Below are 57,671 nucleotides of genomic sequence, written 5' to 3' on the forward strand. Positions count from 1 at the left end.
GAGTGAGAGCGAAGGCGAGACCGCGCTGACGGTGTGGCTGCGGGTGAACGTGGACGCGCCGCACCTGGAGATCCGCTGGCAGGAGGGCGTGTACCTGGCGTCGGCGCCGTCGGAGGCCGGGCGGGTCGCGCTCGCCGACCGGCTGTGGGCGGGCCTGCCGCGCAGCGCCGGCCGCCGCGACCTGGTGGCGAAGGACCTCGGCCGCGTCCTGTACGGCGGGCAGGTGCGGTGCGTGTCGTTCCTGTCGACGTCGGTGCGCTCGAAGGTCGCGACGAACCTGCTGTCGCAGCCGCTGAACGAGATCAGCCCGGAGCGGATCTTCAGCGCGATCGCGGCGCTGACCGGGCTGGACCGGGAGCTGGAGGCCGAGCGCAAGTCGCGTGCGGAGGAGCACCGGGAGCGCGCGAAGGCGGCGGAGGCTGCCGAGCGGCTCGCGGAGTGGGAGCGCGAGGCTGCGGCGATGCTGAAGACGTTCGACCGGCGTGACCGCGCGCGCGAGGAGGTCGCGGCGGCGCTGCGGCACTGGCGGACGCGGCAGGCGCGCCTGCTGGCGGACGCGGCGGAGGCCGATGCCGCGCACGCCGCCGAGCAGGAGGCGCTGCGCGCCGAGGCGGAGGAGCTGGCGGCCGCGGCGAAGGCGGCGGAGCGGGAGATCGAGCAACTGACCGGGGGTGCGCTGGACGCGCAGCTCGGTGAGGCGGGCGCGGCGCTGGCCGAGTTGAAGGGGCAGGCCGACAAGCTCAGTGCGGACAAGGCGGTCGCCCGCAACCGGCTGGAGGAGCTGCGCCGGCAGGTGTCGGCGCTGGAGGAGCGGCGGCGGGAGGCCGACGGCCGGGACGGCGCCGCCGCGAAGGCGGAGCTGGCGGAGGCCGAGGCGCGCCGCGACGAGGCGCAGCAGGAGTTCGGGATGGCGCGCGGCGCGCTCGCGCGGGCGGAGCGGTCGCTGGCGGAGGCCGAGGCGGGCGCGGGCAGCGCGCCCGCGCAGATCCGGGCGCTGGCCGGCGCCGGGATCGCGGCGGTGGGGCTGCTGGACGCGGTGGAACTGGCGGAGGACGTCCGGGACCGGTGGGAGGCGGCGCTGTGGCCGTACCGGGAGGCCGTCGTGGTCGGGACGGACGATCTCGACGCGGCGGTCGGCGCGCTGAAGGGCCTGCCCGGCTCGATGATCGTCCCGGCGGGCGGGGAGCTGGATCCGGGCGGTGAGCCGGCGCCCGGCCTTCCCGAGGGGATCCGGTGCCCGCTGCCGCTGGCGAACTTCTTCGCCTCCTTCGACGGCGATGCGAAGGGCGTCGTCATCGTCGGCGGTTTCCCGGAGCCGGTGACGGGACGGGTCGCGCGCGTGCAGGCGGCGCGGGCCGCGCTGGAGGCGGCGAAGGAGGCCCTGGAGAACGCGCGGCAGGCGACGGCCGACGCCGCCGCCGACGTGGCGCGGGCGGGACGGCGCCTCGCGGGCGCGCAGGCGGCGGACGAGCTGGACGCCGTCCACGACAGGATGGCGGAGCTGCGCTCGCAGCTGGAGGAGCTGGCGAGCAGCGAGTCGAAGCTGGGGCCGCGCCTCGGATCGGCGGAGCAGGCCGTCCGGCGGCTCCAGGCGAAGGCGGACACGCGGGCGCTGGAGGTCGACCGGCTGCGCGGCCGCAAGGAGGCGCACGACCGGGAGCGCGACCAGGTGCGGCGCAAGGCGTCGGAGCTGGCCGACAAGCGCGCGGGGCTCGGCTTGGAGGAGCTGGAGAAGGAGTGGGGCGGGTCCCGTGAGGGCGCCGCCGAGTGGCTGTCCGGCCTCGATGACGACGAGGCGACGTGGACGCCCGCCGAGTGGTGGCACACGGCGGAGAAGCATCTGTCGGAGGCGCTGCGGCGGGTGTTCCCGGACGGCGCGTCCGATGAGGACATGCCGGAGGAGACGCGGTTCCTGCTGCGGGAGCGCGCCGAGGGCGAGGGCCGCCGCACCGACCGCGAGCAGGCGACGTTCCCGCGCCTGGTGAAATCGCTTGAAAGTTATCTGCGCCGGCAGGAGGACTACGAGAAGCATCAGCGGCGGCAGATCGAGGTACAGCTGTCCGGGCGCCACGCCGATCTGGAGAAGGCGCGCAAGGGCGCGATGGAGGCGGTGGGCGCCGCGGAGGCGCACCGCACCGCGTTGACCGCCGCGATCCGCGCGCGCCTGCAGCGGGTGTCGGAGGAGTTCGAAAAGCTCGACGTCACCTATGGCGGCTACGGCGCGACGCTGGAGTTCCCCACGCCGGAGCAGCCGGGTGATCCGGAACAGGAGTGGCGCTGGCGGGTGACGCCGAAATGGCGGCGTTCTGACGGGCAGCGCTACGTCCCCTATAACCGGCGCGCTAACACCGCGCTGATGGACGAGAAGGCGGTCAAGCTGGTGTGCGCGGCGGCGCTGGCCAGTTCCGGCGGCGGGCGGCTGTGCCTGGTGCTGGACGAGCTGGGCCGCAACCTCGGCAAGGAGCACCGCAAGGAGGCCGTCGCGTTGTTCCGCAAGATCGGCGAGACACACGGCATCACGGTGATCGGCGCCTTGCAGGACGACATGGAGCCGTACGCGATCGACGCGTGCGGGCAGTATGTGAAGCTGCGCCGCTCGTCGGACACGATGCCGTACAACGAGCCGCCGGTCGTCGTGGGCTACGACGAGCACGAGCCGCGCGTCCGGAAGCTGGCGGAGGCGATCACCCGGGCGAGGGCGGAAGTACCCGACGAAGCACCGTAAACAAAGCACCGTAAATGGCGTGAAGGCGGGCGGTGGATCCGGCAGGATGCGCGCCATGCGTGCTGACGAGCTCCTGACCGAAGTCGAACCGCTGCCGTTCGGGGAGCGCTGCCGCCGCGTGGCGGGCCTGCGCGGGCAGGCCGGAACGCCGGAGCTCGCGGCCCTGCTGGACGAGCTGGCGGAGCGCGGCCACTACGAGCGGTCGCTGGCGCTGTTCGTCGCGTCGGCCGTGCGGGACGCGGCGTCGCTCGACCACATCGCCCGCGCCACCGGCGATCCGGACGCGGAGCTGGCGTGCGCGGCGATCCGGCTGGCCGTCCGCTACGGGGACGGCCCGGAGCCGTTCCTCGCCAGGCTCGGCGACGCGCCTGCGGCGATCCGGTCGGCGATCTACGACGCCGTCCGCAAGTGGTGGCGCACGGACCTGGCGGACGCGCTCGTCGGACCGGTCGCCGACCGCTGGGGCATCGAGGAGGCCGCCGCGCTGCTGCCCACCTGCAGCAGCGAGGTCGTGGCGGAGCGGATCGACGCGACGGCGCGCGCTGTGCCGAACTGGGCGTCCCTCGGGGGCGCCCATCCCGGCATCATGCTGGACCACGCGGAGCAGCGGCTCGCGGAGGCGGGCGATTCGCTCCGCGCCGGATGGTGGTCCCTGCACGGGGCCGGTATCGCGGCGGCGGCGAGCCACGATCCCGGACGCGTCGTCGGCCTCCTGGAGCGGTACGGGACCGGCCGCAGCCTGCCGTACGCGCTCGATGCGAAGGCCGGGCTGCTGCTGGACGCCGAGCCCGACCGCATGGTGCGCCTGCTGACCTCCGAGCGCTACCGCGGTTCGCTGCGGCGGTTGCTGTGGCGCAGGTCGGTCCGGGACCGGCTGGCGAAGCTCGACAACGACAGCGTGACGCTGGTGGCCCACGCCGTGCGCGAGGACGGGACCGCGCTCCGCCTGCTGCTCAAGGCGTTCCCGCCGTCCCGCCGCGAGCACGTGTTCGACGCGGCGATGGTCGGCGTGGACCTGTCGGCCGCCGAACTCGACGAGCCGCTCCTCGACGTCCTGCCGCACGCGGTCAGGATCCGGGAGGCACGCCGGATGCTGGGCCTGCAGCGGATCTCCGAGGCGCCGGCGCGGTCCTGGAGCATCACCGCGTTCCTCCCCTACGACGAGGCGCTGCCCGTCCTCGGCGCGCTGACGCGCCGCCCGGACGCCGACGACCGCGCCACCGGATACGCGCTGCTCATCGCGTGCGCGGGCCGCAGCCGCGATCCCGGCACGGTGACCGCGATGCTGGAGTCGCTCGTCCGGCTGCGCAACGAGCAGGATCCCGTCCGGTATTCGGCGCTGAACGCGCTCGCGAACGTTCCGGAGGGCCTGCTGCGCGCCGAGCACGCGGCGGCGGTCGGGCGGTTCGCCGACGACGCGCTGGCCGCCCGCGACTGCTCGTTCCTCACCCGGCAGGCGCTCGGCCGGATCGCCGCCGCGTTCTGCCGCCAGGGCGCCGTCCGCGACGACGCCGACCTGGTCGTGTTCGGGCTGGACCTCGTCGAGCGGCTCATCGGCCACGCCGGAGCGATCCATCTCGGACGCCTCGACCGCGCCCTGCGGCACGGCCAGGAGCACCGCCTCGCCGTCACGCTCGCGCCCTACCTCCAGGCGGCCGCGCGCCGCGACGACCACCGGCTCGCGCTGCTGCTCGTGCGCGCGCTGGGCCGCAGGGCGCACCACGTGCAGCCGTTCCAGGACGCGCTGGAAGCAGCGCTCGACGCCCGCAGCGACGCCGTCCTCCGGGACGCCATCGAACTGTGGCTCGCTCCCCCGGGCGCCCGCGCCGAACGCGTCGACCGGGTCATCGCCAAGGACGCGTCGGCCGTCGCCGTCCCGGCAGTCCTGGCGACGATCGCTCGCGAGCGCACCGATCTGCTGCACCTGGTGCTCGGCGGGAGCGCCCCGTCCGGGCGGTTCCAACGGGCGGACGTCGCCTACGTCCCGCACATGCGGCCGTCCTGGATGCGCCGCTGGACGTCCCGGCAGCGCGACGCCTACCTCGGCCTACTCACCCGCGTGGCCGGGGACGCGACGCAGCCCGGGCACGCGCGGGAGGGCGCGGTACGGGCCATCGCCACCGTCCCGGGCGTGGACGCGGAACGGCTCCGTCGCTACCTGGCCTCCGATGACGACGGGCTCTGCCGGGCCGCGCTGACGGCGGTGGCGTGGACGGCGTCCCCGCAGGCCGTCCTGCCGGACCTGCTCGCGCACGCCGCCACGGACCACGCGCACGTCGCCATGTACGCGATGACCCGCGCTGCCCGGTTCGTCCCGCCCTCGGCTCTCGCGGCGACGCTCGGTCCGGCGCTGCGCGAAGGGAAGATCACCGCGCGCAAGGAGGCGCTGCGCATCCTGCTGCACAACCGGGTCCCGGACGCCCTCGCCCTGGTCGCCGCCGCGTGGGACGACCCGGGCCAGCACCGGGACGTCCGCGCCGCGATCGTCTCGGCGGTCCGCCCGCACCTGGCCGAGGACGCCGCCCGCCGGATCCTCACCGAGGCGGCGGGCGGCCCGCGCGACCTCGCCCGGCAGGTGCTCGGCACGCCGCCGCTGAGCGTCGACGAGCGGTTCCGCGGGTTCTACGCCTCGCTGGTCCTGCGGGTGGCCCGCTCCGACGACGCCGAGGCCCGCGACGCCGCGCTGCCGAACGTCCCGCCGTGGGCGCCGTGGGCACCGGACGCTCCGTCCGTGCTGTCCGCTCTCGTCACCGGCCTCGGCGCGGCGCACGGCTGGCGGCCGGCCCTCGACGCGTTGGTCCGCTGCGTCGTCGACGGGTTCGGAGCGCCGGAACTCGGCGCGGCCGCGGCCGCGCTGGCCGCCGAGCCGGACGAGCCCGACGCCGGCGCCGAACGGGACCTGCCCGCGTTCCAGCGGCTGTCGGCGCTGGTCGAGGCCGTACGCGAGGCGGCGAGCCGTGACCGCGACACCGCCGAGCGCGCCATCGCCGCCCTGGACGGCCGCCTTCCCGCCGATCTCGCCGGCGAGCTGGCCGCCGCGACGTTCCGCTGGGACGCGCCCGACGCGGCCACCGCCCTCGACGCCCTGGCGGGCCGCTGCACCGGCGGCGCCCTGGCCGTCCGCCAGGTCGCCGAGGCCCTCATCCCCTGGGCGGACGACGACTGGGACGACGAGTTCGCGGAGTACATCAGCGTCCCGGACGACGCGCCCGACCCCGAGGACGTGCTCCCCCACGCCGAACGCCTCGCCGCGCGCGGCGACCTCGCCGGCGGCCTGTTCGCCGCGGCGCTCACCGGCGGCCACGCGCCCCGCGCGGGCTGGCCCGACGCGTGGCGCTCCCTGCTGCGCTCGCTGCGCGCCCATCCCGACCCCGACGTGGCGTTCACCGCCCGCCGCATCCGGACCGCGCAGGAGTGATCAACCTTCTGCCGGTGCCGGGCGTCACATGGGTGGATCGATCGGGACGAACCGAAGGGGTCGGCGGTGGCGCAGTGGCGTGTCCCGGAGTTCGACGAGGTACGGGAGCTGGGGCGAGGCGCGCAGGGCCGCGTCGTGCTGGCGCGGCACGCGGTCCGCGGCACGCCGGTCGCCATCAAGTACCTGACGGCCGACGCCGGCCCTGAGGCGCGCGACCGGTTCCGGGACGAGGCGCGCATGCTCGGCCGCGTCGACGATCCCAACGTGGCGCGGCTGTACCGGCTCGTCGAGCACGGTGACGACATCGCCATCGTCATGGAGGCGGTGGACGGTGTCCCATTCAAGGAGATCCTGCGCAGGCACGCCCCGCTGGAGCCGGAGGCGGCGCTCACCGTGCTGAAGGGGTCGCTGCTCGGGCTCGCCGCCGCGCACGCCGCCGGGGTCGTGCACCGGGACTACAAGCCCGCGAACGTGATCGTCCCGGCGGACGGCCGCAGCAGGCTCATCGACTTCGGGATCGCCGTCGTGGCGGGCGCCGCGTCCGCCGAGGGCACGCCGCTGTACATGGCGCCCGAGCAGTGGCGCGGCGAGCCCGCCACGCCCGCGACCGACGTGTACGCCGCGACGTGCGTGTTCTACGAGGCGCTCACCGGCCGCCGCCCGTACGGGACCGGCGACCGCGCGTCGATCATGGCCGGGCATCTCCACGAGGCCGTGCCCGCCGAGCACGTTCCCGAGCCGCTGCGCCCGCTGATCGCCCGCGGCATGGCCAAGGACCCGGCGGAGCGCCCGGTCAGCGCCTCGGCGTTCGTCGGGCACCTGGACGACGTCGCGGGCGCGGCCTACGGACCGGACTGGGAGTCGCGGGGCGTGCGCGTGCTCGCGGGCGCCGCCGTCGCGCTCGCCGCGCTGTTCCCGCTGGCCGCGGCCGGGCTCTTCCCGGCCGGCGCGGGCGCGGGCGCCGCCGCCGGAGCGGCTGGCTCGGCCGGAGCGGCAGGGGCCGCGGGCTCGGCGGGTTCGGCGGGGGCCGGCGGGGTGCTGGCGGCCGTCGGCACCAAGGCGTCGGTGGCGATCGCGGCCACGGCCGTCGCGGGGACCGCGGTCGGCGGAGCCGCCGCCTACCGCGCCGCCCAGCCCGGCCCGGCGCCCCATCACGCCGCCGCGGCCAGCCCGACGCCATCCGGTGTGCCGCTGCGGATCGGACCGCTGACCGTGCGCGCGCCCGCCACCTGGAAGGCGCATCTCATCCCCTACACCCCGTCCGGCGAGCACCTGGGGCGCAAGCCCGACAGCTACTACGTGAGCACCTGGACGACGTGCAAGAAGACCGACGCGCTCGAAGTGTCGCTCGCCGCCAGCCAGGCCTGGTGCCCGGGCTTCCGCGTGTACGGCGCGAGCCTGCTCACCGACCCGTCGGGATACATCGCCAACCCCTTCAGCAGGACCGACACCTACGCCTCGATGTTCACGCAGGACGAGGGGATGAACTGCCCCGACCACGACGAGCTGCGCGCCGTCGGGGCGGCGTACGGCGCGGTGAAGACCGCCGACCGGCTCGCGCCCGTCGGGCCGCGCAAGGCGGAGTACCGCGAATGGCGCGTCCCCTGCTACACGCGGGACAAGACCACCCGCGACCCGGACGGGTACGGCCCCTCGCGCCGCACGTCCATCTCCTATGTGGAGCGGATGTGGTACTTCCCGCAGTCGAAGATCCTGATCGTCGACCAGTGGAGCACTCCGGGCCTCGACAGCGTCCTCGCCGGCGCCACCTGGACCTGACCGGCGCGCGGCGGGTCGCCCGTCCGGCGGCCCGCCGCGCCGTAATCAGTCGGTCTTGCGGAGCAGGTCGGCGCCCTCCGCCAGTTCCTTCGCGGGGGCGCCACCGGACGCGGCGGCGTCCAGCTCGTGCGCGAGTTGCTCCAGCTCGGCGCCGCCCGCCATGAGCGCGGTCAGCTCCTCGCGGGTGATCTCGGCCTTGGTGTGGTAGCCGATCGGGCGGCCCCGGTTGAGGATCAGGAAGCGGTCGCCGACGGGGTAGGCGTGGTGCGGGTTGTGGGTGATGAAGACGACCGCGAGGCCCCGCTCGCGCGCCTGCACGATGTAGCGCAGGACGGTCCCGGCCTGCTTGACGCCGAGCGCGGCCGTCGGCTCGTCCAGCACCAGCGCCTTCGCGCCGAAGTACACGGCGCGGGCGATCGCCACGCACTGCCGCTCGCCGCCCGACAGCGTCCCGATGGGCTGATCGACGTCGCGCAGGTCGATGCCCATCGCGGCCAGCTCGTCCTTGGCGGTGCGGCGCATGAAGCCGATGTCCATGCGGCCGAACCCCTTGCGCTTCTCCGAGCCGAGGAAGAAGTTCCGCCACACCGGCATCAGCGGGACGACCGCGAGGTCCTGGTAGACGGTAGCGATGCCGCGGTCGAGCGCGTCGCGCGGCGAGGAGAACGCCACCGGCTCGCCCTGCACCTCGTAGGTGCCGAGGTCGTGCCGGTGCAGCCCGGCGACGATCTTGATGAGGGTGGACTTGCCGGCGCCGTTGTCGCCGAGCACGCAGGTCACCTCGCCCGCGGACGCCTCCAGGGTCACGTCCCGCAGCGCGATGACGTTGCCGTAGTTCTTGCCGACGCCCTCCAGCCTGACCAGCGGCGGCGCCTCCCCGGTGTCCGTCATGTCGACCGCTCCACTCTGCGCCGCACGATCAGGTTGACCACGGTGGCGATCAGCAGCATCGCGCCGAGGAAGAACCGGAACCAGTCGGGGTTCCACTCGGCGTAGACGATGCCCTTGTTCACCATGCCGAAGATGAACGCGCCGATCGCCGCGCCGATCGCCGACCCGTAGCCGCCGGTCAGCAGGCAGCCGCCGATGACCGCGCAGATGATGTAGTTGAACTCGTTGCCGACGCCCTCGCCCGACTGGACGGTGGCGAACGCGAACAGCAGGTGCATCCCGGAGAACCAGCCGCAGAACGCCACGCCCATGAACAGGCCGATCTTCGTCCGGGCGACGGGCACGCCGACCGCGCGGGCGCTGCCGGCCGCCCCGCCGACCGCGAAGATCCAGTTGCCGAGCCGGGTGCGCAGCAGGATCCAGGTGGCGACCGCGACGAACAGCAGCCACCAGAACACCGTGATCTTGACGTTGACGCCGCCGACGCCGATGTCGGAGGCGAACACCTTGCGCGCGCTCTCGAAGCCGTCCATGTCCCGGACGGAGTCGGACGCGACGTTCCCGGTGACCGCCTTCGTCACGCCGAGGTTCGCCCCGGCCAGCATGAAGAACGTCGCGAGCGTGACGATGAAGCTCGGCAGGCCCGTCCTGATGTAGAGCAGGCCGTTCAGCGCGCCGACCGCCAGCGTCACGACCAGGGAGATGGCCACGCCGACCCACAGGTTCAGCGTGAGCTGGTAGCTGACCAGCGCCGCGACCAGCGCGGACGTCGTCACCAGCACCCCGGCGGACAGGTCGAACTCGCCGCCGATCATCAGCAGCGACACCCCGACCGCCATGATCCCGAACGTCGAGCTCGCGTACAGCACGGTCGAGAACGAGTCGGCCTGCAGGAACGCGTCGGCGACCAGCGAGAAGAACACGAACACCGCGACCGCGCCGAGCAGCGCGCCGAACTCGGGCCGGCGCAGCAGCCGCCGCAGCGGCGACTGCCGGGCCAGCCGCTCGTCCGGGACCGCCGCGGGCGGCGGGGCGACCGCCTGCGTCACCGGGTGCCCCGTTGGGCGAAGGCCTCCAGCGAGGCGGCGTTGTCCTTGGTGACGATCGCGGGGCCGGTCAGCACGGGGCGTCCGCCGCCGAGCACGTTGCCGTTGGTGCGGTACAGCCACAGCTCGTCGACGGCCTCGTAGCCCTGGAGGTAGGGCTGCTGGTCGACGGCGAACTGGATGTCACCGGACTTGATCGAGGCGATCAGGTCCTTGTTCAGGTCGAACGTGGCGACCTTGGCCTTGCTGCTCGTCTCCTTGACCGAGTCGACGGCGGTCGCGGCGAACGGGGCGCCGAGCGTGAGTATCCCGTCGATGCTCTTGTCCGACTGCAGCTTGGCGGTGATCGACGACTTCACCTGCGGCATGTCGCTGCCCTGCACGTACAGGTTCTGCAGGTCGCCGGAGAAGGTCTTCTTCGCGCCGGCGCAGCGGCTCTCCAGGCCGACGTTGCCCTGCTCGTGCACCACGCACAGCGCCTTCTTCACGCCGATCTTCGCCAGCTGCTGCCCGGCCGCCTCGCCCGCGATCGACTCGTCCTGCCCGAAGTGGGCGAGCGCGCCGAGCCGCGCCGAGTCCTCGGCGCCGGAGTTGATCGACACGACGGGGATCTTCGCGGCGGCGGCGCGGGCCAGGGCGTCCTTCATCGCGTCGGGCTTGGCGAGGGTGACGATGATGCCGTCGACCTTCTGGTCGATCGCCGTCTGGACGAGCTGGGCCTGCTTGCCCCCGTCGGGGTCGGCCGAGTAGAGGAACTGGACGTTGTCCTTTGCGGCGGCGGCCTTGGCGCCCTTCTGCACGATGTCCCAGAAGGTGTCGCCGGGCGCGGAGTGGGTGACCATCGCGATCTTCAGCCGGGGGCCGCCCCCGCCGGTCGCCTTCTCCTCGGCCTTCTTGCCGCCGCTGCTGCTGCACGCGCCGAGCGTCAGCATCCCGGCGACGGCCAGGACCGCCAGGCTCCTGACCGGCGTTCGCGTGAACACGCCTTTCATGGACGCTCTCCGTTCTCCCCCGAGACAAGGGCTCCCGGACGAGAGTTGATCACAGATGGCGGCGGCGCGACCATAGTTCCTTCTCATATCGGGCGCGCGCCTCGCGGGTGGAGTCCAGCGACGCGACCTCGGCGACCGGGACGTCCCACCACGCCTCGCTGCCGGGGGCGTCGATCAGCGGATCGGTCTCGATGTGCACGACCGTGGTGCGGTCGCTTTCGCGGGCCCGGCGCAGCGCCTCGCGCAGCTCCTTTATGCCGGACGCACGGAGCACGTCGGCGCCGAGGCTCGCGGCGTTGGCGGCCAGGTCGACCGGGAGCGGGTCGCCGTCCAGCCCGGTGCCGGTGCGGGCGCGGTAGCGGGTGCCGAACCGCTGCGCGCCGACCGACTCCGACAGGTTCCCGATGGAGGCGAACCCGTGGTTCTGCACGAGCACGACGACCAGCTTGACGCCCTCGGCGACGGCCGTGGCGAGTTCCTGCGCCATCATCAGGTACGAGCCGTCGCCGACCATGACGAACACCTCGCGGGACGGGTCGGCCATCTTCACGCCGAGCCCGCCGGCGATCTCGTAGCCCATGCACGAGTAGCCGTACTCGACGTGGTAGCCCTTGGGATCGCGCGCCCGCCACAACTTGTGCAGATCGCCCGGCATCGACCCGGCCGCGCAGACCACCACGTCGCGCGGGCCGCTCGCCTCGTTGACGGCGCCGATCACCTCTGCCTGGGCCGGGAGGGGGCGGTCCTGCGGTGCGTACGCCTCGTCCACCGTGCTGTTCCAGCGGGCCATCAGGGCGGCAGTCTCGTGCTTGTAGGCGTTCGGCACGGCGTACCCGACGAGGGCGGCGTTCAGGCCGCGGATGCCTTCGCGGGCGTCCGCCACGACCATGGTGGCCGCGAGCTTGGCGGCGTCGAACCGCGCCACGTTCACGTTGACGAACCGCACGCGCGGGTTGGCGAACAGGCTGTGGGACGCGGTCGTGAAGTCGCTGTAGCGGGTTCCTATGCCGATGACGACGTCGGCTTCCCGCGCCAACGCGTTCGCTGCGGTCGTTCCCGTCGCGCCTATGGCACCGACCGAACGTTCGTGGTCCCAGGGGAGCGCGCCCTTGCCGGCCTGTGTCTCCGCGACGGGAATGCCGGTCCGTTCGGCAAAGGCGCGTAGGTCGTCGGTCGCGCCCGAGTAGATGACGCCGCCGCCCGCCACGATGAGAGGGCGTTCGGCTTTCTGGAGGATCGCGGACGCCTCTTCCAGCGCGGCCGGTTCCGGGAGCGTGCGCGGTATGCGCCAGACGCGGCGCCTGAACAGCTCGTCCGGCCAGTCGCACGCCTCCGCCTGTACGTCCTGGGGCAGCGCCAAGGTGACCGCGCCCGTTTCCGCAGGATCAGTCAGGACGCGCATCGCCGCCAGCAACGCGCTGGGGAGTTGCTCAGGACGGTTGATGCGGTCCCAGTACCTGGAGACGGGCTTGAAGCAGTCGTTGACGGACGCGTCATAGGAACGGGCGTCCTCAAGCTCCTGCAAGACCGGATTGGCCGGACGGGTGGCGAAGATGTCCCCCGGCAGCAGCAGGACCGGCAGCCGGTTGATGGTGGCCAGTGTCGCGCCGGTGACCATGTTCGTCGCGCCCGGTCCGATGGACGTCGTACACGCGAATGTCGACAACCGGTCGCTCATCCGCGCGTATCCCGACGCCGTGTGCACCATGGCCTGCTCGTTACGCGCCATGTAGTACGGCATCTCCTCGCCGTACTCCAGCAACGCCTGCCCAATGCCCGCGACGTTCCCATGGCCGAAGATGCCGAAGCAGCCGGCGAAGAAGCGCCGCTCCTCACCGTCCCGCTGCGACCACTGCGCCGCGAGGAAACGGACGACGGCCTGCCCGACCGTGAGCCTCATGAGCGTCCCTTCGCAGAGGTGAGCGGCAGCCGCGGATCGATCGGCTGCCCCTGCCAGGTCTCGCGGATCCACGCGTGCGCGGGATCGTCGCAGATCCGCCACGCGCGCTCCGGCGACGGCCCGGCCATCACGTTCAGGTAGTACAGGTCGTGGCCCGGCACCGCCATCGACGGGCCGTGCCAGCCGTGCGGGATCAGCACGACGTCGCCGCCGCGCACCTCCGCCAGCACGTCGACCGGCCGTTCCGGCGTGCCGTAGACGCGCTGGTAGGCCATGCCGCCGCCGGCGACCTCGAAGTAGTAGATCTCCTCCAGGACCGCCTCGTCCGGCCCCTCCTCGTCGTGCTTGTGCGGCGGGAACGACGACCAGCAGCCGCCCGGCGTGAGCACCTCGCACGCGATCAGCTTCTCGGCGAACGGGAACCCCTCGGGCGTGCCGAAGTTGTTGACCTGCCGGCTCGCCGGGCCCGCGCCGCGCAGCTCGACGGGGACGTCCTCGGCCGGACCGTAGCGGGGTTCGAGGCGCGCCTGGCAGCGGGCGGCGGCGAGCGCGAACCGGCCCCGCCCGCGCACGGTCACCCGCGCGTCGCGCGGCACGTAGGCGAAGTCACTGACCCGGTCGAAGACGTCGGCGCGGCCCTCCAACTCGAACCGCTCGCCGTCGCACTCCACCGCGCACGACCCGGCCAGCGGCAACACGATCATCTCGAAGTCGCCGGTGCCGAAGGTGTGGCCGCCCGGGTCGGGCAGATCCAGCACGCGCAGCGCGGTGTGCGCCCAGCCCGCCGACTCCGGCGTCACGACGACTCCGTACGGGGCCTCCACCGCGGTGCCCGCCGGCAGGTGATGCTTCATCCGATCGCCCTTTCCGCCAGCAGCGCGTCGACCTCGTCCTCGGTGGGCATCGCGGCCGAGCACGCGATGCGGGAGGCGACGATGGCCCCGGCCGCGCCCGCGAACGCGATGACCCGTTCCAGGTCCCAGCCGGCGAGCAGGCCGTGGCAGACGGCGCCGCCGAACGCGTCGCCCGCGCCGAGCCCGTTCGCCACGTCCACCTTGACCGGCGGGACCCGCACCGTCCGCCCGCGGGTGGCGGCGAGCACGCCGTCCGGCCCCATCTTCACGATGGCGAGGGCCGGGCCGCGGTCGAGGATCGCGCGGGCCGCCGCCTCCGGCTCCCGCTTCCCCACCGCGACCTCGCACTCCTCCAGATTGCCGACCGCCACCGTCGCCCGTTCGAGCGCCTCGCCCGCCCAGCGCGGCGCCTCCGCCGGGTCGGCCCACAGCATCGGCCGGTAGTCGAGGTCGATGACGGTGTGCCCCGTCCCGGCGGACACCGAGTGCGCGCCGAGCGCGAGGAGGGTGGCCTCGCGGCTGGGCTCCTGCGACAGCCCGGTCACGGTCGCCCACAGGACGCGGGCCCGCCTGATCGCGTCCAGGTCCAGCTCGTGCGGATGGATCTCCAGGTCGGGGGCCTTCGGGTAGCGGTAGAAGTAGAGCGGGAAGTCGTCCGGCGGGAAGATCTCGCAGAACGCCAGCGGCGTCGGCAGGCCCGGGACGGACGCGACGAAACGGTCGTCCACCCCGTACTCCCGCAGCGCCTTGCGGACGAACCGGCCGAACGGGTCCGCACCGGTGCGGGTGATCACGGCGGCGCGGCGGCCGTACCTCGCCGCCGCCACCGCGACGTTGGTGGGGCTGCCGCCGAGGTACTTCCCGAACGACTCCACGTCCTCCAGGGGCCTGCCCACCTGGTCCGGGTAGACGTCCACGCTCACCCGGCCCATCGTGATCAGGTCGTAGGTCATCGGGCGGCTCCGGCGAGGTAGTCCAGGCTGGCGCGGACATCACGGTAGGGGCCGGTGCCCGCCGGCGGCTCCGCGGTCAGCACGGCGTCCTGCTCCATGACGTACCAGCCTCCGTATCCGGCGCCCTCCAGGGTCGCGATGATGCCGGGGATGTCAACGTCCCCTTCGCCGAGCGGCCGGTAGAGGCCGCCGCGCACCGCGTCGGTATAGGTCACCTCACCGTTCAGCACGCGGGCGGCGAGCGCGGCGTCGACGTCCTTGAGGTGGACGTGCGCGATGCGCGCCGCCGCGAACCGGGTCAGCCACGCGGGGTCGGTGCCGCCGACCAGCAGATGGCCGGTGTCCAGGCACAGCGGGACCCCGGACCCCGACAGCACCCGCTCGACGTCGGCCCGGGTCTCCACGACCGTCCCGACGTGCGGATGCAGCGCCACCAGCCGGCCGCGCCGCGCCGCCCGCGCGGTGATCGCGTCGAGGTTGGACAGCAGCGTCGCCCAGGCCCGGGTGTCGAGGGCGGGCCGCCCGTCGTAGCCGTCCAGCCCGGTCGCGGCGGCCAGCACGAGCACGCCGCCCATGCCGTCGAGCGCCCGCTCGACCTCCGGCATCGGGTCGCGGTCCGGGTCGTGCAGGACGACCGGGACGAACGCCCCCACGAGCCCCAGGCCGTAGGACGACAGCAGCGCCTCCCGCTCGTCCCGCCCGGACGGCAGGAACCCCTCCGGGCCAAGCTCGGTCGCCGCGAGCCCGAGGTCGCGCATCTCCGCCAGGACCCGCGCGGGCGCCATCTGGTGGCCCCAGCCGGGGACCTCGCACACGCCCCACGAGATCGGCGCGCCCGCGATCCTCATCGCCGCACCTCCTCGGCCCCGACGATGCGGCCCTCCCGCATGGACAGCTCGCAGGCTTCGGCGAGGTAGAACGCCTCCAGGGCGTCCTCGGGCGGGCAGGGGTTGGCGCGCCGCCCGGCGACGACGTCGACGAAGGCGCGCAGCTCGGCGTCGTAGGCGTCGGAGAACCGTTCGAGGAACCCGGCGTAGGGATCCCTCGGCGCCTCGCCCCGCTCGGGCACCGCGGTGACGGGCGTCCGCTCGTCCAGGCCCGCGACGATGCTGTCCTTGGACCCGAACAGTTCGAGCCGCGCGTCGTACCCGGCGGCGTTGTAGCGGGTGGCCGACACCTGCGCGAGCGTCCCGTCGTCCAGGACGAGCAGCGCCGACCCGGTGTCGACGTCGCCGCTGTCGCGGAAGAAGTCCTCGCCGCGGTTGGCGCCGGACGCCATCACCCGCACGACGTCGCGGCCGGTGACGAAGCGGATCAGATCGAGGTCGTGGATGACGCAGTCGCGGAACAGCCCGCCGGACGTCGGGACGTACTCGGCGGGCGGCGGCGCCGGGTCGAAGCTGCACGACCGGACGGTGTGCAGCCAGCCGAGCCGCCCGGACGCGAGCGCCTCGCGCGCGGCGGCGTTCCCGGCGTCGAACCGGCGCTGGAACCCGACCTGGACCGGGACCCCGGCCTTCTTCGCGGCCGCGACGATTTGGAACGTTCCAGCAATATCGGACGCGAGCGGCTTCTCGCAGAAGACGGGCATTCCGACCGCAAGCGCCCGCTCGACCAGATCGGCGTGCGCGTCCGTCGCGGCCGCCACGACCAGCCCGTCCAGCCCCGCGGTGAACAACTCCGCGACATCCTCCGCCGCCCGAACCTCCGGCGCCCCACTCTGCATCCCTGCAGAGGAGCCGCCCCCCGCGGGAGACGGCCTGACCGCGGCCTTCCCCTCCGCCGCCGCTCCGCTCCGGACGCCGGCCTGCACTTCTGCGGGAGGACCACCCGCCGGAACAGAGGGCCTGATCGCCGCCGCTCCGCTCCGGGCTCCGGTGAGGCGGGCCGCCAGGGCGCGGGCGCGCGCGGCGTCCGCGTCGGCGACGACCAGCGCCTCCACCTCGGGCAGTTCGCACAGGGCCGCGGCGTGGCGCGCACCGATGCGCCCCGCGCCGGCCAGTCCGATCCTCATGGAACCCCTCCCCGGTCGGCGGTCAGGTGAGTCCCGAGTGTGCTGGAGCGTTCCAGGGGCGTCAACGGCCGGGCGTGCGCGCCGCCGGTAAATGAAGTGTCCGAAACCCGGCCGACTACTCTGGAAGCAGCCCCGCCCCGGGCTGTCGCCCAGCGAACACCAAGCGCTAGTTTGTGTCCATGCGGGTCTTCGTCACCGGCGCCTCCGGGTTCGTCGGCTCCCACACCGTCCGCGCCCTGCTGGCCGCCGGGCACCGTCCGCGCGCGCTCGTCCGCGACCCCGGCCGGGCGGCCAAGGTGCTGGAGTCGATCGGCGTCCGGGCCGAGAAGGTGGAACTGGTCCCGGGCGACATGCTCGACGCCGCCGCCGTGGCCGAGGGGCTGGAGGGGTGCGACGCCGCGATCCACACCGCCGCCGCGATCGGGGTGACCGGCGCCCACCGCGACCTGGTCGAGGTCAACGTCACCGGCACCCGCAACGTGATCGGCGGAGCCGTCGCCCGCGGCCTGGACCCCGTGGTGCACGTGTCGACGATCGGGATCTTCGTGCCCCCGTCCGGGCCCGTCATCACCGCCGACTCGCCGCTCGCGAGCCCGCGCACCGACTACGGCAGGTCGAAGCTGGCCGCCGAGAACTACGTCCGCGAACTCCAGGACGAGGGCGCTCCGGTGACGATCGTCTACCCCGGCGGCGTCTGCGGCCCCGACCAGCCGCACCTCGACGCGCTGAACGAGGGGCTCGCCGGCGCGCTCGGCAAGCTGTGGCCGCTGCCCGGCGGCGGCGTGTCGGTCGTCGACGTCCGCGACCTCGGCACCGCGCTCGCCCGCACCGTCGAGGCCCGGCAGGGCCCGAGCCGCTGGGTGCTCGGCGGCCACTACCTCACCTGGCCGCAGTACGCCGACCTGTGCGACGCGCTGACCGGCGTGAAGTGCCGCCGCGTCCGCGTGCCGAACGGCGCGATGCTCGCGCTCGGCTCCGCGCTCGACGCCGCCAAGCGCGTCCGGCCGTTCGACTACCCGCTCACCCGCGACGCCGCCGAGTTCATGGTCACGCTCGTCCCCACCGACGACCGCCCGATCCTGGAGGCCCTCGACCTCACCCTGCGGCCCGTCGAGGAGAGCGTCGCCGACAGCCTGCGCTGGCTGGCCGAGAGCGGCCACCTGAACCCGCGCCGGGCCGGCCGGCTGGTCCCCGCCGAGCGCGCGGCGGCCCGCCCCACCCTGATCCAGCGCACGCTGGGCCCGGTGTTCCAGCGGATCTCCGGCGCCGGCTGGTTCGCCAAGGTCGGCCCCAAGATCGTCCCGCGCGTGGACCGGGCGCTGCACCGGCTCACCGGCGGCCGGGCCATGCTCGGCCAGCTCCTCGTCCCGAGCCTGGTCCTCACCACGACCGGCGCCGTCAGCGGCCTGCGCCGGCAGACGCCCCTGGCCTGCCTGCCCGACGGCGACGGCTGGCTCGTCGTCGGCTCCAACTTCGGCCGCGAGAAGCACCCGGCCTGGACCGGCAACCTCATCAAGAACCCCGACGCCGAGGTCAGCTTCCGCGGCCGCACCACCCCGGTGACCGCGCACCTGCTCGACGACGACGAGCGCGCCGAGGCCTGGCCGCGCCTCACCGCCATCTGGCCCGTCTACGACCGCTACGTCGAACGCGCCGACCGGCAGCTGAGGGTCTTCCGCCTCACGCCCCGCTGAAGGCGTCGAGGCCGGTCGGGCCCGCCGACACAACCGTTCCGCCGCGCGGGAAGTCGATGCCGTCGAGAACGTCGGCGGCGGTGCTGTGCGCGCCGAATCCGGAATCAATGCGTCGCCGCGTGAATATGATTCGACGGAGCGCACTCCGGGTCGAAATCGCGCGGTTTTCTCAGGAGCCGCGGACCTTTTTCGAGAGGCGGCGGCCGATGAGGAAGTAGGCGATCAGCACTCCGGCGACGTTGAGGATGACGTCGTCGATGTCGAAGGCGCGGCCGATGACGACGGCGCCCTGGACGGTCTCGATGGCCAGCGAGAACGCGCCGGTCACCAGGGCCAGGCGGATCGGGCCGCGCAGCGACTTCCAGACGATCGGCAGCAGCACGCCGAGCGGTGCCAGGAGCGCGACGTTACCGCCGATCTGAAGGAACGCCTCCTTCGTCGGACGGTTCATGTAGAAGCGGAGCGAGCGCCCGGGGTGGAGATTGCCGCCGGCCTGTCCGTGGTCGTGGACGGGCGTCAGCGTGAGCCGGAATGCGAAATAGAAGAACACCGCCAGAATGGCGAGCGCTATCATCACGACCAAAGTGCGGATCGCGAGCACGTACCAGGGGGCCCGTTCGCCGCGTTCCGCCGGCTGCCACATTTCCACCAACATCTCGCGCTGGTCCCCGCTCCACGGCCGGCTAAGCGTCCAGCGGGATTACGGGCCTCGATCCAGGGACCGCAGGCCGGTTTAGGGCATGTCCGAAACCAGTCGAAATCGGACGTTGACAGGCGAACCGAGCGAGCGCATGATTCGGCGTGATCGGAGTCACACCGATCGCGGGCGGCCGGCGCGAGGCCCCCTCACGGAACGTCCTCGGTGAGAGAGGTTGCGCCATGGCCGGTCATGGGCGGCGGCATGCCGTCGATTCGGGGATCACCCGCCGCAGGTTCCTCGCAGGAACCGGCGCCGCAGCGGGCGCGCTGCTCCTGCCGTCGTGGCGGACGGCCGCCGCGGCGGCGCCGGACAGGGTGATCGCGGACGGCGACCGGGTTCCGGCGCTGGTCATCGGCAGCGGCTATGGCGGCGCGGTAGCCGCCCTGCGGCTGACCAGGGCGGGCATCGCCACCCACATCGTCGAGATGGGACAGAGCTGGACGTCCCCCGGCTCGGACGGCAAGGTCTTCAGCACGCTGCTCAAGCCGGACGGGCGCTCGTACTGGTTCCGTACCAGGACCGACCAGCCCGTCGGGTACTTCCTCGGCGCCGACGCCAACAAGGACATCGACCGGTACGCGGGCGTCCTGGACTCGGAGTCGTTCGCCCACACGCGCGTCTACCAGGGACGCGGCGTCGGCGGCGGCTCGCTGGTGAACGGCGGCATGGCCGTCACGCCCAAGCGCGCGTACTTCGAGGAGATCCTGCCGTCGGTCAACGCGGACGAGATGTACGGCACGTACTTCCCGCGCGCCAACGCGACGCTCGGCGTGAACACCATCGACCCCTCCTGGTTCGAGTCCACGAAGTGGTACCGGTTCGCGCGCGTCGGGCGGGACAGCGCCCAGGCGGCCGGGTTCGGGACCACGTTCGTCCCGAACGTCTACGACTTCGGCTACATGAAGCAGGAGGACACCGGGACCAAGCCCAAGTCGGCGCTCGCGCAGGAGGTCATCTACGGCAACAACTACGGCAAGCGTTCGCTGGACAAGACCTACCTCGCCGCGGCGGCCGCCACCGGACGGCTGACCATCAGCCCGCTGCACACCGTCACGGGTGTCGCGCCCGCGCAAGGCGGCGGCTACACGGTCGAGATGACGCAGATCGACACCGCCGGCAACACCGTCGCGCGCAAGACCGTCACGGCGGACCGGGTGTTCTTCGCGGCGGGCAGCGTCGGCACACCGAAGTTGCTGGTCGCCATGAAGGCGCAGGGCCGCCTGCCGAACCTGCCCGACGCGGTCGGCGGCGGCTGGGGCAACAACGGCAACGTGATGGTCGCCCGCGCCAACCACGTCTGGGACACCACCGGCGCCGACCAGTCCACGATCCCGGCGATGGGCATCGACAACTGGACCGACCCGAACGGCCCGGTGTTCGCCGAGATCGCCCCGTTCCCCGCCGGCACGGAACTGTGGATCAGCCTGTACCTCGCCATCACCAAGAACCCGAACCGGGCGAGGTTCACGTTCGACTCCGGCACCGGCAAGGTCGGCCTGTCGTGGCAGTCGTCCTGGACGCAGCCGTCCATCGACGCCGCCAAGCGCGTCTTCGACAAGATCAACAGCAAGGCCGGCACCATCTACCGGACCGACCTGTTCGGCTCCTACAAGATCTGGGGCGACGACTTCGTCTACCACCCGCTCGGCGGCTGCGTCCTCGGGCAGGCCACCGACGGCTACGGCCGGCTGCCCGGCCACCCCGGCCTCTACGTGATCGACGGGTCGCTCGTCCCGGGCAGCACCGGCGTCAATCCGTTCATCACGATCACCGCGCTGGCCGAGCGGAACATCGAGAAGATCATCAAGACGGACCTGGCCTGAAACGTGCGGAACGCCCGCACCGGACGGTTCCGGTGCGGGCGTTCCGCTTCCCCGATCAGACGGCGACGGGGGTGGTGGCCGGCTCCAGCGCCAGCTCCAGCACCTCGCGCACGTCGCTGACGGCGTGGACGGTCATGTTCTCCAGCACCTCGGCCGGGACGTCCTCGAGGTCCGGCTCGTTGCGCTTCGGCACGATCGCGGTGGTGATGCCGAGCCGGGACGCGGCCAGCAGCTTCTGCTTCAGGCCCCCGATCGGCAGCACCCGCCCGGTCAGCGACACCTCGCCGGTCATCGCCACGTCCGACCGGACCGGCCGCCCCGACAGCAGCGACGCCAGCGCGGTCGTCATCGTGATGCCCGCGCTCGGGCCGTCCTTCGGGATCGCGCCGGCGGGCACGTGGACGTGCACGCCGCGGTCCTTCAGGTCGCCGACCGGCAGCTCCAGCTCAGCGCCGCGCGAACGCAGGTAGCTGAGGGCGATCCGCGCCGACTCCTTCATGACGTCGCCGAGCTGCCCGGTCAGCGTCACTCCCGTGTCGCCGGTCTCCTTGTCGGCCAGCGACGCCTCGATGTAGAGGACGTCGCCGCCCGCGCCGGTGACCGCCAGGCCCGTCGCGACGCCCGGCACGCCCGTCCGCCGCTCCGACTTGCTGAGTTCGACCTCCGGGGTGAACCGGGGACGGCCCAGGTAGTCCTTCAGGTCGTCCGCGCCGATCGAGACCGGCAGCGTCGCCTTCTCCAGCGCGACGTTCGCGGCGACCTTCCGCAGCACCCGCGCGATCGACCGGTCCAGCGACCGGACGCCCGCCTCGCGGGTGTACTCGGCGGCCAGCATCCGCAGCGCGTCGTCGCCGAAGCTCACCTCCGAAGACTCCAGGCCGGCCTTGTCCAGCTGCTTCGGCAGCAGGTGGTCGCGGGCGATGGTGACCTTCTCGTCCTCGGTGTAGCCGTCCAGCTGGACGAGCTCCATCCGGTCGAGCAGCGGCCCGGGGATCGCCTCCACCACGTTCGCGGTCGCCAGGAACAGCACGTCGCTCAGGTCGAGCTCGACCTCCAGGTAGTGGTCGCGGAAGGTGTGGTTCTGCTCGGGGTCGAGGACCTCCAGCAGCGCCGCGGTCGGGTCGCCCCGGTAGTCCGCGCCGACCTTGTCGACCTCGTCCAGCAGCACGACCGGGTTCATCGAGCCCGCCTCGCGGATCGCCCGGACGATCCGTCCCGGCAGCGCGCCCACGTAGGTGCGCCGGTGGCCGCGGATCTCCGCCTCGTCCCGCACGCCGCCGAGCGCGACGCGGACGAACTGGCGTCCCATGGCCTTCGCGACCGACTCGCCCAGCGAGGTCTTGCCGACTCCGGGAGGACCGGCCAGCGCCAGGACGGCACCGCTCCGGCGCCCGCCCACGACACCGAGGCCCCGCTCCTCGCGGCGCTTGCGCACCGCCAGGTACTCGATGATGCGCTCCTTGACGTCGTCGAGGCCGGCGTGGTCGGCGTCCAGGATCTCGCGCGCGCCCGCGATGTCGTAGGCGTCCTCGGTCCGCTCGTTCCACGGGATGTCGAGGACGGTGTCCAGCCACGTGCGGATCCAGCCGCCCTCCGGCGAGGCGTCGGACGACCGCTCCAGCTTGTCGACCTCCTTCAGCGCCGCCTCGCGGACCTTCTCCGGCAGGTTCGCGGCCTCGATCCGGGCCCGGTAGTCGTCCTCCTCGTCGGCGGGGTCGCCGTTCAGCTCGGCCAGCTCCTTGCGGATGGCCTCCTGCTGCTGCCGCAGCAGGAACTCCCGCTGCGTCTTCTCCATGCCCTCCTGGACGTCCTTGCGGATCGTCTCGGCGACGTCCAGCTCGGCGAGGTGGTCGCGCGTCCAGCCGATGACCAGCTCGAGCCGCTCGACGACGTCGACCGTCTCCAGCACCTCGACCTTCTGCTCGGTCGTCAGGTACGGCGCGTACCCGGCGTTGTCCGCCAGCGTCGAGGGGTCGTCGATCTGCTGGACCACGTCCACGACCTGCCACGCGCCGCGCTTCTGCAGGATCGCGCTGACCAGGCCCTTGTACTCCTTGGCCAGCTCCTGCGCCCGCCCGGACGCCGGCGGCGTCTCGATCGCGGTGCCCTCGACCCACAGCGCCGCGCCGGGGCCGGTCGTCCCGGTCCCGATCCGCACCCGCTGCACGCCGCGGACGACCACGCCGGGCTCCCCGCCCGGCAGCCGCCCCTCCTGCTCGATGACGCCGAGGGTTCCGACGCCCGCGTACTGCCCGTTCACCCGCGGCACCAGCAGCACCCGCGGCTTGCCCGCCGACCGGATGCCGGGCCCCTTGGGCTGCGCCACCGCCTTCGCGGCCTCGACGGCCGCCCGGACCTCGCCGCTCTCGGACAGGTCGAGGGGCACCACCATGCCCGGCAGAACGGCCCCGTCGTCCAGGGGCAGCACCGGCAGCGTCAGGGTCTCGCTCATGCTCAGCTCCAAGTCCGTCGTCGCGGCCCCCGGGAGGGACCGTCCCGGTCGCCCGGGAACCCAACATCAAGTTGAGTCATACACACTCAAGAAAACGGAGCACCAATTAATTTCCTCAGCAACGTTCGCTCTGAGCGATCACCGCCGCCTACCCTGGGGCCTCATGGGCCGGGCCTTGGCGTCGGACGCGAACGGCAACACCCTGACCGCGTTCCTGCCTGCCGTATCCACGTGCAACACCCCCGACGACGCTCCGATGCCCGCCGCCCTGGTCGCCGTCCGCCATGGGACCTCCGTCCTCCTGGTCTTCGACCGCCACCGCCGCCAATGGGAACTCCCCGGCGGCCGGATCGAGCCCGGCGAGACGCCCTTGCAGGCGGCCGTCCGGGAGCTCCGTGAAGAGACCGGCCTCCACCTGGCCGCCCTCGCCCTCGCCGGCCACGCCCGCTTCCACCTCGCCGACCCGCCCCGCGACGAATACGCCGCCGTCTACGCCGGCCGCGTCACCACCCGCCACCAGTTCGTCCCCAACGACGAGATCAGCGCCATCCACTGGTGGAACACCACCACCGCACCACCTCCCGGCTCCCAACCCCTGGACACCACCCTCGCCCGCCTCGCCGGTGGTTAGGCCGTCCCACCCGCGGCGTGGACAGGCGGATACCGCTCCTTCCATGGCATGGCCTGCTCCAGATGGGCGGCCACCTGGAAGAGCAGGTCCTCGCGGCCGTACGGGGCGACGATCTGCACGCCGATCGGCAGGCCGTCCTCGCCGGTGCCGAGCGGGAGGCTGATCGCGGGCTGGCCGGTGATGTTGAACAGGACGGTGAACGGGCCGTAGTCCGCCAGCGTCCGCAGCCAGCCGGTCATGGTGTGCCCGGGGTCGTCGTAGCGCAGGGTGCCGTGCGGCGCCGGGAGCCGGCCGAGGGTCGGGGTGACGAGCAGGTCGTGGTCGGTGAAGAACGCGCTGACCGATCGCGTCACCCGGTTCTGGGCGTCGAAGGCGGCCAGCATGTCCAAGGCGCTGTACTCCCTGGCCTCCTCCAGGAACCGCCGCGAGACCGCCTCCAGCATGGCCGGGTCCGGTTGCCGGGGCGCCAGGAGCAGCGTGGAGGCGACTGCGATCCCCCCGGCGACCCATGCCCGCATGACGGCGTCCCAGTCGACGACCGGCCCCGTCTCCTCGACGATGTGGCCCGCCTGCTCCAGCGCCCGGCCGACCCGGACCGCCGCCGCGGCCACCTGCCCGTCGACCCCCGCGCCCGACCAGGCCCCGGTGTGCACCGCCGCCCGCAGCCGGCCGGGCGGCGTCCCGACCTCGTCGGCGTAGGGGCGGCGCGGGGGCGGCGCCGTGTATTTGTCGCCGATCCCGGGGCCTTGGACGGCGTCCAGGAGGCGGGCGGCGTCGCGGACGGTGCGGGTGAGCGCGAACTCGTATGCCATGCCGAGCATCGGCTCGCCCATGTCGGGGCCGCAGGGCACTCGTCCCCGGCTCGGCTTGAGCCCGACCAGGCCGCAGCAGGACGCCGGGACCCGGATGGACCCGGCTCCGTCACCGGCATGGGCGAGGGGCACCGCCCCGGCGGCGACCAGCGCGGCGGCGCCGCCGCTCGACCCGCCGACGCCCCGCTCCGGGTCCCACGGGTTACGGGTCGTGCCGTACCTGACCGATTCGGTGGCGAAGCTCAGGCACAGCTCCGGCACCGTGGTGAGCCCCAGGGTGACCAGGCCGGCGGCGCGGAAGCGGGCCATCAGGTCGCTGTCGTGCCCGGGGACGACGCCCGGCAGCGCGCGGCTGCCCAGGAAGAACGGCACGCCCTCCGCCACCGGGCCGTGGTCCTTGATCAGGAACGGCGCGCCCGCCAGCGGCCCGCCGGCGGCGTGGCCGAGCGCGGGAGAGAAGACGGGCAGCGCCAGCCCGTTCACCGTGCCGTTCACCGCGGCCAGCGCCCGCCTTGCCGCGGCCTCGACCTCGGCGGCGGTGACCTCTCCGGACCTGACCAGATCGCTGATCGCGACGGCGTCGAGCCGCGCGTACTCGTGAAGTTCCATGAAGAGCCCTCGTCCGGCGTCCTGGACGCCTGTACCTCGATCACCATCGTCTTCGTGACAACACGGACCGGGGGACGGTCGCGGCATCGGACCGGCGGCCCGGGGGCCGTCCCCTCGGCGATCGAGGTGCTTCTACGCTCGGCTCATCACGGCCCATCCTGCCACCGGCACCGGTAGGTCTCGACCGGTTTTCCTGCCGGGGGCTTTCCGTCCGCGCGGCGTGCCGGGCTAGGCGAGGAGGCCGGGGAGGGTGCTCGGGGCCTCGCCCTTCCCGGTGGCGCGGCGGGACTCGTCGGCGGCCCATTTGAAGACGCCGGTGGCCATCAGGGACGGCTCCGCCTCGGCGCGGGCGGCGTAGACCTCGGCGCGGGCCTCGTGAAGGGACGCGTCGTCCGGGTCGGCCTGGACGGCCATCTCGGCGAGGTGGGCGGCCAGGCGCAGGTCGCCGTCGGCGACGGCGCGGCGGGCCGCGTCGGCGATCCTGGCGGCGCCGCCGGCCAGGGACGCGACGGCGCGGGCGACATCGGCGTCGCGGGCGGGCTTGAGGTGCGCGGGGTTGCCGTCGTACCAGCCGCCGTACATGCGCCACAGGTTGCGGACGATGAACTCGGGCTCGTCGTACTTGGCCTGCAGGTAGACGCGGTCGGACAGGTGCGCGGGCGGGGCGACGGCGTGCACGATGGCGTCGAGGCGGCGGCCGTCGTTGAGCATGGCGAGGGTCTGGTCGATGATGCTCTCCAGCCACTCGGCGGTCTCGGTGAGGGCCTGGGAGATCCGGTCGGCGCCGAAGATCGGGGCGCCGTGCGACGGCATCATGATCTCGGCGCCGAGGGCGGCCATGCGGCGCAGGGCATGCGCCCACTCGCGGGGGTAGCGCTGCACCTTCTGCGGGTTGCCGCAGTTGGGGGTGAGCCAGATGAACAGGTCGCCGGGCAGCAGCAGTCTGTACTCGGGGACGTAGGCGACGGTGGCGTCGTCGGTCTCGCCCTTGGCGTGGAAGAGGTCGAAGGTGAGGCCCGCGCGGGTGACGGTCAGCGCGTCGCGGTAGGTGACGTCGGGGTGGCGGTACTCGGTGGGCCAGCGCAGGTCCGGAGCCTGGAACTGGCGCTGGTTGATCACCGAGTTGTAGCCGGCGGTGAGGACGTAGCGGTCGAAGCGGTCGCGGACGAGTTCGTGCGCGACGACCTGGGGGCGCGGGCCGTCCTCGGCGTCGAACGGTCCCATGCCCATGACGTGGTCGATGTGGCCGTGCGAGTAGAACGCGAGGGTGAGCGGGTCCGGCGTCCAGGCGCGGATGCGGTCGTGCAGCTTCGCGGCGGTCAGCTGGTTGCCGGTGTCGAACAGGATCAGTTCGCCGGCGTTTCGGAACGCGATGACGTTGCCGAAGCCGGGCTGCCAGCCGAGACCGTCGGCGATCTCGATGACGCCGGAGCCGCCCATGCCGGTGTGGACGATGCTGTCGTCGGCCGCGCCGCGCCAGACCTTGTCCGCATAGTCCTTGATGTCCATGGTCGTTCCTCTCAGTGGGTGAGCACGGCGGGCGCCGGGAGCGCGTCGAGCGAGGCGCGGTCGCGGGCCGGGCGGATCAGCGCGGCGGCCAGCAGCCCGCCGCAGATCATCAGGACGGCGCCGAGGTCGAAGGCGTGCTGGAACCCGGCCGCCTTGGTCGCCGCCGCGTCCACGATCGCGCCGGTGAGCAGCGGGCCGAACGCGCCGGCGGTGGAAGCGATCGCGGTGACGATGCCGAGCAGCGCGCCGCGCCGGGCGGCCGGGACGAGTTCGGACAGCGCGGCCTGCATCAGCCCGAAGAACGCGTTCCCGACCGTGAAGGCGATCATCATGACGAGGATCAGGCCCGCTCCCCCGCCGACCCGGGTGACCAGCAGCGTCGCCAGGCCGGAGGTCACGACGGCGGCGCCGCCGAGGACGCCGCGCGCGGCCCGGCTCGTCCGGCCGGCGCGCATCATCCGGGTGGAGGCGTAGCCGACGGCGAGCATGAACCCGATGCCGACGACCTGCGTCCCGGCCGCGATCAGGCTCGCCTTCTCCAGCTCGATGCCGTGCACGCGCTGCAGGTACTGCGGCAGCCAGGTGACGGCGACGGCCATCGTCCAGAACCCGGCGAAGCCCGCCGCGAGGCCGCCGAGGACGGTGCCGCGGGTGAGGAGCCGCCGGTAGGGGACGCGGGTCTCCTCGGTACGGGCCTCGGCGCGGGACGCGTACGGGCCCTCGCCGCCGAGGCCGAGCCAGGCGAGCGTCCACAGCACGCCGAGGACGCCGGTGAGGGCGAAGGCGGCGCGCCAGCCGAGCCGGGTGACCACGACCGCCAGCAGCGGCGCGCCGATCGCGACGCCGGCGGCGCCGCCGACGGTGAGCAGGCTGCTGGGCAGCGCGCGCTCCCGGTCGGGGAACCAGCCGAACGCGGTGTGGTTCGCCGTCGCGAACGCGGGCCCCTCGGCCATGCCGAGCGTGACGCGGGTGACCAGCAGGGCGCCGAGGCCGGCCGCGGGCAGCCCGACGACCAGCTGGGAGACGCTCCACACCACGACGAGGACGGCCAGCAGCCGGCGCGCGGGCACCCGGTCGGCCAGGAAGCCGACGACGATGCCGGAGACGCTGAACAGCAGGTAGAAGGCGCTGCCGATGGAGCCGAACTCGGTGTCGGACAGCCCGAGGTCGTCCCGGATGTGCTTGCCGGCCAGCCCGAGGACGGTCTTGTCCATGAAGTTGATCATCATGAAGAGGACGAGCAGCACCAGGATCGTCCGGGCCCGGCGGGACGGCGACGTGGGCGGATCCACCATGCGACGGGGCTCCATTCGACGGCGGGGGTGGTACGGGTCACCCTTCCGTCCGCCGGTGCGCCTCGACAATCGGTGGTTCTCCCGCGTTCGTCCGTTCCGGCTGTGACATGTCACAATCGGCGGCGGGGAGGTCGCCATCGACACGGAGCGGGTGCGGCGGGCCGCGGCGGAGCTGGCGGCGCGCTGCGAGGGGCAGGTCAACCGGCTCGCGCGGGAGCTGGCGGAGCGGCGCTTCGCCGCGATCCCCGACTACGCCGACCTGCCCGCGGACATGCGGGACGTGGAGATCGCGGCGACCGCCCGGTACGCGATCCGGCAGTTCCTGCGGATGGCCGCCGGCACCCCGGTCGACCCCGACGATCTGCGGCTGTTCCGCGAGCGCGCCGCGCAGCGGGCCGAGGAGGGCGTCCCCCTCGCGACGCTGCTGACCACGTACCACATCGGCGCCGAGGTCATCTGGGACGCGCTGGTCGCCGAGGCCCGTCCGGACGAGACGGACGCGCTCCTGCTGCTGGCGCGCCTCCAGTTGCGCGGCACCAACCGGGTCGTCGTCGCGGTGACCGAGGCCTACCAGGCGGAGCGGGCGGCGCTCCTGGACGAGCGGCGCGAGGCCGTCCGCGAAGTGGCGCGGGCCCTGCTGGCCGGGGAGGCGGCGGACGCGACCGCGGCCCGGTACGGGATCCCCCTCGCGGACGCCTATCTCGTGCTCGACCTGCGCCTCAAGGAGGGGCCGCCGAACACCGGCGTCGCCGAGCGCCGCGTCCTGCGGCGGATCCGCGCGGGCCTGGAGGGGTTCGGCGAGGGCACGCCGTTGATGCTGCTGGACGAGCGCGGCGCGCGCGTCCTGCTGCCCTCGCACGCGGCCGAGCGGCTGCCCGACCTGGAGCGGCTCCTCGTCGGCGCGGGCACTCCGGCTCAGCCGGTGATCGCCGGCGCGGCCCGCTCGCGGGGCACGGCGGACGTCCCGGACGCGTCCCGCCAGGCCGCCCGGATCGCCGGCATCGCGCAGGCCACCGGGCGTCCCGCCGGCGTGTACGAGCTGGGCGACGTCCTGCTCGACTACCACCTGACCGGCCCCGGCGACAGCGGCCGTGTCGTCGCCGCCGCGCTCGACCCCCTCGACGCCCATCCCGAACTGCTGGACACGCTCCGCGCGTTCCTCGACGGCGACATGGACCGCCGCCGGACCGCCGCCGCACTCGCCGTGCACCCCAACACCGTCGACAACCGGCTCGCCCGCGTCGCCCGCCTCATCGGCGCCGATCCGCGCACCACGCGCGGCATGCTGCTGTGCGCCACCGCGCTCACGCTCCGTGGTCAGAGCGGCCGGGGCGGCCGGGCGTAGCGGGCCGCCCACCTGTCAGCGGGCAATGCCCCGGCAAAGACCGCGCGGCGATCATGATTCTTTGCGCACCCCCGGTTTACGCCCGCATGACGTGCGGGTACTTACCGCAACGAGTTCGTGACACAGGGTGAACGGCAGGCTACCGGGACGGCAAAGTCCCAGGTCGAATCGGGGAGGTGGGAGATGACCGGCACACAGCGTGAGCAGCGTCCCACCCCTTCGGCGCATCGCCCGCCGTACGGCCCGGCCGGGGCGGCCGAGGGCGTTCCCGTGACCGGCCGGCAGGGCACGCGGCGTCCCCCGACGCGCGCCCTGCCGGCCGGCCGCGGCGACACACCTCGGGTCCTCGGCCGCACCGGACCGGACCGGGCCTCCCGTCGCGACCACCACCGGGCGCCGATGCCGTACGCCCCCGCGGCACCGGCGCCCCTCACCGCCGGGCCGGCGGCCCCGCCGACCTGCGCCGCCGGCCCGGCCCCAACGCCCCCGCCCGTCCGGGCGCCTTCGCGGCGCCCGCCTCCTGAAGCCGGGCGGGCCGTCACGCCCCCGTCCGGCCGGGCTTGGAAGGGAGGTGGGAATCAGCCCTGATCGGAGCCGGCGCTACGCCGGTCGCACCAGGCGGCCGGAACTCCGTCCGACCCCCGTCCCGGCCGCCCACACGCAGTAAGGGATCGCTGCGGAGCCGAGCCCGTGAAGGCAGGAGAAGCCTTCACGGGCCTCGGTTCGTTCCCCTGTCCAGGGCGTTCCGGCAGGTCAGAGCTTCTTGCGCCAGACCTGCCCGTGCACCACGTCGCCGAAGCGCGCGACCGGCGGCTCCTCCTCTTCCAGGACGAACCCGGCCCGCTCGTAGATGCGGTGCGCCGGACGCTGCAGCGCCGTCGTCCACAGCATGATCTCGCGGTATCCGACCTCGGTGGCGAACCGCACGCACGCGTCGACCAGCGCCGCGCCGACGCCCATGCCCCGCGTGCCGGGCTCGACGTGCAGCAGGCGCAGCTGGGCGACGTCGTCCTCGCGCCGGACGCAGAAGACCGCGCCCACCCGGTCGCCCCCTGCTTCGGCGATCCACGCGCTCTCCCGCTCGGGGTCGTGGTCCTCGACGTAGCCGGCGACGACCCGGGCGACGAGCGCCTCGTAGGTGCGGTCCCAGCCGCACTCCTCGGCGTAGAGGGCGCCGTTGCGCTCCACCACCCAGCCGAGGTCGCCGGGGGCGAGCGGGCGCAGGACGACGCCGTCCGCGCGGGCGCGGTCGCCGAGGATGCCCTGGACGGTGCGCATCGCCGACAGCAGGCGCCGCCGCTCGTCCTCCGACAGGCCGTCGAGCAGCGCGCCGATCTCGGCGCTGGACCGCTCGTCCAGCATCGCCTGCACCTCGCGGCCCCGCGCGGTGAGCCGGACGACCTGCCGCCGGGCGTCGCCGGGGGCGCGCTCGCGGACCACCAGGCCGTCGTTCTCGAAGCGGGTCAGCATCCGGCTGAGGTAGCCGGGGTCGAGGTCGAGGGTGCGGCGCAGCGCCAGCACCTCGGTGTCCTCGCGCTGCGCCAGCTCGAAGATCACCCGGGCCTCGGTCAGGGAGTAGGGCGAGCGCACCAGCCCCTCGCCGAGCACCCCGATCACCCCGGTGTAGAACCGGTTGAAGCCGCGGACCGTACCGACCTCCGCCGCGGACGCCGCCATCGCGCCACCTCCCACGTTTGACTGAGTCAAACGTTACTCCGCGCGGGCCCGATGATCCAGTCCTCGCGAAAACGTGGAGGCGGGGAGGGGGTCAGGCGCGGGTGGAGTCGGCGCCGGACGGCTCGGGCTCCGCCGCCCCGGCGGGCCGCAGCCGGCGGGCCTCGCCCACGACCTTGCGCTCGACCCAGAACGTCATCAGCGGCACGACGCCGCCGAGCACGATGATCACCATCCTGCTCAGCGGCCAGTCCGCCCGCCGCCACAGGTCGTAGGCGGCGACCAGGTAGACCATGTAGACCAGTCCGTGGACGGGCGCCACGATGCCCGCCATCGCGGGCATGTCGGTCGGACCGTACTTCAGGATCATGCCGACCACCAGCAGCACCAGCAGGCTGCCGACGATCAGGGCCAGGATCCGGTACCGGGTCACCGCGCCTTCCACAGTTCACACCTTTCCTCGCCGGCCGCTCGGAGCGGCCGCGCACATCGGACGGCCCCGCGTCGGCCGCGGCGCGCCCGCCGGGCGGCGCGGGGTCAGCCGCGCCGGTCGGTCTGGGAGTTGAGCCGCGCGAGGTAGCGGTTGTAGGCCGCGAGCGCGGGGTCCTCCTCCTCCTGCTGCCGGATGATCTCGCGCTTGACCGCGGCCTCGGCCGGCTCCTCGATCACCTTGGGCGCCGGGGCCACGCCGGCCTTCTCGTCGCGGATCATCTTGACCCACATCACGATCACGAAGATCGCGAAGATCGGCCATTCGAAGGTGTACGCCCAGCTGCGGTCGTTTCCGGCCTGGGCGCGGTCGTACTGCCACCAGCCGAAGCCGATGAAGGCGCCGCACAGCAGGACCGCGATCGCATGCAGTCCGAGCCAGCCGGGGGTGAGGAACCGTCGCACGTCATCGAGCGTACCCCCGGTCCCGCGCGGGCCGCGCACATCCCCCGGGTGGCCGGGGGCGCGGCGGCGGTCACCGCGACCGCCCAGGTCGGCGGGATGCGGACGCGGCGTCCGGGAGCGGCGGCCCGGTGTAGACGGCGCGGGGGCGCAGCGGGTGCGCGTTGCCGTACTCCTCCAGGGCGTGCGCGATCCATCCGGCGGTGCGCGCGATCGCGAACACCGCCTCGCCCGCGCCCGGGACGAACCCGGCGACCGCGCCGAGCACCGCGACCGCGAAGTCGATGTTCGCGGAGGGCAGCCGGCGGCGGGCCGTCTCGTCCAGGACGGCCTCGGCGGCGGCGAGCCGGGGGTGGTCGGGGGCCGCAGCCTGGACCAGGTCGAGCAGCAGCGTCGCGCGACCGTCGCCCGACTTGTAGACCACGTGGCCGAAGCCGGGGATGCGCTCGCCTGCGCGCAGCCGTCCGCCGATCACCTGGGCGGCCGACGCCGGGTCGTCGACCTCGGCGAGCAGGCGCTCCGCGCCGTAGGACGCGCCGCCGTGCAGCGGCCCGCTCAGCACCCCGAGCCCCGACGCGACGACGGCGTACGGGTCGGCGCGCACCGACGCGGCCACCCGCGCCGCCAGCGTCGAGGCGGCCAGCTCGTGGTCGGCCAGCAGGATCAGCGCCGCCTCCAGCGCCCGCAGCGTCCCCGCCTCGGGCGAACGCGGGCACAGCCTCCCCCACAACCGCCCGGCCACCCCCTCCTCGTTGAGTTGCGGCGAGTTGTTGTTATGGGAGCGCTCCAAAGGACGACTCGCCGCAAGTGAACGGTCGTTCGCGGGCGGGAGGGCCTCGACGAGCCCGGCGATGAGCGCGCGGGCGGTGCCGGCGACGCCGTCCGGGTCGAGGTGGTGGCGGATCGGGTCCGCGGCGGCGAGCGCGGTGACGACCAGCTGGAGGCGGTCGAGCGGGAGCAGCTCCTCGGGCAGGCCGGACTGCGCGGCGACGGCCGCCGCGACGCCCTCGTCCCGCGCCCGCCAGGGCTCCCCGCCGGCGCCGTCGCGACCCGTCCAGAGCCAGCCGGCGACGTCCTCGAAGGTGCCGCGCTCGGCCAGGCCGAGGACGTCGCGTCCCCGATAGTAGGGCCGGTCGGCGCCCAGCGCGGTGATCGCGGACTCGATCGCCAGCTCCCCCGGGCCGGGCCCCCGGCGGGGCTTGCCGCGCCGGGCCAGCTCCTCCACCTGCGCGGCGTCGAAAAGGCTGCGCCTGCCGTCCGGCGCGTGCCGCCGGCGCAGCACACCGCGGCTGACGTAGGCGTACAACGTGGCGGGCTTCACACCGAGCCGCTCGGCGGCGGCCGCCGCGTCGATCCACCCGGCCACCTGGTCGCTCTCACCCATCTCCACCTCGCCGACATTGATTTTCGTCAATATTGATACATATGGATCCGACTGTCAATCTGAGGGCATGCCACAGATTCACTTCCTCGACGTCACCAACCGCGACGGCGTGCAGACGGCCCGGACCGGGCTCTCGAAGTTCGGCAAGACGATGGTGAACTTCTATCTGGGGCGGCTCGGCGTCGCGCAGTCCGAGATCGGCTTCCCGTTCCTGTTCCACGAGGTCCCCTACGTCCGGGCGCAGATCGCGCTGGCGGAGGCGGGCGCGTTCGGCGACCTGCGACTGTCGGGATGGTGCCGGGGCGTGCCGCAGGACGTGGAGAAGGCCGTCGAGGTCCGCGCCGGCGGCAAGGGCCTCGCGCACTACAACCTGTCCATCTCCACGTCCGACTACATGCTCGCTAACAAGTTCCGCGGGAAACTCGACCGCGACGCCGTCATCCGCGAGATGACCGCGGCCGTCCGCACGGCCAAGGCGGGCGGCGCGCAGACCGTCGGCGTCAACGCCGAGGACGGCTCCCGCACCGACGACGGCTTCCTCACCGAATTCGCCCTCGCCGCCAAGGAGGCGGGCGCCGACCGCGTCCGCTACTGCGACACCATCGGCGGCGACACCCCCGACCGCATCCGCGAGCGCTTCGCCAAGCTCGCCTCCGCCGTCGGCATGCCGGTCGAGACGCACTGCCACAACGACCTCGGCCTCGCCGTCGCCAACTCCATCCACGGCGCGCTCGGCGACCTGCAGGCCGGCCAGGACGCCTGGATCAACACCTGCGTCAACGGCATCGGCGAACGCTCCGGCAACGCCGACCTGCTGTCGACTATCCTCGCCTTCCGGCACGCCTTCGACCCGCAGGTGCACGGCTCCGAGATCGGCGACCCGCTGGACCTGTCCTGGGCGCGCCGCTTCGCACTATGGGCGAGCTACGCCTTCGGCCAGCCGCTCCCCTACAACCAGGTCGGCGTCGGACGGAACGCCTTCGCCCACGAATCGGGCATCCACGCCGACGGCGCGCTGAAGGACCACGGCAACTACGAGCTGTACGACGAGGAGACCCTCGGCCCGTTCCCCGACGACTGGCACGCCCGCCGGGGCCGCGTCGTCCTGACCGGCGAGTACGGTGGCAAGGCCGGATTCCGGCACGTCATGGAGGGCTTGGGCGTCGAGCCCGCCGACGAGGAGCTGTCGTTCAAGCTCGTCCAGCTCTGCAACGCCCAGACGGGCCGCCCCCTCACCGACGACGAACTCAGCCTGATAGCGCAATACCCCCGCGAACTCGCCCTGCTGTTTTGACCCAGGGGGGCGACCCCCTGGAACCCCCGTCAACGGTTGACAGGCTGTTTCCCGCTCCGCTGGCGCTCCGCGGGAAACAGCCTGTCAACTGGCGGGCAGGCCCGCTCCGCTCGCTGCGCTCGCTCCGCGTGCCTGCCCGTGAACTGTGGCTGTGGTGCGAACCCGCGCGGATTGTCGGCGTGGGACCCTATGTTCTGCGGCATGGCGAGCGGTGCTGCGGCGACACAGGCGTACTCCTACACGCGTCCCTCCGGGCTGGACGGCGGGCTTCTCGGGCTCTCGACGTCCGGAGGCACGACGAGCACGGGGCCGCGGGCCCATCCGCACTTCTTCAGCGGGGTGCTCACCCAGGCGGCGCCGGCCGCGGCGGCGCTGATCGCGCTGGCCGACGTGGCGCGGACCCGCTACTTCCAGCCGCGTCCCACGGGATTCCGCGACCCGGTCGTCACCTGCAACGGCGACCGGCTGCGGATGGAGTCGTTCTCGGCGTGCGGCGGCGTGTACGCGCGCCTCGACGTGCTGGAACCGGCGCTGGACGGTGACGTGCTCGAGCGCGGCACCACCAACGTGGACGTCAACGGCCCGCTTCGGGAGGCGCTCGCGCGCGTCGGCGGCTCGGACCCGCTGCACCTGGCGGTCGGCGCCGACGAGCTGGCGGTCACCACGCTGGACGGCGCGGTGGTGGAGAAGAAGGTGCCGCTGCCCGAACGGTGGCTGCGCGGGTTCGCCGAGGTCCAGGTCATCACGGCCGGGTTCGACCCGCGGGCCGAGCTGAAGGGCCCGGACGCCGTGCGGTTCCTGCGGTCGCTGCCGGGCCGGCAGCGCGGGGCGCTGTGGGCGGTGCCGGCCGGGCGGACGCTGCGGATGACGTCGCGGCCCGTGCCCGGGGCGGTGTGCCTGGCGGGGCCGGACCGGCTGCGGACCATGCTCCCCCTGCTGCGGTTCGCCCGCGCGTTGCGCGCGTACGGGCCGTCCGTCACCGCGGCGAGCGGGCCGGTCGCGAGCGTGTGGGAGCTGGAGCTGCCCGGGATGCGGTACGTCCTGACGCTGTCGCCCGAGCATGCGCGCGGCTTCTCCGGAGAGGGCGCGGTCCTCGACGCCCTGGCGACCGACGAGGCCGCCGGAGACGCCGACCTGGTCGGCGCGCTGCTGTCGTTCGAGCCGCGCGTGGACCCGGACCTGCTGTCCGAGCGGTCCGGCCTGCCCCTGGAACGGACGAGGGCGGCGCTGACGCAGCTCGGCACGTCCGGACGCGTCGGCTTCGACACCGCCGAGGCCGCGTTCTTCCACCGCGAGCTGCCCTACGACGCGGCGCGCGTGGCGGCGCTCAACCCGCGCCTGCGGTCGGCGCGGGCGCTGGTCGAGACCGGCGCCGTCCGGTTCACCGGCGACGGCACGGCGGTCGTCACGACCGACGGCGGCGAGCGCCATGTCCGGTTCGAGGGGGAACGGGTCACCTGCACGTGCCCGTGGTGGTTCGATCACCGGGGCGAGCGCGGCCCGTGCAAGCACGTCCTCGCGGCGACGATCGTCCGGCGCGACGGCGAGGCGGTCGCCGCGCTGGACGCGGAGGCCGCGCGATGAGCTGGGACGAGGTCCGCGACGCGATCGACGCCAAGGACGCCGGCCGGGTGATGGTGCTGGTCTCCAAGCTGGACGCGGCGGGACGCAAGCAGGTCGCCGACCGGCTCCCCGGCAGGCTCAAGGAGATGCGCGACGCGGCCCAGTGGGGGGAGCTGGAAAGGGGCTACCACCAGCCGCTGATGCTGGCGGGCGCGGCCACGATCAGCGGGGCCGCCGCCGCGGCGGCGTGGCTGTGCCGCCGCGAGTTCGACTCGTGGTGGCTGCGCTCCCAGGGCCCTCAGCTGCGCCGGGACCTGGACGCGGTCACCGCCCACCGGCCGGCGGAGTGGCGGGCGGACGTCGGCCGCCGCATCGCCGAGCGCATCCGGGTGACCGACTTCGCGGAGGAGGCGCTGCCGCGCTGGCACATGGCGGCGGGCCTCACCCTGTCGGCGGGCGCCGAACCCCCGGCGGCGGACGCCTTCGTGGTGATGTGGGTGAGCGGCGGCGCGGACATCGGCGCGCTCGCCGACGACCCGTTCCTGGACGCGCTCGTCCCCCGGCTGTTCGAGGCGGACGGCGTCGGCGCGGCGCTCGCGTTCGACCGGAGCAGCGCGCAGTGGACCCGGGACCGCGGGACCTGGGCCGGCGCGCTGGCCGAGCTGGCCGCCTCGGGACGGATCGCCCGCGACACGCTGCTCGACGGCTGCGTCCGACGCTTCCTGCGCGGCGGGACACCGCACGAACTGCGCTGGTTCGTGCAGTTGCACGAGCTCCTGGAACCCACGGACGACGAGGTCGCCGCGCGCGTGCGCGACTACGCCCGGCTGCTGCCGTCCGCGCCGTCGACGGTCGCGGACCTGGCGCTACGGGCCGTCCGCAGGGCCGACGAGCTGGAGCGGGTCGACGAGCCGCTGTTCGAGGAGGCCGCCGGCGCGGTGCTGTTCCGGCCGGAGAACAAGCTGGTCCGGGCCGGCCTGATCTGGGCGGACCGGACGGCGCGCAAGCGCGGCCGGGTCGACGCCGCGCTCCGCGCCGTCACCGCCGTCTTCACCTCCGACGTGCTCGACCTGCGGGAACGCGCCATCAAGATCGCCGTCAAGCATGGGGGCGGGGCGTCCGCCGAGACCGGCGGACAGATCCGCGACGCCGCCGCCGGGCTCCCGGACGCGCCCCGCGCCGCGATCGCCGCCGCGTTCGGCGAGGTGGAGTCCAGCACCCCGGTGGTGCTCGGGCCGCCGCCGTTCGTCCCGCGCGAGATGCCCGCGCCGATCGGCTCCCTGTCCGAGCTGGCCGACGAGTTCGACGTCCTGCTGCGCACCGAGCACCCGGACGGGATCGCGGTCGAACGCTTCCTGGCCGCGCTCGTGGAGTTCGCCTACGAGGACATCGACGCCGTCCGGAACGCCATGCGACCCGCCGTGAGCGTGATGCCATGGCTGGCGAATCCGGACGTAAAGATGGGCAACCACCACGAGAACGACTGGACGCTGCTCGCCGTCCGCTGCCTCCTCATCCCGAAGTCGACCGGCGGGCTGATCAACGCGCTCGCCGCGTTCGTCAAGGGCTGGACGCGCAAGGGCGAGACCGTCTTCGACCCGCAGATGGACCGGTTCCTCGCCCTGCGCGGCCGGGAGATCGCCGCCGCCGTGGGCAAGGCGCCGGTGCTGCTGGCGACGCCGACCGCGGCCTCCGGTCACCTCGACCCGGACGTGCTCGTCGGACGGCTCGAACGGCTGGAGGCGGCGGGCGCAGAACCGGGGCGGGCGGAACTGGCGCAGGCGATGCTCCGCGTCCCCCGGGAGATCGACCCGGACGTCGTCTCCCGCGCGAAGGGCCTGACGTCCAAGGCCGGGCAGGCGATGGCCGCTTGGCTCGCCGAGGGCCCGCCGGCCGACCCGGACGTCCGGTGCGAGGTCCTCGCGGAGCCGGCCGCGACCCTCGGCGACCGCACGCTCCGCCTCCCGTCCCGCGTCCTGTCCACCGTCGCGATGCCCGGTGACGGCGACGTCGCGCGCCTGTGCGCCTTCCCCGAAGAGGGCTGGCGCGACTTCGGGGGGCCGAAGTACTCCCCGTCCTTCGCCCGGTGGCCGGGGATCACACCGTCCCACCGGGAGATCGCCGCCGCGCATCTCGTCCCGTACCAGTCGACCTTGACCGACGAGAACTGGCTACAGGGCCCGACGATGCTCGCCCTCGCCGAGGCCGACGGGCCGGCCGGCGCCGCCACCGGCACGCTGCTCGCCCTCACCCTGGCCAACCGGCACGAACGCCACCGCGCCGACGCCGTGGACGCCCTGCTCACGCTGAGCGCGCGCGGCGTCCTGCCCGCCGCCGAGACCGGTGTCGCCGCCGGCAGGCTCGCCGCCTTCGGCCGGATCAGGCTCGGCCGGGTCGTGAAGGCGCTCGGCGCCGCCGCCGACGCGGGCGCGCAGGCGGACGTGTGGGCGGTGATCGCCGCCGCGCTCCCCGAGGCGCTGCCCGCGCCGGGCGGGCGCGCCCCGACCGGCCTGCCCGACCTGCTCGCCCTCGGCACCCGCACGGCCGAGGTGGTCGGTGCGCGCGGCGCGATCCCGGCGCTGGAGGCGGTCGCCGGACGCGGCGGGTCCAGCCGGCTCGTGAAGGAGGCGGCCCGGCTGCGCCGGACCCTCACGGGCGCAACCTGACGGACCGCCCCGGTGTTCAGGTGAATGTCGGACCCGCATGGCAGGCTGGACGGACCGAAGGGAGCGCCCGACGATGACCGAGACCCTCGCGTTCGGCACGGTCGACACCGTGCTGGGGCGGCTGCTCGTGAGCGAGACCGAGACGGGGATCGTGTCGCTAGACTTCCGCGACACCCCCGCCGCGCGCGAGCGGGCCGCTCGCAAGACCGGACTGCCCGTCGTGGAGGCGCCCGGCCGGCTCGACCCGGCGCTCGCGGCGCTGCGCGACTACTTCGCCGGCGATCTGAAGACGTTCGAGCTGCCGATCGACTGGCGGCTGACGGGCGACGTCCAGCGGCAGGTGCTGACCACGCTGTACGAGACCGTCCCCTACGGGCGGACGATCACCTACGGCGAGCTCGGCGACCGCAGCGAGACCGGCGTCCACGCCCAGGTCATCGGCCAGGTGATGGGGAGCAACCCGATCCCGCTGATCGTCCCGTGCCACCGCGTCGTCGCCTCGAACGGGCTGGGCGGCTACAGCGGCGGCTCCGGCGTCGAGGTCAAGCGCTGGCTGCTCACCCTGGAGGGCTCCATCCCCGCCACCCTCGACTGGGACATCACCCGCGCCCCGTGATCTCCCGCCGCCGCGGCCCGACGAGCACGGCGGGGTCGAACGCGACCTCGAACGGCTCGGCGAGCCGCAGCGTCCGGCCCGCGCAGACGCGGTCGGCTTGGACGTACTCGCCGTCCTTGAGCACGAGCACCTCCACGCAGGGGGCGCCCTCACCGATCAGCTCGACGCGCAGGAACACCGGGATGCCCGCCGCCGCGTACATCCGCGGCTTGTCGGTGAAGTCCCGTCGGCGGTTGCTGCGTCCCGGGCTGACGACCTCGGCGACGAGGTGGATGTACTGGGGGTCGAGTGCGACCGTGCCGGCGAGCATGGTCTCGGCGTCGCCGACCACGACGTCCGGGATCGCACCCTCACCGGCACAGGGAACGTTGGCCCCCTCGGTGACCTCGAGGTCGTCCGGCGCGGCATCATCCAGTAGCCGGACAAGCCGCTTGGTGCAGATCTGGTGGTTGGTCGCGGCGAGGGGGCTCACGACATAACTCCCGTCGATCAGTTCGACGCGCTGCCCGCTCTCCGGCAGCGCCAGCCAGTCCTCGACGGTGAACCCATCACGATCAGGCATCGGCTCGGCAGGCAGTGCGAATGCCATGCCTCATCACCTCCATAGGCCCAGTGTGTCATGGGGGGTTCCGACGACCGCTCACACTGGGCGTTCACTTGATTACGTCGAGGAGTCGAACGTTAGCGACGCATGGCCCCGGCGTCAGACGAATCACGAAGGTGGGGACGAGCGGCGGGGAAGGCGCCGGCCGGGTTAGGCGGGGGTGGGGGTGTAGGTGACGCCGGTGAGGGATTCGGAGACCTGCCAGAGGCGGTCGCCGAGGCCGGGCTTGGCGGCCTGGGGCGGTGTGATGACCTTGACGGGGCTGCCCCGGAACTGCAGGAGGCGCGGGCCGTAGCAGGCGCCGCCCTCGACGTCCGGCGCCGTCGCGGCGTACAGGGACGGCAGGGCCCCGGCGGCGGCCGGCTGGGCGGCCACGGCGTTGGTGAGCACCATGGCCTTCTGCATGAACGTGTTGCCGGTCATCTTCGGACCGGCCTCCTGGAGGTTGGTGGCGGCGAACCCGGGGTGGGCGGCGACGCTGGTGAGCTCGGGGACGCGGCGGTCCAGCTCGCGGGCGAACACGAGGTTGGCGAGCTTGGCCTGGCCGTAGGCCGCCCACTTGCCGTAACGGCGCTCGCCCTGCAGGTCGTCGAAGCGGAACCGGCCGCTCCAGGCCACCCCGGACGTCACCGTGACGACCCGGGCGGACGCGGCGCCGCGCAGCGCGGGCAGCAGCAGGCCGGTGAGGGCGAAGTGCCCGAGGTGGTTGGTGCCGAACTGCATCTCGAAGCCGTCGGCGGTGGTGCGGCGCGGGAGCGCCATGACGCCCGCGTTGTTGACCAGGATGTCGAGCGGCGCGTCGCCGTACCGGGACGCGAACGCGCGCACCGACGCCAGGTCGGCGAGGTCGAGGGCGCCGAGGACGAGGTCGGCGCCGGGCACGGCGGCCCGGATCCGGTCGAAGGCGGCCTGGCCGCGTTCGGCGCTGCGGCAGGCCAGCACGACGGCCGCGCCGTGCCGGGCGAGCTGCAGCGCCGTGTGGTAGCCGATGCCGCTGTTGGCCCCGGTGACGATCGCCCGCCTGCCGTGCAGATCGGGAATGTCGGCCGCCGTCCACCCGCTCATGGGCACCTCCACGTCATATCGCGACCTCACAAGTTAGACGCGTCATGCAATAGCGACAACCCGTGTGGCGCGTTTCACAGCACCGGTCAGGCCGGGAGGTTCTTCTCGATGGCGGCGACGACGTCGGCGGACTCCGGCTCGGTCTGCGGGGCGAACCTGGCCGCGACCGCGCCGTCCGGGGCGATCAGGAACTTCTCGAAGTTCCACCGGATGTCGCCGGTGTGCCCCTCGGCGTCGGGGGCGCCGACGAGGCCCTCGTACAGCGTGTGCCGGCCGTCCCCGTTGACCTCGACCTTCTCGGTCATCGGGAAGGTGACCCCGTAGGTCGTCGAGCAGAACTCGGCGATCTCCTCCGAGCCGCCCGGCTCCTGGCCCATGAATTGGTTGCACGGCACGCCGAGGACGGTGAAGCCGCGCCCGGCGAACCGCTCCTGCAGCCGCTCCAGGCCGGCGTACTGCGGGGTCAGGCCGCACTTGGAGGCGACGTTGACGACGAGCACGGCCTTGCCCCGGTACTGCCCGAGGTCCGCGGACCCACCCTGCAGACCCTGGATCTCCACGTCAAAGAAAGACATGCGGCCGATACTAGGCGATCACCCCCGCCGCGGACCGCCGCACCGGCACCCGGACGCACCGGGTCACGGAGACAGGTCCAGGCTGGACACGAACGCGGCGACCTGGTCGCCGGCCCTGCCCAACTGGGTGAACGCGTTGTTGACGAAACCGGCCGCGTCCCGGGGTGAGCTCAGCAGGTAGAAGATGACGAAGGCGATGGCCACATAGCGGAGGTTCTTCTTCATCCGTACGCCGTCCCTGTAGTAGCGCAGCGACACATTGACCCGATCCAATGATGCCCGGCCGCGTCTTCTAGCAAAGCAGGATTTTACTGTGGCGTGACGGGCAGTGCTTGGTCACCGCGCGCGAAGCAGCCCCGTACCCGCCGCGGGCACGGGGCGCCGGAGCAGCGTCCGCTACGTGGAGATGGCGTTCATGAAGTGCGAGACCGATACGGCCGCATTCCCGAGCCCGCTCAGCGCGTTGTTGACCAGGCCGGCCGCCCCCTCCGGCTTGCTGATGACATACCACGCCACAAAAGCGAGCGAGGCAATCTTCAGATGTTTCTTGTTCACTTCAACCACCCTCTGCGGTCAGATGCCTACGGAGAGTAGTGCCCAGGGACGGCCGTCCGGAGATCAAGGGAAGGTAAAGACAAGGTCATGTCCGCTTGGCGCGGGCAGAAAACGGGCAGGTGGCGCGCACGCGTGCCGCGCAAAAGGCGCGGACGCGTGCCGTGGACGCGCGACTCAGCCGGCGCGGCCGGCGAGGTACTCGATGTAGAAGGGCCGGAGGGCGTCGGCGACCTCGCCCTCGCCCGCGTGCGTGAACTCGCCCAGCAGCGACAGCCCGTGGAACAGGTCGAACTCCGCGCGGTCGACATCCCCGGTGGCCGCGGCCGCCGCCGGGATGGCGCGCAGCAGATCCCACAGGAACCCGACGTCGCGGCGTTCCTTGGCCAGGTCCATCGCGCGGTCGTGGAGTTCCTTGGACGACAGCTTCGACAGCTCGTCCGCTTCTTCGCCCTCGGGGGTCACATCCGCCATGCCCCGACTCTAGCCAAGCCGGGGCGCGCCCTCACTTCTGGACGAGGTCGGACGGGATGGGCTGCCCCTCCTTGAGCGCGCCGAACAGCTGCGACGCCTTCGCCCTGTCCCAGGTGATGTAGGAGCCGACGGCCGGCGAGGACCCGGTGCCGCCGATCGGGACGGTCGTCGTCACGCCGCCCTTGCTGACACTGCGCATCGCCCACATCATCCGCATCAGGTCGTACAGGTGGTCGCCGTCGTCCACCAGGAAGTTACTGGTGGAGTGCAGCGCCAGCGGGATGCTGCGGAACGGGTTGAGCAGCGTCGTGGGGCTGCTCGCCTTCTTCATCAGCGCGCCGAAGAACTGCCGCTGGTGCTCGACCCGCTCCAGGTCGGCGCGGGCGAAGTGACGGGTCCGGACGTAGCCGAGCGCGTCGCTTCCCTTGAGGTTCTGGCAGCCGGCCTTGAGGTCGATGCCCGCCTTGGAGTCCTTGATGTTCTCCTTGACGCAGATGTTCACTCCGCCGACGGCGTCGACCACGCCCACGAACCCGTTGAACCCGATCTCGGCGTAGTGGTCGATGTGGATGCCGGTGCTCTTCTCCACCGTCTGCGCGAGCAGCTTGGGCCCGCCGAAGGCGAAGGCCGCGTTCAGCTTGTTCGATCCGTGCCCGGGGATCGGGACGTAGGAGTCGCGGGGCAGGCTGACGAGGGACGTGCCGCCCGCGCCGTAGTGCAGCAGCATCATCGAGTCGGTGCGCCGCCCGGCCGCGTAGCCGGTGTGGAGCTTCTTCTGGGCCGACTTGTCCAGGCCCTTGCGGCTGTCGGAGCCGACGATCAGCCAGTTGGTGCCGGGCGTGTCGGCGACGCGTCCCGCGTAGTCGGTCAGGACCGACTCCCGTTCCAGCCGCGAGTCCAGGTAGAAGTAGCCGCCGACGACCAGCAGCACCAGGACGACGGCGAGCACGCCGAGGATCCGGGGCCAGCGGCGCCGCCGGCGCCGCCGCACGGGCGGGCCGCCCGCCGGGCCGTCCGGGTACACCCGGCCCCCGGCGAGCTGGTCGCCGCCGTACGGATCGTCGTACGGGTCGCCGTAGCCCTCCCGCCCGTAGGCGGCGTGCGGGTGCTCCGCGCGTACGGAGCGTTGCCTGTCACGGGCCACGCCGTCGTCCTTCCTGCGTGTCCAGCCCTCGGGCCAGCCGTCGGTCATGCCGTAGACCTTAGACAAAGCGACGGCCTGCCGCGTCCATCCGGCGCATGATTGTCCACAGCTCCAAATCACCACGCTATGTGACATATGAAGCGGACAGTGTCCCCCTAAAGGCGCACACTGCCCTTCGGTAGTACATACGCGTGGAGGGCGGAGCATGGGTGCGGTACGGCGTTTCGCCGAAAAGATCCTGCCCATGGCGGGTAAGCGGCGCCGCCCGCCCGCGAAACGCGCGGACCCGAACGACCCGGTAGATCGCGAAATGCCGGAACTCTCGGCGCACGTCTGGCACGCCCGGGACGGCGAGCTGGCCGAGACCGGGATGGGCACCCTCGCGCGCAGGCTCCCGGCGGTGATCGCGCAGGCGTCCGGGCTGGCCTGGCGGGCCAGCCGCGCGGACACCGTCGCGACGGTGTCCCTCAACCTCGCGGCCGGGCTGTTCACCGCGTTCGGCCTGCTCGCCACCACCGGCGTGCTCACCGCGCTGTTCAGCGCCGGGCCGACGCCCGGCCGCGTCCGCGACGCGCTGCCGTCGCTGGCGCTCGTCGCGGGCTCGGTGGCGCTGCGGTCCGGGCTCCAGGCCGCCGCCGGCTGGTCCCAGGCCCGCTTGGAACCGCAGGTCCAGCGGTTGGTCGAGCTGCGGCTCTACGAGGCCACCACGGCCGCGCACCTGACCGCGCTCGACGACTCGAAGTTCCTGGACGACCTGCAGCGCGCCGAGACCCGCGGGATGAACGCCGCGCCCCAGGTCGTCCAGCACGCCGTGGACGTCCTCACCGGCACCGTCGGCATGGCCGCCGCCGCCGGCACCCTCGGCGTGCTGCACCCGCTGCTGCTCCCGCTGCTCCTGCTGACCGCCGTCCCGGAGGGGTGGGCGTCGGTGCGCCGCGCCCGGATGCGCTACGCGACGATGCTCGCGCTGGTCGGCGTGGCCCGCCGCAAGTGGATCCTGTCCGGCCTGATGACCGAGCGGCGGCACGCCGCCGAGGTCCGCGCGTTCACCATGCGGCCGTTCCTGCTCGCCGAGTACGACCGGTTCGCCGCCTACCAGCGCCGCGTCGAGCTCGGCCTGGCCCGCCGGCAGACCTTCGTGAAGATCACCGGGGACGTGCTGAAGGGCCTCGCGACCGCCGGCGTCTACGTCGCGCTCGGGCTGATGCTGTGGCAGGGCTGGGTGCCGCTCGCGGTCGCCGGCACGGCGGTGCTGGCGATCAGGAGCGGGCAGACGTCCCTGGCCAACCTCGTGTTCGCGGTGAACCAGTGCTACGAGGAGGGCCTGTACTTCGGCGACTACCTGGCCTTCTGCGACACCGCCGAGGCCAGGATCCCGCGCCGCTCCCTCCCCCCGCCGGACACCGCGTCGGACACCGGGTCGGACACCGCGTCGGACACTGTGCCGCGCCCGGCCCTGCCCGCCGCGTTCGACCGGATCCGGGTCCGCGACGTCACCTTCACCTACCCCGGCTCGGACTCCCCGTCACTGAGCGGCGTCTCGATGGAGGTGCGCCGCGGGGAGGTCGTCGCGCTCGTCGGCGAGAACGGATCCGGCAAGACGACCCTCTCCCGGATCATGGCCGGCCTCTACGACCCCGACGACGGCGAGGTCCTGTGGGACGACGTGCCCCTCACCGCCGTCCGGCCGCACGAGGTGTGGAGCCGCGTCGCCGTCATCGCCCAGGAGTACACCCACTGGCCGATGGCCGCCCGGGAGAACATCACCATGGGCCGCGGGCCCCGGCACCGCACCGGCGCCCCCGAGGACCCCGCCGTGCTCGCCGCCGCCCGCGCGTCCGGCGCCGAGGAGGTCGTCGCGGACCTCCCGCGCGGCTACGACACCCTCCTGGACCGCCGCTTCGAGGGCGGCGCCGAGCTGTCCGGCGGCCAGTGGCAGCGGCTCGCCGTGGCCCGCGGCTTCTACCGGGACGCGCCGCTGCTGATCTGCGACGAGCCCACCGCCAGCCTCGACGCCCGCGCCGAGCACCTGCTGTTCGACCGGATCCGCGACCACGCCGCCGGACGCACCGTCCTGCTCATCACCCACCGCCTCGCCAGCGTCCGCTTCGCCGACCGCATCTACGTCCTGGAACACGGCAAGGTCATCGAGGAGGGCGACCACGCCGCCCTCATGACCCAAGGCGGCCTCTACGCCGACCTCTACACCCTCCAGTCCCAGGCGTACTCCCTCTAGAGATACGGGCCGAATCTGTTGGGGTCGGTGTCGGTCGGGGGGGTCTCGGGGAGGTCCTCGGGGCGCAGGAGGCGGATCTCGGCGGGGTCGGTGGCGGCGGGGTCGGCGTCGTGGGCGGCGGTGATGCGCTGCGCCTGGCGGGAGATCGCGGCGTCCAGCAGGTTGCGGACGAGGCGGGCGTTGCCGAAGGAAGAGCCGCGCGGCTGGGCGGCGACCAGCCGGCGCAGCGCGGCGGGCACGCCGGCGGCGAGGGCGAAGCCGGCCGTCGCCGCCATCAGCTCGAAGATCGTGACCAGCTCGTCGTCGGAGTAGTCGGGGAAGCGCAGGATCTGCGGGAAGCGCGACTCCAGGCCCGGGTTGGACTTCAGGAAGCGCTCCATCTCCGCGTCGTAGCCGGCGACGATGACGACCAGGTCGGCGCGGTGCTCCTCCATGAGCCGCAGCAGCTCGGCGATCGCCTCGTGGCCGAAGTCGCGCTGGTCGCCGCCGCCCGCCGAGGTCAGCGCGTAGGCCTCGTCGATGAACAGCACGCCGCCGAGGGCGCGCTCGACCGCGGCGCGCACCCGCGGGGCGGTCTGCCCGATGAACTCGGCGACGAGGTCGGCGCGGGTCACCTCCACCAGGTGGCCGGACGACAGCAGCCCGAGCCGCGCGTACACGGCCGCGATCAGCCGGGCGATGGTCGTCTTCGCGGTGCCCGGGTTGCCCATGAACACCATGTGCCGGGTCGGGACGGTGAGCGGCACGCCCGCGTCGCGGCGCATCTGCTCGGCGCGGGCCTCGGCGACCAGCGCGTCCACCTGCCGCTTGACGTCCTTGAGGCCGATCAGCCGGCCGACCTCGCCGAGCGGGTCGGCCGAGACGTCCCCGCCGCCGCGGCCGAGGGCGTCGGGGACGTCCTCGGGCAGGATCTCGTCGAGCGACTCGGTCTCGTCGACGATGCCGTCGGCGAGCACGCGGCGGCCCTGCATCGCCACCGCCCGGTCCAGCAGGTGGATCATGATGCGGGCGTTGCCGAAGCCGTGGTCGCGCGGCGCGGCCTGGGCCAGCGCCCGGACCTTGTCGAGCACGCCCGGGGCCAGCGCGAACCCGCCGTCGGCGGCCTTGGCGGCGAAGACCTGCACCAGCTCGTCGTCGGTGAGGTCGGGGAAGGGGACGGTCCGGGGGAACAGCGCGGCGAGGTCGGCATGGGACTTCAGCAGCCCGTTCAGCTCCGCTTGCGGCCCGGTCAGCACCACCACCAGGTCGTCGGTGTGCGCCTGGACGGTGGCCAGCAGCACGTCCAGGACCTCGCGGCCGCGCGCGGCGTCCACGGCCGCCGCGACGAACGCGTGCGCGTCCCGGACGACCAGGACGCCGCCGAGCGCCTGCTCCACGGCGCGGCGCACCCGCAGCACGCTCTCGCTGGCGTACTCGCCGAGCAGGTCGGCGCGCTCGACCTCCACCATGTGCCCGGACGACAGGACGCCGAGCCCGGCGTAGATCCGGCCGAGGATCCGCGCGACCTTCGTCTTGCCGGTGCCGGGATTGCCGGTGAACACCAGGTTGCGCGGGCGGGCGGCGAGCGCCATGCCCGCCTCGCGGCGCAGCCGGGCCGCCTTGGCCTCGGCGACCAGCGCGTCCACCTCCCGCTTGACCGGCGCGATCCCGGCGCAGGCGGCCAGCTCGGCGAACGGGTCGGTCTCGGCGGGACGGCCCGGGATGAGCCGCTGCGGCAGGTCCGCGGCGGTGACCTCCGGCTCGCCGCCGTCGGCGCGGGCCCGCGCGGACGCGACGCACTGCGCCGCGGTGTGCTCGGCCAGCCGCGCGCCGCGCAGGTTCAGCAGCGGCGGCGTGCGGCTGAGCAGGACCCCGGCGGTCGCGGCGACCTCGGCCGGCACCGTGGCGCCGCGGGCCCGCACGGCCCGGGTGAACAGCTCGGCGAAGTCGCCGTCGGCGAAGTCGTGCGTGCGGGCCACGTCGAACGCCCGGACGAGCGCCGGGTTGGCGTCGAAGAGCCGCCGGTCGCCGCCCGTGCGGCACAGCGCGACGACGTCCAGGCGGGGCGAGCGGGCCATGAGCCGGCGCAGCTCCTCGACCGCGGCCGCGCCGCACCGCTCGTAGGTGACCAGCCGCTCCAGGTCGTCGACGATCAGCAGCATCCGCGCCTCGACGCAGTCGCGGACGCGGGCCTGCAGCCACAGGGCGGCGTCGCTGACGCTCAGCGAGGCGAACACCTGGTCGGAGACCCACAGCGCCTCGCGCACGGCGCCGCCCGCGGCCAGCCGCCGTTCCAGCAGCTCGGCGGCGGTGCCCTTGCCGGTGCCCTCCGGCCCGGCGATCAGCAGCCGGACGGGCCGCTCCCCCGCCAGCCGCGCCGCGAGCGCGTCCTGGACCGCGCCCGCAAGCTCGGGCTGGCCGACCAGGGCTTCGTCGGGGACTTCGGAGGGAGCGGGCGTTCCCTCCGCGCGCGTCTCCCCCGGCGCGTCCGGAGCGAGGGCGGTGACCAGCGGGTTGGCGACGCGGCGCGCCGCGAACAACCGCCGCAGGTCGGACTGGAACGGGCGGACCGGGACGCGGCAGCGCGGGCTCGTCGCCGCGTCCGGCAGGCCCTGCACCGCGCCGGTGATGCGGACCGCCATGTCCAGCCAGGCGCGCGCCGCGTCGGCCTCGCCGGCGACCAGCCCCCGCGCCAGCCACGAGCGCACGTCCTGCTGCCACGCCTCGACGGAGAACCCGCCCCGGACGGCGCGGAACCGCTCCTCCAGGGCCTGGTAGCGGTCGACGCCCAGCGCGACCGACAGCTCCGCGGGGACGGCCGTGGCCTCGGCCGCGAGCAGCACCTTGGCCAGCGCGGCGTCCGGGCCGTCGCCGTCCAGGACGGCCTCCGACAGCCGCGCGTGCGCCGCGTCCAGTCCCTCGCACGCCCAGCCGAGGTACCCGACGGGCCCGGCCAGCTCCGGCAGGACGGCCAGCTCCTCGTCGGTCAGGCCGGCGGCCCACAGCTCCTCCAGCCGGTCCTGCGGGGCGGTCAGGTCCAGCTCGCGCAGCTCCGGGTCGGCGGCCCGCCGGTCGAACAGGCCGATCAGCGCCCGGCGGCGCCGCTCGACGGGCTCCAGGCCGTCGAAGACGTCCAGCCCCTCCCGGGCCAGGGCCAGCATCACCGCGCGCAGCTCGCGGTCGTCACCGGCCGGCTCGGGCAGCCACAGGCCCGGCGGGCGCCACCGCCCGCCCTGGGTGAACCACGCGGCCGGCTCGCGGACGGCCGGCTCGGGCGTCGCGAGGAAGTCCGACAGCAGCTCGTAGTCGACGTCCCCGCGCGATCCGCCGCGCACCGCCGACGCGCCGAGCAGGAACGTCAGCAGCGACCACTGCTCGGCGCCCGCCGCGCTCGTCCCCTCCCCGTAGAAGTCGCTCAGCTGCCGCGACAGCAGCGCGGCCCGCGGGTCGGCGTTGTAGGCGACCGCCCGCTCCCGCATCCGCTCGAACAGCCCGTCGGGCACGCGCCACGGTCCGTGGGCGTACACGTCGAGCACGGGCTCCTCGGTGAGCAGCAGCTCGAGATGGTCCGGCAGCCGGGGGGAACGCACCTGGTCCTTCTCCTATGCGGCGGGTGGGGGACGTCACGTCTGGCAAGCACCCTACGACCCGGCGCTATCACGCACACCCCGTCGCGGCGGGTTGGCACACGGCCGCTCCTCGGCGATAGTTGTCATATGGAAAACGTCCACCGGCCCCCCGGCCCGGCGGGCGTCTGCCGACAGGAGGGGGAACCCCCCGGTGCCACCGCTTGAAGTGACCGCCCGCTCGCACGCCGGCCGCGCCGTCGTGCGGCTGCGCGGCGAGCTCGATATCGCCGGCTCGGACGAGCTGCGCCGGCGCCTGGACGCCGCCCGCCGCGAGCACGGCGACCACCTGATCCTCGACCTCGCGGAGCTGGATTTCATGGACTCCCAGGGACTGTCGGTCATCGTCGGCTGCTACAAGGCGGCCACGGCCGCCGGGGGCAGCCTGACCCTGGCCGGTCCCCGTCCCATCGTCCGCCGCACCCTGGAGATCACCGGCCTGAACCGCCGCATCCCCGTCCAGGCGACGCTGGAGGCGGCGCTGTCGGGGGGCGAGCTGGCGGGCGGCCCCAACGCCGCCCGCGACATCGACCGGGGGGACGAGCCCCCCGACCCCCCGGTCGCGCGGCACGGATACGCGCGCCGCCTCCGCTAGCGCTCGTTCAGCTCCGTCAGCCCGGTCAGCTCCGTCAGGACGGGCCGCTTGGGGGCGCGGCCGTCGCCGGAGGAGCGGCCGGTGGCGCGGCGCCCGATCCACGGCAGGAGGTAGGTGCGGGCCCAGTGCAGGTCCTCGCGGCGGGAGGTGAGCCAGTCCGCCGGCTCCAGGGCCGGCCACGGCTCGCGCCAGTCGCCCTTCACCGGCACGCCGATGACGCCCGCGACGAACAGCGCCATGCGGCGGTGCCCCTCGGGCGACAGGTGCAGGCGGTCCTCGTACCAGGCGCGCGGGTCGTCGAAGACGCGCAGCGACCACAGGTCGACGACCGTGCAGCCGCGGCGGTCGGCGATGGCGCGCAGGTGCATGTTGTAGGTGGCGGCCTTGCCGCGGATGCGGGCGCCGGAGCGCAGCGCGCGGGTGTCGAACCCGGTGAAGACCACCACGCGGGCGCCGGTGGCGCGCAGCCGCCGAACGGCGTCGTCGAAGACGACCGCGAGCGCGTCGGGGTCGGCGCCGGGGCGGATCATGTCGTTGCCGCCCGCGCAGAACGTCACCAGGTCGGGCGCGAGCTCGACGGCCCGCGGGACCTGCTCGTCCACGATCTGCCGGACGAGCTTGCCGCGCACCGCAAGGTTGGCGTACCGCAGGCCGGGGCTGTGCTCGGCCAGATGCTCGGCGAGCCGGTCGGCCCAGCCGCGGAAGCGGTCGTTCTCGCCGGGGTAGGGATCGTTCAGGCCCTCGGTGAAGCTGTCGCCGATGGCCACGTACGTACGGATGTTCTCCAGTTCGTCCATCGCAAGCCCTGGCATTGGTTCAATGTCGGTCACGTCGGACAATCATGCATCGTGCACACAATCTACGCGACCGTAACCAACGCGACGCGGGTCGTCCGGGACGGGGCGGCCGGGGCGGGACGGGACGGCGGCGGGCCGGGTCCGGTGCCCGGCCCGGCGTCAGGTCCAGCTCGGGGACGCCGTGCCCAGCGGGCCGCCGGGGGCCGCGGGCGGCGCCGGCGCGCCGGCGGGAGCGGTGGAGTGCACCGACATCGCGTGCTGCACCAGCGTGATCAGCACCTGCTTGGTGGACTCGCGGCTGCGCGCGTCGCACTGCACGATCGGCACGTGCGCGCTGATCGACAGCGCCTCGCGGATGTCCTCGATCGCGTACTGGAACTCGCCGTGGAAGCCGTTCACGCCCACCACGAACGGCAGGCCGAGCTCCTCGAAGTAGTCGACCGCCGCGAAGCAGTCCTCCAGCCGCCGGGTGTCGACCAGCACCACCGCGCCGATCGCGCCGCGCACCAGGTCGTCCCACATGAACCAGAAGCGGTGCTGCCCGGGGGTCCCGAACAGGTACAGGATCAGCTCGCTGTCCAGCGACACGCGGCCGAAGTCCATCGCGACCGTGGTGGTCGTCTTGTCCGGGACGGCCGACAGGTCGTCCACGTCGGCGCTGGCCGCGGTCATGACCGCCTCGGTGGTGAGCGGCATGATCTCCGAGACCGACCCCACGAAGGTGGTCTTGCCGACGCCGAACCCGCCGCCGACGACGATCTTCACCGAGGTCAGCTCGGCCTCGGGTCCGTGCGGCCCCGGGGGCGGGACCTGGTCAGAGCTTCCGAAGGCCACTGAGCACCCTTTCTAGCAAGCGGAGGTCCGGCTGGCCGCCGGCCGTCGTGGGGATCGACTGGTGCAGGCGCAGCAGCCCTTCCATGGCCATGTCCGCGACGAGCACCCGGGCCACCCCGAGCGGCATGCGCAGCAGCGCGGACACCTCGGCCACCGAGCGGGCCGAGCGGCACAGGTCCATGATCGCCCGGTACTCCGGGGTCAGCATGGACACATCGCGCGGCGGGTACGGCGCGGCGGTGACCAGGGCCTCGATGGCCAGGTCGTAGCGCGGCTTGGTGCGCCCGCCGGTCACCGCGTACGGGCGCACCAGCGAGCTGGTGTCGCCCTCGTCCCGCCCGGCCGGCCGGTCCTGCACCGAGCGCGGCTCACCGGGCCAGCGCCCGGGACCTCCCGGACCGGCTCCGAAGGGACTGCCTCGATCCATGTCGCCGACCTCCGTCAGAGTCAGTCACGTCAAAAGCGGGCGGGTCCGGCGCCCATCTCGGTCACCGAGGGGCCGCCGTAGGGCTGCTGCTCCTGCGCGCGCAGCGCCGGGGTCAGCACCCGGCCCACCCGCTCCACCAGCAGCGTCATCTCGTACGCCACGAGCCCTAGGTCGCAGTCGGGCGCCGCCAGCACCGCGAACACCGAGCCGTTCGCGATCGACATGACGAACAGCAGCCCGCGGTCCATCTCCACGACCGTCTGGTTCACGCCGCCCGCGTCGAAGATCTTCGCCGCGCCCTGGGTCAGGCTCATCAACCCCGAGGCGATCGCCGAGAGCTGGTCCGCCCGCTCGGGCGGGAAGCCCGCCGAGTAGGCCATCGGCAATCCGTCGGAGGAGACCACGACGGCGTGCGCGACCTTCGCGACACGGTCCGCGAAGTTCGTCACCAACCAGTTGAGATCCTGCCCGCTCACCGGGTGCCTCCTGTCTCGCCGTCACCCTGTGACGGCACCTCACCTGACGTGCCCCCGCCCCGCGCCTCGTTGCGTCCCCGATGGACGCCGCGCTGCAGGCTCGCGAAACGGTTGCGCACGACGTCGGCCGACTGGCCGGACGACTGCTGGCCCTGGACGGGCGCGCCGGGGCGCGGCACCGGCTGCGTCCGTCCGGGGGCCGCCGGCGGCTGCGCCGCCGGCTGGGGCGGCCCGCCCGCGGGCGCGGCTGGCGTGCGGCCCACCGCCCCGGGGATGCGGTTCTTGCCGGGGACGCGCTTGGGCAGCCCGACCTGCGTGCGGCTGCCCGCGACGGGTTCGCGGGCGGCCTCGGCCGCGCGGAAGCCCTCGTCCGCCGGTGACTCCCAGCCCTTCACCGGGTCCTCGCCCACGTCCCCTCCCGTCCGGCGCTGGAACCATTCCGACTGCATCGCATCGAAGATCGGCGAACGCTCGGGCACACGCGGCCGCCGCTGCCCGGCGGGGGCGGACGGCGGCGCCTGCCGCGCCGCGGGAGCCGGCTGCTCGTAGCCGCTCCGCTCGTAGCCGCTCTGCTCGTAGCCGTTCGACTCGTAACCGTTCGGCTCGTAGCCGTTCTGCTCGTAGCCGTTCTGCTCGTAGCCGGACGGTTCGGCGGCGCGGTGGTGCTCCGGAACCGGGTCCCGGGGCGGCTGCGGCCGTCCCCCGCCGGGTCCGCGGCCGGGCGCCCCGTTGCGGGAGAGGTCGCCGTGCGGCCCGGTGTCCCCGGGGACCTGGTCGAGCGGGCCGGTCTCCCAGGGGATCTGCTGGCGCCGGGCGCCCGGCTCGGGCACCACGGGCTGGGCCTCGGGGACCACGGGCTGCGGCCCGGTGCGCCGGTCGGCCGGGTCGTGGAACCCGTTGGCCTCCGGCTGCTGGGCCCGCTCGCTCGGGGGCTCGAACACGTTGTCGCGCGGGCCGCCCTCGTGCTGCCGTCCGTGCAGCTGGGCGCCGGGACGGCGGACGGGCAGGTCGCGCGGCGGGACGGGCCGGTCGCCGGCGCGGTACGGGTCGTCCGGCGGCGGGGCGTCCGCGGGGCGGCGCGGCTCCGGCGGGACGGCCGGCAGCGGCCCGGTGTTCGGGAAGGCGGCGTGCGCGCCGGTGCCGGCGGCGTGCGCTCCCGAGCCGGCGGTGGGGGTCAGCGGCCCGGTCGACAGGGGCGACTGGGGTCCGGTGCCGTCGGGCGGGACGGGACCGCCCATCGCCGGCTGCGGCCCGGTGGCGCCGCGCAGCGGCCGCAGCGGCCCGGTGTGGCCGACCATCGGGTTGCCGCCGGTGCCCGTGCCGAACCCGGCGGCGGGACCGAAGTCGTCTTGCCGGAAAGCACCGCTCGCCCCGGTGGAGGGCGGCTCGGCCGCGGTCGTGGTGAGCGCGGTCAGCTGGCCGTGGCTGCCGGAGTCGCGGACGCCGAGGCCGCGCGCGCCGACGCCGACGCCGGCGGGCTCGCCCGGCGTGACGGCCGCGTCCGGCAGCACGACGAACGCGGTGAGCCCGCCGCCCTGCGCGGCCCGCAGCTCGACCCGGATGCCGTGCCGGACGGCCAGCCGGCCGACCACGAACAGGCCCATGCGCCGGGCGGCGGAGAAGTCGATGACCGGCGGGTTCGCCAGCCGCCAGTTCGCCTGCTCCAGCTCCTCCTGCGACATCCCGACGCCGTTGTCGGTGATCTGGAGCATCGAGCCGCCGCCGCTGAGCAGCTGCCCGGAGACGGTGACCTTGGTGTGCTCGGAGGAGAACACCAGGGCGTTCTCCACCAGCTCGGCCAGCAGGTGGACGAGGTCGTTGACGACGGGCCCGGCGACGGTCATGTCGCCCTGGACGCGCAGCGCCACCCGCTCGTACTGCTCGACCTCCGACAGCGAGGCGCGGACCACGTCGATCAGCGGGACGGGCTTGTTCCACCGGCGCGCCTGCTCCTGGCCGCCGAGGACCAGCAGGTTCTCGCAGTTGCGGCGCATGCGGGTGGCGAGGTGGTCGAGCCGGAACAGGCTGCCGAGCTGCTCCTCGTCGCGCTCGCTCTGCTCCAGCTCCTCGATCAGCCGCAGCTGCCGCTCGATCAGCGACTGGCTGCGCCGCGACAGGTTGACGAACATCGCGTTGATGTTGCCGCGCAGCACCGCCTCGTCGGCCGCGAGCCGGACCGCCTCGCGGTGGACCTCGTCGAAGGCGCGGGCGACCTGCCCGATCTCGTCGGTGGAGTCGATCTCGATGGGCGCGACCTCGATGCCGCCGGCGGCCGCCTCGGGGTCGCGCAGCCGGTCGACCAAGCCGGGCAGCCGGGTGCTGGCGACCTCCAGCGCGCCGGACTGCAGCCGGCGCAGCGGGCGCACCAGCGAGCGCGCCATCACGATGGTGATCAGCAGCACGATGAGCAGCAGGACGGCGACGAGCGCGGAGTCGAGGATCGTCGCGTTGCGCGCGGACGTGCCCTGCTCGTCGCTGTGCGCGCGGATGTCGGCGGCGAGCCGCTGCTCGACCTGGCGCATCTGGTCGACCATCGCGGTCATCGCCGTGCGCATCGTCTTGGCCGCGCGGGTGGAGCGCAGCGACCCGGGCAGCACCCCGGCGTTCGCGCTCGCCGCCGAGATCACGCGCTGCCGCACGTCGCGGGCCTGGTCGATCTTGGGGCCGACGACGGTGTCCTCGTACAGCTGGGTCTGCTCCAGGGACGCGGAGTCGCGGAAGGCGGCGAGCTCGCTGTCCTCCTGCGCGCGCGCCGCGGTGAGCTGGTTCAGCTCGTCGGTGACGAGCCCGCCCTCGCGCGCGCCGACGAGCAGGATGGCGCGCTCGCGGGAGACGGCCTCCTTGGCGCGGGCGAGCGCGCCGAGCGCACGGCTGGACTCCGCGAGCCGGTCGTCGGCGACGTTCTGGGAGATCCCGTCCAGGACGGCGATCATCTCCTGCGCGGAGTCGGTGTACTTCTGCAGCACGATGAAGGCCGGGACCTTGGTCCCGGTCACCAGCGAGCGCAGCGCCTTGACGCCGTCGAGCCGGCTCTCCACCGCGGTCGCGTCGCGGACGGCCTCGGCCCCGTAGGAGCCGCTGATGCGGGACGCGGCGGTCCGCACCGGCGCGACCTGCGCGTCGGTCCGCTGCTGCTGGGCCTGCAGCGCCTGCTGCATGGAGGCGGGGCGGCCGGCGGTGATGTACTCGACGGCCTCGTCGCGCTCGGCGGTGAACTCCTGGACGAACTGGGCGATGCCCTCGCCGAGCTCCGCCATGCGCTCGACGCGGCCGTAGCTCTGCGCCTTGCCGACCGAGTCGGAGATCCGCAGGCCGGCCAGCGCGACGGCGGCGAGCGTGGGCACCAGGATCAGCACGATCAGGCGCTGCGGCACCCGCCAGTTGCGCAGGCGCAGCCGCCCGCCCCGTCGCGGCGGGCCCTCTGGCCGTGCCGGCCGGTCCGACTGCGCCTCGACGTCACCAGGCCGAGCACGGTCGCGACCCACGTCGCTTGGTTGCATCCGCCGTCAACACCCTCTCCCTCACGATGCCGCACACTCCGTAGGCCCATCGGCGCGAAGGGTTAAAGCAACATCGTCTCCACCTCCGGCGCACGACATTGCAGCACATCCACGGATAGGCCGCAAAGGACCATAGGCGAGACGATAGAGACCAATGCGGCAATCGTAATTTCATGCCCAGATGTCCGTTTCCGCGAGTTCGCGATGTCACGCTCCGCACTCGGACGTTCGGCGACGTGCCGGTCACCCGCCGTAAGCTCACCTGCTCCCTCCGCACCGATCCCCCGCTCGGCCCGGCCTCCCCGTCCGGCGCCGCGCGACCCGATCACGCTCCGCATTCACTCGGCGATGGATTGTCACAACAAGCGCGAGAACCCCGTAAAACAAGGGGAATGCGGCGCCCCTCCGGCGCTTATTCGACGCGATATCGAACGCCATCCGGAAGGCCTACCGGACAGTAGGGCCGGTCGGCCGCGGGCCCGGCCGTCCCGGCGCCGCCCCCCGTCCCAGCAGCGGAGACGCCGCCGGCGCGCCATTGGCCACTGGACTTCGCCAGGACACAAGAGAGTCACGCAATTCGGAGCCAAACCCCCCAAGCCACCCAGTCCGCGATACTCTCCCGACGCACGTGATCTTCAGGCGCGGCGGGAGTGGTGGCTGCAGTCGTTCCCCCTGGCTCACATGCCCTGCTTTGCCCGACCCCTGCCGAAGCAACTTCCCCCTGTTGAGTTAAGGAGTGCCCATGCGGCAATCCAGACGTCTTTCCGCGCTGCTCAGCGCCCTCGCCCTGGTCGCGTCCCTCACCGCCGCCTGCGGAGGGTCGGACGACTCCGGCGGCGGCAACGGACTCGAGAAGAAGACCGTGACGGTCGCCGCCCTGCCGCTGGTGGACAGCGCCGCCGTCTACATCGCGCAGAAGGAGAAGCTCTTCCAGAAGGAGGGGCTGAACGTCAAGGTCAAGCCGATCGCGCAGAGCACCCTGGCGCTGCCCGCGCTGTCCAAGGGCGAGGTCGACGTCATCTCCGGCGCCAACTACGTCTCGTTCCTGCAGGCCAACGAGAAGGGCGCGCTCAAGCTGAGCATCCTGGCCGAGGGCACGACCATGACCTCGCACATGATGGACGTGCTGGTCATGCCCAAGTCCTCGATCAAGGCCCCCAAGGACCTGGAGGGCAAGAAGGTCGCGGTCAACATCCTGAACAACATCCAGTCGCTGACGCTGGACGCGATCCTCAAGGCCAACAACGTCGACCCGTC

At 73.5% G+C, this 57,671-nt stretch carries 44 protein-coding genes (2 of these 44 cut by a window edge); 14 read left to right on the forward strand and 30 right to left on the reverse strand.

Annotation, left to right across the window (positions count from 1 at the left end):
* The 3 genes from QP089_RS35405 to QP089_RS35415 form a co-directional block, all read left to right on the forward strand.
* Nucleotides 1-2,725 carry the 3' portion of a chromosome partitioning protein ParA gene (locus QP089_RS35405; protein WP_285917772.1) on the forward strand. The gene continues 374 nt to the left of window position 1, outside the view, so 2,725 of the gene's 3,099 nt are visible here — the last part of the coding sequence; its start codon lies off the left edge, out of view; its stop codon occupies nucleotides 2,723-2,725.
* Nucleotides 2,726-2,780: 55 nt separating this feature from the next.
* Nucleotides 2,781-6,143, forward strand: coding sequence for a hypothetical protein (locus tag QP089_RS35410; protein ID WP_285917773.1), 3,363 nt, complete (start codon nucleotides 2,781-2,783; stop codon nucleotides 6,141-6,143).
* A gap of 66 nt (nucleotides 6,144-6,209) precedes the next feature.
* Complete coding sequence (locus QP089_RS35415) at nucleotides 6,210-7,922, forward strand: serine/threonine-protein kinase (RefSeq protein ID WP_285917774.1); 1,713 nt, start codon at nucleotides 6,210-6,212, stop codon at nucleotides 7,920-7,922.
* 45 nt (nucleotides 7,923-7,967) lie between these two features.
* Here QP089_RS35415 and QP089_RS35420 read toward each other — a convergent pair whose 3' ends face one another.
* The 8 genes from QP089_RS35420 to QP089_RS35455 are packed head-to-tail and all read right to left on the reverse strand — an operon-like array spanning nucleotide 7,968 to nucleotide 16,572.
* Nucleotides 7,968-8,813 carry an ATP-binding cassette domain-containing protein gene (locus QP089_RS35420; protein WP_285917776.1) on the reverse strand — a complete coding sequence of 282 codons (846 nt, stop codon included), beginning with the start codon at nucleotides 8,811-8,813 and terminating at the stop codon, nucleotides 7,968-7,970.
* On the reverse strand, nucleotides 8,810-9,862 hold the full coding sequence (locus QP089_RS35425; protein ID WP_285917778.1) for an ABC transporter permease: 1,053 nt from the start codon (nucleotides 9,860-9,862) through the stop codon (nucleotides 8,810-8,812). The genes QP089_RS35420 and QP089_RS35425 overlap by 4 nt, the downstream gene beginning before the upstream one ends.
* The gene (locus QP089_RS35430; RefSeq protein WP_285917780.1) at nucleotides 9,859-10,851 is read right to left on the reverse strand and encodes a sugar ABC transporter substrate-binding protein; all 993 of its coding nucleotides are present in this window, start codon (nucleotides 10,849-10,851) and stop codon (nucleotides 9,859-9,861) included. Before QP089_RS35430 ends, QP089_RS35425 begins: the two co-directional genes overlap by 4 nt.
* A 49-nt stretch (nucleotides 10,852-10,900) precedes the next feature.
* A complete protein-coding gene (gene iolD / locus QP089_RS35435; protein ID WP_285917782.1) occupies nucleotides 10,901-12,751 on the reverse strand; it encodes a 3D-(3,5/4)-trihydroxycyclohexane-1,2-dione acylhydrolase (decyclizing) in 1,851 nt (616 codons plus the stop codon).
* A complete protein-coding gene (gene iolB, locus QP089_RS35440) occupies nucleotides 12,748-13,605 on the reverse strand; it encodes a 5-deoxy-glucuronate isomerase (protein WP_285917784.1) in 858 nt (285 codons plus the stop codon). Before iolB ends, iolD begins: the two co-directional genes overlap by 4 nt.
* Nucleotides 13,602-14,558 (reverse strand): 5-dehydro-2-deoxygluconokinase, encoded by a 957-nt coding sequence (gene iolC, locus QP089_RS35445; RefSeq protein WP_285917786.1) that lies wholly within the window; start codon nucleotides 14,556-14,558, stop codon nucleotides 13,602-13,604. The genes iolB and iolC overlap by 4 nt, the downstream gene beginning before the upstream one ends.
* Nucleotides 14,555-15,406, reverse strand: coding sequence for a TIM barrel protein (locus tag QP089_RS35450; protein ID WP_285917788.1), 852 nt, complete (start codon nucleotides 15,404-15,406; stop codon nucleotides 14,555-14,557). The genes iolC and QP089_RS35450 overlap by 4 nt, the downstream gene beginning before the upstream one ends.
* On the reverse strand, nucleotides 15,403-16,572 hold the full coding sequence (locus tag QP089_RS35455) for a Gfo/Idh/MocA family protein (protein ID WP_285917790.1): 1,170 nt from the start codon (nucleotides 16,570-16,572) through the stop codon (nucleotides 15,403-15,405). Before QP089_RS35455 ends, QP089_RS35450 begins: the two co-directional genes overlap by 4 nt.
* Before the next feature lie 179 nt (nucleotides 16,573-16,751).
* Between QP089_RS35455 and QP089_RS35460 the strand changes: the two genes are divergently transcribed.
* Complete coding sequence (locus QP089_RS35460) at nucleotides 16,752-18,266, forward strand: nitroreductase/quinone reductase family protein (protein WP_285917792.1); 1,515 nt, start codon at nucleotides 16,752-16,754, stop codon at nucleotides 18,264-18,266.
* Nucleotides 18,267-18,435: 169 nt separating this feature from the next.
* On the opposite strand, the gene QP089_RS35465 is transcribed toward QP089_RS35460, so the two are convergent.
* A complete protein-coding gene (locus QP089_RS35465) occupies nucleotides 18,436-18,867 on the reverse strand; it encodes a VanZ family protein (protein ID WP_285917794.1) in 432 nt (143 codons plus the stop codon).
* A gap of 278 nt (nucleotides 18,868-19,145) precedes the next feature.
* Here QP089_RS35465 and QP089_RS35470 point away from each other — a divergent pair, with 278 nt between their 5' ends.
* Complete coding sequence (locus tag QP089_RS35470; RefSeq protein ID WP_285917796.1) at nucleotides 19,146-20,789, forward strand: GMC oxidoreductase; 1,644 nt, start codon at nucleotides 19,146-19,148, stop codon at nucleotides 20,787-20,789.
* A 55-nt stretch (nucleotides 20,790-20,844) separates the two neighbouring features.
* On the opposite strand, the gene lon is transcribed toward QP089_RS35470, so the two are convergent.
* The gene (gene lon / locus QP089_RS35475; RefSeq protein WP_285917798.1) at nucleotides 20,845-23,241 is read right to left on the reverse strand and encodes an endopeptidase La; all 2,397 of its coding nucleotides are present in this window, start codon (nucleotides 23,239-23,241) and stop codon (nucleotides 20,845-20,847) included.
* Between the two features lie 163 nt (nucleotides 23,242-23,404).
* On the opposite strand from lon, the gene QP089_RS35480 reads away from it, so the two are divergent.
* The gene (locus QP089_RS35480) at nucleotides 23,405-23,872 is read left to right on the forward strand and encodes an NUDIX hydrolase (protein WP_285917799.1); all 468 of its coding nucleotides are present in this window, start codon (nucleotides 23,405-23,407) and stop codon (nucleotides 23,870-23,872) included.
* Here the strand turns inward: QP089_RS35480 and QP089_RS35485 are convergent.
* The 3 genes from QP089_RS35485 to QP089_RS35495 all read right to left on the reverse strand — a co-directional run bounded on the left by QP089_RS35485 (nucleotide 23,869) and on the right by QP089_RS35495 (nucleotide 28,097).
* Nucleotides 23,869-25,293 (reverse strand): amidase, encoded by a 1,425-nt coding sequence (locus QP089_RS35485; RefSeq protein WP_285917800.1) that lies wholly within the window; start codon nucleotides 25,291-25,293, stop codon nucleotides 23,869-23,871. The genes QP089_RS35480 and QP089_RS35485 overlap by 4 nt on opposite strands.
* A 228-nt stretch (nucleotides 25,294-25,521) precedes the next feature.
* Nucleotides 25,522-26,802, reverse strand: a complete 1,281-nt coding sequence (locus tag QP089_RS35490) for an alkyl sulfatase dimerization domain-containing protein (RefSeq protein WP_285917801.1) — start codon at nucleotides 26,800-26,802, stop codon at nucleotides 25,522-25,524.
* A gap of 11 nt (nucleotides 26,803-26,813) precedes the next feature.
* Complete coding sequence (locus QP089_RS35495) at nucleotides 26,814-28,097, reverse strand: MFS transporter (protein ID WP_285917803.1); 1,284 nt, start codon at nucleotides 28,095-28,097, stop codon at nucleotides 26,814-26,816.
* A gap of 151 nt (nucleotides 28,098-28,248) precedes the next feature.
* On the opposite strand from QP089_RS35495, the gene QP089_RS35500 reads away from it, so the two are divergent.
* The gene (locus QP089_RS35500; RefSeq protein WP_285917805.1) at nucleotides 28,249-29,442 is read left to right on the forward strand and encodes a PucR family transcriptional regulator; all 1,194 of its coding nucleotides are present in this window, start codon (nucleotides 28,249-28,251) and stop codon (nucleotides 29,440-29,442) included.
* A gap of 753 nt (nucleotides 29,443-30,195) precedes the next feature.
* Here QP089_RS35500 and QP089_RS35505 read toward each other — a convergent pair.
* The 4 genes from QP089_RS35505 to QP089_RS35520 form a co-directional block, all read right to left on the reverse strand.
* On the reverse strand, nucleotides 30,196-31,119 hold the full coding sequence (locus QP089_RS35505) for a bifunctional helix-turn-helix transcriptional regulator/GNAT family N-acetyltransferase (RefSeq protein ID WP_285917806.1): 924 nt from the start codon (nucleotides 31,117-31,119) through the stop codon (nucleotides 30,196-30,198).
* Between the two features lie 91 nt (nucleotides 31,120-31,210).
* Nucleotides 31,211-31,561 carry a DUF3817 domain-containing protein gene (locus QP089_RS35510; protein ID WP_285917808.1) on the reverse strand — a complete coding sequence of 117 codons (351 nt, stop codon included), beginning with the start codon at nucleotides 31,559-31,561 and terminating at the stop codon, nucleotides 31,211-31,213.
* A 92-nt stretch (nucleotides 31,562-31,653) separates the two neighbouring features.
* Nucleotides 31,654-32,010, reverse strand: coding sequence for a hypothetical protein (locus QP089_RS35515; RefSeq protein WP_285917809.1), 357 nt, complete (start codon nucleotides 32,008-32,010; stop codon nucleotides 31,654-31,656).
* A 70-nt stretch (nucleotides 32,011-32,080) separates the two neighbouring features.
* Nucleotides 32,081-33,421 (reverse strand): citrate/2-methylcitrate synthase, encoded by a 1,341-nt coding sequence (locus QP089_RS35520; RefSeq protein WP_285917811.1) that lies wholly within the window; start codon nucleotides 33,419-33,421, stop codon nucleotides 32,081-32,083.
* Between the two features lie 37 nt (nucleotides 33,422-33,458).
* On the opposite strand from QP089_RS35520, the gene QP089_RS35525 reads away from it, so the two are divergent.
* The 4 genes from QP089_RS35525 to QP089_RS35540 all read left to right on the forward strand — a co-directional run bounded on the left by QP089_RS35525 (nucleotide 33,459) and on the right by QP089_RS35540 (nucleotide 39,530).
* A complete protein-coding gene (locus QP089_RS35525; protein WP_285917813.1) occupies nucleotides 33,459-34,685 on the forward strand; it encodes a hydroxymethylglutaryl-CoA lyase-like TIM-barrel protein in 1,227 nt (408 codons plus the stop codon).
* Nucleotides 34,686-34,886: 201 nt separating this feature from the next.
* Nucleotides 34,887-36,269 (forward strand): SWIM zinc finger family protein, encoded by a 1,383-nt coding sequence (locus tag QP089_RS35530; protein ID WP_285917814.1) that lies wholly within the window; start codon nucleotides 34,887-34,889, stop codon nucleotides 36,267-36,269.
* Nucleotides 36,266-38,914: a DUF6493 family protein gene (locus QP089_RS35535; protein WP_285917817.1), complete on the forward strand. Its 2,649-nt coding sequence runs from the start codon at nucleotides 36,266-36,268 to the stop codon at nucleotides 38,912-38,914. Before QP089_RS35530 ends, QP089_RS35535 begins: the two co-directional genes overlap by 4 nt.
* Before the next feature lie 73 nt (nucleotides 38,915-38,987).
* Nucleotides 38,988-39,530, forward strand: coding sequence for a methylated-DNA--[protein]-cysteine S-methyltransferase (locus QP089_RS35540; protein WP_285917818.1), 543 nt, complete (start codon nucleotides 38,988-38,990; stop codon nucleotides 39,528-39,530).
* Here the strand turns inward: QP089_RS35540 and QP089_RS35545 are convergent.
* The 7 genes from QP089_RS35545 to QP089_RS35575 form a co-directional block, all read right to left on the reverse strand.
* Nucleotides 39,514-40,119, reverse strand: coding sequence for a Uma2 family endonuclease (locus QP089_RS35545; protein WP_285917819.1), 606 nt, complete (start codon nucleotides 40,117-40,119; stop codon nucleotides 39,514-39,516). The genes QP089_RS35540 and QP089_RS35545 overlap by 17 nt on opposite strands.
* A gap of 165 nt (nucleotides 40,120-40,284) precedes the next feature.
* Nucleotides 40,285-41,199: an oxidoreductase gene (locus QP089_RS35550; RefSeq protein WP_285917821.1), complete on the reverse strand. Its 915-nt coding sequence runs from the start codon at nucleotides 41,197-41,199 to the stop codon at nucleotides 40,285-40,287.
* A gap of 86 nt (nucleotides 41,200-41,285) precedes the next feature.
* Nucleotides 41,286-41,774: a glutathione peroxidase gene (locus QP089_RS35555; RefSeq protein ID WP_285917823.1), complete on the reverse strand. Its 489-nt coding sequence runs from the start codon at nucleotides 41,772-41,774 to the stop codon at nucleotides 41,286-41,288.
* A 63-nt stretch (nucleotides 41,775-41,837) separates the two neighbouring features.
* Complete coding sequence (locus QP089_RS35560) at nucleotides 41,838-41,999, reverse strand: hypothetical protein (RefSeq protein ID WP_285917825.1); 162 nt, start codon at nucleotides 41,997-41,999, stop codon at nucleotides 41,838-41,840.
* Between the two features lie 171 nt (nucleotides 42,000-42,170).
* Nucleotides 42,171-42,329: a hypothetical protein gene (locus tag QP089_RS35565; RefSeq protein WP_285917826.1), complete on the reverse strand. Its 159-nt coding sequence runs from the start codon at nucleotides 42,327-42,329 to the stop codon at nucleotides 42,171-42,173.
* 174 nt (nucleotides 42,330-42,503) lie between these two features.
* Nucleotides 42,504-42,800 (reverse strand): hypothetical protein, encoded by a 297-nt coding sequence (locus QP089_RS35570; RefSeq protein ID WP_285917827.1) that lies wholly within the window; start codon nucleotides 42,798-42,800, stop codon nucleotides 42,504-42,506.
* 31 nt (nucleotides 42,801-42,831) lie between these two features.
* Nucleotides 42,832-43,992: an LCP family protein gene (locus QP089_RS35575; RefSeq protein ID WP_285917828.1), complete on the reverse strand. Its 1,161-nt coding sequence runs from the start codon at nucleotides 43,990-43,992 to the stop codon at nucleotides 42,832-42,834.
* 262 nt (nucleotides 43,993-44,254) lie between these two features.
* Between QP089_RS35575 and QP089_RS35580 the strand changes: the two genes are divergently transcribed.
* Entirely contained in the window at nucleotides 44,255-46,180 is a 1,926-nt protein-coding gene (locus QP089_RS35580; RefSeq protein WP_285917830.1) for an ABC transporter ATP-binding protein, read from the forward strand.
* Here QP089_RS35580 and QP089_RS35585 read toward each other — a convergent pair.
* Nucleotides 46,177-49,749 (reverse strand): AAA family ATPase, encoded by a 3,573-nt coding sequence (locus QP089_RS35585; protein WP_285917832.1) that lies wholly within the window; start codon nucleotides 49,747-49,749, stop codon nucleotides 46,177-46,179. The genes QP089_RS35580 and QP089_RS35585 overlap by 4 nt on opposite strands.
* 190 nt (nucleotides 49,750-49,939) lie before the next feature.
* Here QP089_RS35585 and QP089_RS35590 point away from each other — a divergent pair, with 190 nt between their 5' ends.
* Nucleotides 49,940-50,380 carry an STAS domain-containing protein gene (locus tag QP089_RS35590; RefSeq protein ID WP_285917834.1) on the forward strand — a complete coding sequence of 147 codons (441 nt, stop codon included), beginning with the start codon at nucleotides 49,940-49,942 and terminating at the stop codon, nucleotides 50,378-50,380.
* On the opposite strand, the gene QP089_RS35595 is transcribed toward QP089_RS35590, so the two are convergent.
* From QP089_RS35595 to QP089_RS35615, 5 genes are all read right to left on the reverse strand, one after another.
* Entirely contained in the window at nucleotides 50,377-51,192 is an 816-nt protein-coding gene (locus tag QP089_RS35595) for an SGNH/GDSL hydrolase family protein (protein ID WP_285917836.1), read from the reverse strand. The two genes, QP089_RS35590 and QP089_RS35595, sit on opposite strands and share 4 nt — an antisense overlap.
* A 144-nt stretch (nucleotides 51,193-51,336) precedes the next feature.
* Nucleotides 51,337-51,951, reverse strand: coding sequence for a GTP-binding protein (locus QP089_RS35600; protein ID WP_285917857.1), 615 nt, complete (start codon nucleotides 51,949-51,951; stop codon nucleotides 51,337-51,339).
* A 40-nt stretch (nucleotides 51,952-51,991) separates the two neighbouring features.
* A complete protein-coding gene (locus QP089_RS35605) occupies nucleotides 51,992-52,438 on the reverse strand; it encodes a DUF742 domain-containing protein (RefSeq protein WP_285917838.1) in 447 nt (148 codons plus the stop codon).
* A gap of 29 nt (nucleotides 52,439-52,467) precedes the next feature.
* Nucleotides 52,468-52,914, reverse strand: coding sequence for a roadblock/LC7 domain-containing protein (locus QP089_RS35610; protein ID WP_285917839.1), 447 nt, complete (start codon nucleotides 52,912-52,914; stop codon nucleotides 52,468-52,470).
* On the reverse strand, nucleotides 52,911-56,288 hold the full coding sequence (locus tag QP089_RS35615; RefSeq protein WP_285917840.1) for a sensor histidine kinase: 3,378 nt from the start codon (nucleotides 56,286-56,288) through the stop codon (nucleotides 52,911-52,913). Before QP089_RS35615 ends, QP089_RS35610 begins: the two co-directional genes overlap by 4 nt.
* Nucleotides 56,289-57,156: 868 nt before the next feature.
* On the opposite strand from QP089_RS35615, the gene QP089_RS35620 reads away from it, so the two are divergent.
* A protein-coding gene (locus QP089_RS35620; protein ID WP_285917841.1) for an ABC transporter substrate-binding protein crosses the window boundary here: on the forward strand, nucleotides 57,157-57,671 show its 5' portion. It continues 466 nt past the right edge of the window; only the first 515 of its 981 coding nucleotides appear in the window; the start codon lies at nucleotides 57,157-57,159; its stop codon lies beyond the right edge, outside the window.

Origin of the sequence: Actinomadura opuntiae (assembly GCF_030283205.1) — a bacterium.
GTDB lineage: Bacteria > Actinomycetota > Actinomycetes > Streptosporangiales > Streptosporangiaceae > Spirillospora.

Excerpts from the sequence above, each read along its gene's own strand:
- QP089_RS35410 (WP_285917773.1), top strand. The coding sequence starts at position 2,781 with ATGCGTGCTGACGAGCTCCTGACCGAAGTCGAACCGCTGCCGTTCGGG.
- QP089_RS35420 (WP_285917776.1), bottom strand. The coding sequence starts at position 8,813 with ATGACGGACACCGGGGAGGCGCCGCCGCTGGTCAGGCTGGAGGGCGTC.
- QP089_RS35430 (WP_285917780.1), bottom strand. The coding sequence starts at position 10,851 with ATGAAAGGCGTGTTCACGCGAACGCCGGTCAGGAGCCTGGCGGTCCTG.
- iolD (WP_285917782.1), bottom strand. The coding sequence starts at position 12,751 with ATGAGGCTCACGGTCGGGCAGGCCGTCGTCCGTTTCCTCGCGGCGCAG.
- iolB (WP_285917784.1), bottom strand. The coding sequence starts at position 13,605 with ATGAAGCATCACCTGCCGGCGGGCACCGCGGTGGAGGCCCCGTACGGA.
- iolC (WP_285917786.1), bottom strand. The coding sequence starts at position 14,558 with ATGACCTACGACCTGATCACGATGGGCCGGGTGAGCGTGGACGTCTAC.
- QP089_RS35450 (WP_285917788.1), bottom strand. The coding sequence starts at position 15,406 with ATGAGGATCGCGGGCGCGCCGATCTCGTGGGGCGTGTGCGAGGTCCCC.
- QP089_RS35455 (WP_285917790.1), bottom strand. The coding sequence starts at position 16,572 with ATGAGGATCGGACTGGCCGGCGCGGGGCGCATCGGTGCGCGCCACGCC.
- QP089_RS35460 (WP_285917792.1), top strand. The coding sequence starts at position 16,752 with ATGCGGGTCTTCGTCACCGGCGCCTCCGGGTTCGTCGGCTCCCACACC.
- QP089_RS35470 (WP_285917796.1), top strand. The coding sequence starts at position 19,146 with ATGGCCGGTCATGGGCGGCGGCATGCCGTCGATTCGGGGATCACCCGC.
- lon (WP_285917798.1), bottom strand. The coding sequence starts at position 23,241 with ATGAGCGAGACCCTGACGCTGCCGGTGCTGCCCCTGGACGACGGGGCC.
- QP089_RS35480 (WP_285917799.1), top strand. The coding sequence starts at position 23,405 with ATGGGCCGGGCCTTGGCGTCGGACGCGAACGGCAACACCCTGACCGCG.
- QP089_RS35485 (WP_285917800.1), bottom strand. The coding sequence starts at position 25,293 with ATGGAACTTCACGAGTACGCGCGGCTCGACGCCGTCGCGATCAGCGAT.
- QP089_RS35490 (WP_285917801.1), bottom strand. The coding sequence starts at position 26,802 with ATGGACATCAAGGACTATGCGGACAAGGTCTGGCGCGGCGCGGCCGAC.
- QP089_RS35495 (WP_285917803.1), bottom strand. The coding sequence starts at position 28,097 with ATGGTGGATCCGCCCACGTCGCCGTCCCGCCGGGCCCGGACGATCCTG.
- QP089_RS35505 (WP_285917806.1), bottom strand. The coding sequence starts at position 31,119 with ATGGCGGCGTCCGCGGCGGAGGTCGGTACGGTCCGCGGCTTCAACCGG.
- QP089_RS35525 (WP_285917813.1), top strand. The coding sequence starts at position 33,459 with ATGCCACAGATTCACTTCCTCGACGTCACCAACCGCGACGGCGTGCAG.
- QP089_RS35530 (WP_285917814.1), top strand. The coding sequence starts at position 34,887 with ATGGCGAGCGGTGCTGCGGCGACACAGGCGTACTCCTACACGCGTCCC.
- QP089_RS35535 (WP_285917817.1), top strand. The coding sequence starts at position 36,266 with ATGAGCTGGGACGAGGTCCGCGACGCGATCGACGCCAAGGACGCCGGC.
- QP089_RS35540 (WP_285917818.1), top strand. The coding sequence starts at position 38,988 with ATGACCGAGACCCTCGCGTTCGGCACGGTCGACACCGTGCTGGGGCGG.
- QP089_RS35545 (WP_285917819.1), bottom strand. The coding sequence starts at position 40,119 with ATGGCATTCGCACTGCCTGCCGAGCCGATGCCTGATCGTGATGGGTTC.
- QP089_RS35550 (WP_285917821.1), bottom strand. The coding sequence starts at position 41,199 with ATGAGCGGGTGGACGGCGGCCGACATTCCCGATCTGCACGGCAGGCGG.
- QP089_RS35555 (WP_285917823.1), bottom strand. The coding sequence starts at position 41,774 with ATGTCTTTCTTTGACGTGGAGATCCAGGGTCTGCAGGGTGGGTCCGCG.
- QP089_RS35560 (WP_285917825.1), bottom strand. The coding sequence starts at position 41,999 with ATGAAGAAGAACCTCCGCTATGTGGCCATCGCCTTCGTCATCTTCTAC.
- QP089_RS35570 (WP_285917827.1), bottom strand. The coding sequence starts at position 42,800 with ATGGCGGATGTGACCCCCGAGGGCGAAGAAGCGGACGAGCTGTCGAAG.
- QP089_RS35575 (WP_285917828.1), bottom strand. The coding sequence starts at position 43,992 with ATGACCGACGGCTGGCCCGAGGGCTGGACACGCAGGAAGGACGACGGC.
- QP089_RS35580 (WP_285917830.1), top strand. The coding sequence starts at position 44,255 with ATGCCGGAACTCTCGGCGCACGTCTGGCACGCCCGGGACGGCGAGCTG.
- QP089_RS35595 (WP_285917836.1), bottom strand. The coding sequence starts at position 51,192 with ATGCCAGGGCTTGCGATGGACGAACTGGAGAACATCCGTACGTACGTG.
- QP089_RS35605 (WP_285917838.1), bottom strand. The coding sequence starts at position 52,438 with ATGGATCGAGGCAGTCCCTTCGGAGCCGGTCCGGGAGGTCCCGGGCGC.